This window comes from Pedobacter sp. WC2423 (assembly GCF_040822065.1).
In the GTDB taxonomy this organism is placed as follows: domain Bacteria; phylum Bacteroidota; class Bacteroidia; order Sphingobacteriales; family Sphingobacteriaceae; genus Pedobacter.
The window spans coordinates 4,035,724-4,093,394 of sequence record NZ_CP162005.1 but is presented as its reverse complement, the minus strand read 5'-3'; the positions used below and the strand labels follow the sequence as shown (position 1 = coordinate 4,093,394).

The 57,671-nt window shown below is 37.9% G+C and carries 54 protein-coding genes (2 of these 54 only partly in view); 20 read left to right on the top strand and 34 right to left on the bottom strand.

Translation table 11 applies throughout. The annotated features are described in order from the left end of the window. A protein-coding gene (gene htpG / locus AB3G38_RS17050) for a molecular chaperone HtpG (RefSeq protein WP_367865029.1) crosses the window boundary here: on the bottom strand, nt 1-736 show its 5' end (the start). It extends 1,154 nt beyond the left edge of the window; 736 of the gene's 1,890 nt are visible here — the first part of the coding sequence; the start codon lies at nt 734-736; its stop codon lies off the left edge, out of view. Nucleotides 737-865: 129 nt separating this feature from the next. Between htpG and AB3G38_RS17045 the strand changes: the two genes are divergently transcribed. The 4 genes from AB3G38_RS17045 (at nt 866) to def (ending at nt 4,999) form a co-directional block, all read left to right on the top strand. Continuing rightward, nucleotides 866-1,846 carry a DUF2157 domain-containing protein gene (locus tag AB3G38_RS17045; RefSeq protein ID WP_367865028.1) on the top strand — a complete coding sequence of 327 codons (981 nt, stop codon included), beginning with the start codon at nt 866-868 and terminating at the stop codon, nt 1,844-1,846. Next, nucleotides 1,843-3,033, top strand: coding sequence for a hypothetical protein (locus tag AB3G38_RS17040; RefSeq protein ID WP_367865027.1), 1,191 nt, complete (start codon nt 1,843-1,845; stop codon nt 3,031-3,033). Before AB3G38_RS17045 ends, AB3G38_RS17040 begins: the two co-directional genes overlap by 4 nt. A 50-nt stretch (nt 3,034-3,083) precedes the next feature. Next, nucleotides 3,084-4,313: a M16 family metallopeptidase gene (locus AB3G38_RS17035; protein WP_367865026.1), complete on the top strand. Its 1,230-nt coding sequence runs from the start codon at nt 3,084-3,086 to the stop codon at nt 4,311-4,313. A 122-nt stretch (nt 4,314-4,435) separates the two neighbouring features. Further along, nucleotides 4,436-4,999 carry a peptide deformylase gene (gene def / locus AB3G38_RS17030; protein WP_367865025.1) on the top strand — a complete coding sequence of 188 codons (564 nt, stop codon included), beginning with the start codon at nt 4,436-4,438 and terminating at the stop codon, nt 4,997-4,999. Here the strand turns inward: def and AB3G38_RS17025 are convergent. Genes AB3G38_RS17025 through AB3G38_RS17015 form a run of 3 tightly spaced genes read right to left on the bottom strand, consistent with a single transcriptional unit; the run spans nt 4,996 to nt 7,048 of the window. Beyond that, nucleotides 4,996-5,640, bottom strand: coding sequence for a hypothetical protein (locus AB3G38_RS17025; protein ID WP_367865024.1), 645 nt, complete (start codon nt 5,638-5,640; stop codon nt 4,996-4,998). The two genes, def and AB3G38_RS17025, sit on opposite strands and share 4 nt — an antisense overlap. A 53-nt stretch (nt 5,641-5,693) precedes the next feature. Next, complete coding sequence (locus AB3G38_RS17020; protein ID WP_183869288.1) at nt 5,694-5,939, bottom strand: NifU family protein; 246 nt, start codon at nt 5,937-5,939, stop codon at nt 5,694-5,696. Between the two features lie 32 nt (nt 5,940-5,971). After that, a complete protein-coding gene (locus AB3G38_RS17015) occupies nt 5,972-7,048 on the bottom strand; it encodes an Mrp/NBP35 family ATP-binding protein (RefSeq protein ID WP_367865023.1) in 1,077 nt (358 codons plus the stop codon). Nucleotides 7,049-7,166: 118 nt separating this feature from the next. Here AB3G38_RS17015 and AB3G38_RS17010 point away from each other — a divergent pair, with 118 nt between their 5' ends. The 3 genes from AB3G38_RS17010 to AB3G38_RS17000 all read left to right on the top strand — a co-directional run bounded on the left by AB3G38_RS17010 (nt 7,167) and on the right by AB3G38_RS17000 (nt 10,602). Then, entirely contained in the window at nt 7,167-9,314 is a 2,148-nt protein-coding gene (locus AB3G38_RS17010) for a transglycosylase domain-containing protein (protein WP_367865022.1), read from the top strand. 15 nt (nt 9,315-9,329) lie between these two features. Beyond that, nucleotides 9,330-9,875, top strand: a complete 546-nt coding sequence (gene hpt, locus AB3G38_RS17005) for a hypoxanthine phosphoribosyltransferase (protein WP_367865021.1) — start codon at nt 9,330-9,332, stop codon at nt 9,873-9,875. 67 nt (nt 9,876-9,942) lie between these two features. Continuing rightward, nucleotides 9,943-10,602, top strand: a complete 660-nt coding sequence (locus AB3G38_RS17000; protein WP_367865020.1) for a phosphatidylserine decarboxylase family protein — start codon at nt 9,943-9,945, stop codon at nt 10,600-10,602. Nucleotides 10,603-10,741: 139 nt separating this feature from the next. Here AB3G38_RS17000 and AB3G38_RS16995 read toward each other — a convergent pair whose 3' ends face one another. Continuing rightward, entirely contained in the window at nt 10,742-10,984 is a 243-nt protein-coding gene (locus AB3G38_RS16995) for a hypothetical protein (protein WP_367865019.1), read from the bottom strand. A 467-nt stretch (nt 10,985-11,451) separates the two neighbouring features. Here AB3G38_RS16995 and AB3G38_RS16990 point away from each other — a divergent pair, with 467 nt between their 5' ends. Continuing rightward, complete coding sequence (locus tag AB3G38_RS16990) at nt 11,452-11,580, top strand: hypothetical protein (protein ID WP_367865018.1); 129 nt, start codon at nt 11,452-11,454, stop codon at nt 11,578-11,580. 59 nt (nt 11,581-11,639) lie between these two features. Here AB3G38_RS16990 and rplS read toward each other — a convergent pair whose 3' ends face one another. The 9 genes from rplS to AB3G38_RS16945 form a co-directional block, all read right to left on the bottom strand. Further along, nucleotides 11,640-11,987: a 50S ribosomal protein L19 gene (rplS, locus tag AB3G38_RS16985; protein WP_041883657.1), complete on the bottom strand. Its 348-nt coding sequence runs from the start codon at nt 11,985-11,987 to the stop codon at nt 11,640-11,642. A gap of 165 nt (nt 11,988-12,152) precedes the next feature. Beyond that, the gene (locus AB3G38_RS16980; RefSeq protein WP_367865017.1) at nt 12,153-12,425 is read right to left on the bottom strand and encodes a hypothetical protein; all 273 of its coding nucleotides are present in this window, start codon (nt 12,423-12,425) and stop codon (nt 12,153-12,155) included. A 164-nt stretch (nt 12,426-12,589) separates the two neighbouring features. Next, nucleotides 12,590-13,267 (bottom strand): tRNA (guanosine(37)-N1)-methyltransferase TrmD, encoded by a 678-nt coding sequence (gene trmD, locus AB3G38_RS16975; protein WP_367865016.1) that lies wholly within the window; start codon nt 13,265-13,267, stop codon nt 12,590-12,592. Nucleotides 13,268-13,276: 9 nt separating this feature from the next. Continuing rightward, nucleotides 13,277-13,804 carry a ribosome maturation factor RimM gene (gene rimM / locus AB3G38_RS16970; protein ID WP_367865015.1) on the bottom strand — a complete coding sequence of 176 codons (528 nt, stop codon included), beginning with the start codon at nt 13,802-13,804 and terminating at the stop codon, nt 13,277-13,279. A gap of 91 nt (nt 13,805-13,895) precedes the next feature. Next, the gene (locus AB3G38_RS16965) at nt 13,896-14,459 is read right to left on the bottom strand and encodes a 30S ribosomal protein S16 (RefSeq protein WP_367865014.1); all 564 of its coding nucleotides are present in this window, start codon (nt 14,457-14,459) and stop codon (nt 13,896-13,898) included. Nucleotides 14,460-14,596: 137 nt separating this feature from the next. Next, nucleotides 14,597-15,580, bottom strand: a complete 984-nt coding sequence (gene pfkA, locus AB3G38_RS16960) for a 6-phosphofructokinase (RefSeq protein ID WP_367865013.1) — start codon at nt 15,578-15,580, stop codon at nt 14,597-14,599. Next, nucleotides 15,580-17,274 (bottom strand): protein-disulfide reductase DsbD family protein, encoded by a 1,695-nt coding sequence (locus AB3G38_RS16955; RefSeq protein WP_367865012.1) that lies wholly within the window; start codon nt 17,272-17,274, stop codon nt 15,580-15,582. The genes pfkA and AB3G38_RS16955 overlap by 1 nt, the downstream gene beginning before the upstream one ends. 188 nt (nt 17,275-17,462) lie before the next feature. Then, nucleotides 17,463-17,912 carry a protein-disulfide reductase DsbD domain-containing protein gene (locus AB3G38_RS16950; RefSeq protein ID WP_367865011.1) on the bottom strand — a complete coding sequence of 150 codons (450 nt, stop codon included), beginning with the start codon at nt 17,910-17,912 and terminating at the stop codon, nt 17,463-17,465. Nucleotides 17,913-17,951: 39 nt separating this feature from the next. Next, complete coding sequence (locus AB3G38_RS16945) at nt 17,952-18,638, bottom strand: biotin--[acetyl-CoA-carboxylase] ligase (RefSeq protein WP_367865010.1); 687 nt, start codon at nt 18,636-18,638, stop codon at nt 17,952-17,954. A gap of 134 nt (nt 18,639-18,772) precedes the next feature. Between AB3G38_RS16945 and rsfS the strand changes: the two genes are divergently transcribed. From rsfS to AB3G38_RS16925, 4 genes are all read left to right on the top strand, one after another. After that, nucleotides 18,773-19,147 (top strand): ribosome silencing factor, encoded by a 375-nt coding sequence (rsfS, locus tag AB3G38_RS16940; RefSeq protein WP_068404664.1) that lies wholly within the window; start codon nt 18,773-18,775, stop codon nt 19,145-19,147. A 35-nt stretch (nt 19,148-19,182) separates the two neighbouring features. After that, the gene (ftsH, locus tag AB3G38_RS16935; RefSeq protein ID WP_367865009.1) at nt 19,183-21,276 is read left to right on the top strand and encodes an ATP-dependent zinc metalloprotease FtsH; all 2,094 of its coding nucleotides are present in this window, start codon (nt 19,183-19,185) and stop codon (nt 21,274-21,276) included. A gap of 57 nt (nt 21,277-21,333) precedes the next feature. Next, a complete protein-coding gene (locus tag AB3G38_RS16930) occupies nt 21,334-21,978 on the top strand; it encodes a lactate utilization protein C (RefSeq protein ID WP_367865008.1) in 645 nt (214 codons plus the stop codon). 64 nt (nt 21,979-22,042) lie between these two features. Further along, a complete protein-coding gene (locus tag AB3G38_RS16925; RefSeq protein ID WP_367865007.1) occupies nt 22,043-23,125 on the top strand; it encodes a 3-oxoacyl-ACP synthase III family protein in 1,083 nt (360 codons plus the stop codon). Here the strand turns inward: AB3G38_RS16925 and AB3G38_RS16920 are convergent. The 5 genes from AB3G38_RS16920 to AB3G38_RS16900 form a co-directional block, all read right to left on the bottom strand. After that, nucleotides 23,122-24,627 (bottom strand): tol-pal system YbgF family protein, encoded by a 1,506-nt coding sequence (locus tag AB3G38_RS16920; protein ID WP_367865006.1) that lies wholly within the window; start codon nt 24,625-24,627, stop codon nt 23,122-23,124. The genes AB3G38_RS16925 and AB3G38_RS16920 overlap by 4 nt on opposite strands. A gap of 140 nt (nt 24,628-24,767) precedes the next feature. Next, nucleotides 24,768-25,511, bottom strand: coding sequence for a zinc ribbon domain-containing protein (locus AB3G38_RS16915; RefSeq protein WP_183869275.1), 744 nt, complete (start codon nt 25,509-25,511; stop codon nt 24,768-24,770). A gap of 541 nt (nt 25,512-26,052) precedes the next feature. Then, a complete protein-coding gene (locus AB3G38_RS16910) occupies nt 26,053-27,150 on the bottom strand; it encodes a Nif3-like dinuclear metal center hexameric protein (protein WP_367868773.1) in 1,098 nt (365 codons plus the stop codon). 27 nt (nt 27,151-27,177) lie between these two features. Beyond that, nucleotides 27,178-27,540, bottom strand: coding sequence for a TM2 domain-containing protein (locus tag AB3G38_RS16905; RefSeq protein ID WP_367865005.1), 363 nt, complete (start codon nt 27,538-27,540; stop codon nt 27,178-27,180). A 17-nt stretch (nt 27,541-27,557) separates the two neighbouring features. Continuing rightward, nucleotides 27,558-27,893: a DUF2752 domain-containing protein gene (locus AB3G38_RS16900; protein WP_367865004.1), complete on the bottom strand. Its 336-nt coding sequence runs from the start codon at nt 27,891-27,893 to the stop codon at nt 27,558-27,560. A gap of 51 nt (nt 27,894-27,944) precedes the next feature. On the opposite strand from AB3G38_RS16900, the gene mfd reads away from it, so the two are divergent. Beyond that, nucleotides 27,945-31,286, top strand: coding sequence for a transcription-repair coupling factor (gene mfd / locus AB3G38_RS16895; protein ID WP_367865003.1), 3,342 nt, complete (start codon nt 27,945-27,947; stop codon nt 31,284-31,286). Nucleotides 31,287-31,296: 10 nt separating this feature from the next. After that, a complete protein-coding gene (locus tag AB3G38_RS16890; protein WP_367865002.1) occupies nt 31,297-31,509 on the top strand; it encodes a DUF3820 family protein in 213 nt (70 codons plus the stop codon). 28 nt (nt 31,510-31,537) lie between these two features. On the opposite strand, the gene AB3G38_RS16885 is transcribed toward AB3G38_RS16890, so the two are convergent. From AB3G38_RS16885 to AB3G38_RS16870, 4 genes are read right to left on the bottom strand one after another with little or no spacing between them, the layout of a single operon-like run. Next, complete coding sequence (locus AB3G38_RS16885; protein ID WP_367865001.1) at nt 31,538-32,185, bottom strand: hypothetical protein; 648 nt, start codon at nt 32,183-32,185, stop codon at nt 31,538-31,540. 6 nt (nt 32,186-32,191) lie between these two features. After that, nucleotides 32,192-33,001 (bottom strand): phosphatidate cytidylyltransferase, encoded by an 810-nt coding sequence (locus AB3G38_RS16880; RefSeq protein ID WP_367865000.1) that lies wholly within the window; start codon nt 32,999-33,001, stop codon nt 32,192-32,194. After that, the gene (locus tag AB3G38_RS16875) at nt 32,998-33,207 is read right to left on the bottom strand and encodes a DUF2007 domain-containing protein (protein WP_068404701.1); all 210 of its coding nucleotides are present in this window, start codon (nt 33,205-33,207) and stop codon (nt 32,998-33,000) included. The genes AB3G38_RS16880 and AB3G38_RS16875 overlap by 4 nt, the downstream gene beginning before the upstream one ends. Continuing rightward, nucleotides 33,188-34,120: a lysostaphin resistance A-like protein gene (locus tag AB3G38_RS16870; protein ID WP_367864999.1), complete on the bottom strand. Its 933-nt coding sequence runs from the start codon at nt 34,118-34,120 to the stop codon at nt 33,188-33,190. The genes AB3G38_RS16875 and AB3G38_RS16870 overlap by 20 nt, the downstream gene beginning before the upstream one ends. A 53-nt stretch (nt 34,121-34,173) precedes the next feature. On the opposite strand from AB3G38_RS16870, the gene dusB reads away from it, so the two are divergent. Together dusB and apaG are read left to right on the top strand one after the other, a co-directional pair. After that, nucleotides 34,174-35,181, top strand: a complete 1,008-nt coding sequence (gene dusB, locus AB3G38_RS16865) for a tRNA dihydrouridine synthase DusB (protein ID WP_367864998.1) — start codon at nt 34,174-34,176, stop codon at nt 35,179-35,181. Nucleotides 35,182-35,225: 44 nt separating this feature from the next. Further along, nucleotides 35,226-35,612 (top strand): Co2+/Mg2+ efflux protein ApaG, encoded by a 387-nt coding sequence (gene apaG, locus AB3G38_RS16860; protein WP_068404707.1) that lies wholly within the window; start codon nt 35,226-35,228, stop codon nt 35,610-35,612. Here apaG and AB3G38_RS16855 read toward each other — a convergent pair. Continuing rightward, nucleotides 35,609-36,268 carry a zinc metallopeptidase gene (locus AB3G38_RS16855; RefSeq protein WP_367864997.1) on the bottom strand — a complete coding sequence of 220 codons (660 nt, stop codon included), beginning with the start codon at nt 36,266-36,268 and terminating at the stop codon, nt 35,609-35,611. The two genes, apaG and AB3G38_RS16855, sit on opposite strands and share 4 nt — an antisense overlap. A 345-nt stretch (nt 36,269-36,613) precedes the next feature. Here AB3G38_RS16855 and AB3G38_RS16850 point away from each other — a divergent pair, with 345 nt between their 5' ends. Next, nucleotides 36,614-37,942, top strand: coding sequence for a DNA recombination protein RmuC (locus tag AB3G38_RS16850; RefSeq protein ID WP_367864996.1), 1,329 nt, complete (start codon nt 36,614-36,616; stop codon nt 37,940-37,942). Here AB3G38_RS16850 and thiL read toward each other — a convergent pair. Continuing rightward, entirely contained in the window at nt 37,932-38,972 is a 1,041-nt protein-coding gene (gene thiL, locus AB3G38_RS16845; protein WP_367864995.1) for a thiamine-phosphate kinase, read from the bottom strand. The genes AB3G38_RS16850 and thiL overlap by 11 nt on opposite strands. Before the next feature lie 110 nt (nt 38,973-39,082). Then, on the bottom strand, nt 39,083-40,075 hold the full coding sequence (nadA, locus tag AB3G38_RS16840; RefSeq protein ID WP_367864994.1) for a quinolinate synthase NadA: 993 nt from the start codon (nt 40,073-40,075) through the stop codon (nt 39,083-39,085). A 398-nt stretch (nt 40,076-40,473) separates the two neighbouring features. Here nadA and nadB point away from each other — a divergent pair, with 398 nt between their 5' ends. Together nadB and AB3G38_RS16830 are read left to right on the top strand one after the other, a co-directional pair. Further along, nucleotides 40,474-42,060, top strand: coding sequence for an L-aspartate oxidase (gene nadB / locus AB3G38_RS16835; protein WP_367864993.1), 1,587 nt, complete (start codon nt 40,474-40,476; stop codon nt 42,058-42,060). Nucleotides 42,061-42,076: 16 nt separating this feature from the next. Then, nucleotides 42,077-42,586 (top strand): gamma carbonic anhydrase family protein, encoded by a 510-nt coding sequence (locus AB3G38_RS16830; RefSeq protein ID WP_367864992.1) that lies wholly within the window; start codon nt 42,077-42,079, stop codon nt 42,584-42,586. A 1-nt stretch (nt 42,587) separates the two neighbouring features. On the opposite strand, the gene AB3G38_RS16825 is transcribed toward AB3G38_RS16830, so the two are convergent. The 8 genes from AB3G38_RS16825 to AB3G38_RS16790 form a co-directional block, all read right to left on the bottom strand. Next, nucleotides 42,588-44,222 (bottom strand): Ig-like domain-containing protein, encoded by a 1,635-nt coding sequence (locus AB3G38_RS16825; protein WP_367864991.1) that lies wholly within the window; start codon nt 44,220-44,222, stop codon nt 42,588-42,590. Nucleotides 44,223-44,366: 144 nt separating this feature from the next. Beyond that, nucleotides 44,367-46,229, bottom strand: a complete 1,863-nt coding sequence (gene mnmG / locus AB3G38_RS16820; protein WP_367864990.1) for a tRNA uridine-5-carboxymethylaminomethyl(34) synthesis enzyme MnmG — start codon at nt 46,227-46,229, stop codon at nt 44,367-44,369. A 159-nt stretch (nt 46,230-46,388) separates the two neighbouring features. Further along, on the bottom strand, nt 46,389-48,263 hold the full coding sequence (locus AB3G38_RS16815) for an ABC-F family ATP-binding cassette domain-containing protein (protein WP_367864989.1): 1,875 nt from the start codon (nt 48,261-48,263) through the stop codon (nt 46,389-46,391). A 504-nt stretch (nt 48,264-48,767) separates the two neighbouring features. Next, nucleotides 48,768-49,220 (bottom strand): rRNA maturation RNase YbeY, encoded by a 453-nt coding sequence (gene ybeY / locus AB3G38_RS16810; protein ID WP_367864988.1) that lies wholly within the window; start codon nt 49,218-49,220, stop codon nt 48,768-48,770. A 10-nt stretch (nt 49,221-49,230) separates the two neighbouring features. Further along, nucleotides 49,231-52,545: a hypothetical protein gene (locus tag AB3G38_RS16805; protein WP_367864987.1), complete on the bottom strand. Its 3,315-nt coding sequence runs from the start codon at nt 52,543-52,545 to the stop codon at nt 49,231-49,233. 197 nt (nt 52,546-52,742) lie between these two features. Continuing rightward, nucleotides 52,743-52,934, bottom strand: coding sequence for a cold-shock protein (locus tag AB3G38_RS16800; RefSeq protein WP_037441187.1), 192 nt, complete (start codon nt 52,932-52,934; stop codon nt 52,743-52,745). Nucleotides 52,935-53,029: 95 nt separating this feature from the next. Continuing rightward, the gene (locus AB3G38_RS16795; RefSeq protein WP_367864986.1) at nt 53,030-53,971 is read right to left on the bottom strand and encodes a hypothetical protein; all 942 of its coding nucleotides are present in this window, start codon (nt 53,969-53,971) and stop codon (nt 53,030-53,032) included. 130 nt (nt 53,972-54,101) lie between these two features. Then, nucleotides 54,102-56,609, bottom strand: coding sequence for a zinc-dependent metalloprotease (locus tag AB3G38_RS16790; RefSeq protein ID WP_367864985.1), 2,508 nt, complete (start codon nt 56,607-56,609; stop codon nt 54,102-54,104). A 172-nt stretch (nt 56,610-56,781) separates the two neighbouring features. Between AB3G38_RS16790 and AB3G38_RS16785 the strand changes: the two genes are divergently transcribed. Continuing rightward, nucleotides 56,782-57,671 carry the 5' portion of a D-alanyl-D-alanine carboxypeptidase gene (locus tag AB3G38_RS16785; protein WP_367864984.1) on the top strand. 442 nt of this gene lie beyond the right edge of the window, so 890 of the gene's 1,332 nt are visible here — the first part of the coding sequence; it begins with the start codon at nt 56,782-56,784; the stop codon falls past the right edge of the window.

Here is a 57,671-nt window from a genome sequence, read left to right as displayed (position 1 = left end):
GTGCTTTAGTCCAGATCGGATCAGTGGTATTGATAATGTTATCAGTTTCAACACTTACTGTTTTAGGCTTCCCTTCTTCATCTTCACCGTCAGGAATCTCCTGAGTTTTTGTACCGAATTTAATTGGTACTGGTAAGAATTTACCATATTTATCTAAGATCTCTTCTAATTTATGCTGACTAAGGAATTCAGCAGATTCTTCATTGATATGAAGGATAATTTCTGTTCCGCGTGTAGTACGTGAACCTTCAGTAATTTCATAAGAGGTACTTCCGTCACAAACCCAGCGTGCTGGCTCTGCGCCTTCCTGATATGATAAAGTCTGGATTTCAACCAGATCAGATACCATAAATGCAGAGTAGAACCCTAACCCGAATTTACCAATAATCTCATTGGCATCTTTAGCGTCTTTAAATTTCTCTACAAATTCACTTGCACCTGAAAAAGCAACCTGGTTGATATATTTCTTAATCTCTTCAGCGGTCATTCCCAATCCATTATCACTGATTGTGATTGTCTTTTTTTCCACATCAAGCGCAACTTCTACTAAAGGATTGCCCAACTCACCGTTGTATTGTCCTAATGCAGCTAAACGTTTGATTTTTTGTACCGCATCAACCGCATTTGAAACCAGCTCACGCAGGAATATCTCATTGTCTGAGTACAGGAATTTCTTAATAATAGGAAAAATGTTTTCGGTATGTATGGAAATACTCCCTTTTTCTTCTATGCTCATATGTTAACTCATTTTTAAGTACATATCGTCTTTATCAAGGGATGTTCCAATTTCTATTTAGTTGTCAAATTGACAGTCTGATTTAATTTTCGTAAGCTTACTCTGAAAATTATAGCTTCAGCCAGACATATGAACATGGACCTCTATAAAAAACTACATACCGAAGGGCTCATCAGTGCGCAAACACTGGAAAAGGTGGTGGAAAAAGATAAAAACCCTTTATTCTCTTTACACTGGGAACTGAAAACTCTTTTATACCTGGGTGTCACACTTTTAAGTACAGGTCTGGGAATTCTGATCTATAAAAATATTGATACCATTGGTCATCAGTTCATCTTATTGTTTATAGCAGCGATCTGCATAGGCAGTTTCTTATACTGCATTAAAAACAGAAAACCTTTTAGCAGGGAAAAAGTCAAATCTTCCAGTTCCTTTTACGACTATATCTTATTATTGGGTTGTCTGAGCATGCTGAGCTTTCTTGGTTATCTTCAATTTCAATACCATGTTTTTGGTGATAATTATGGCCTTGCAACCTTTATTCCTATGCTCGTGCTGTTCTATGTAGCTTATGAATTTGACCATATCGGTGTGCTGAGTATGGGCATTACCAACCTGGCTATCTGGCTGGGCGCTGCTATTACACCATTTGCAATGCTTTCAAATGGGCTTTACAGCAGTAATCCTTTAATTATCCCTTATCTCTTTTTAGGACTGCTATTGTTAACTGCTGCTTATCTTTCTGAACAGTATAACTTCAAAAAACATTTTAAATTCACTTACCAGAATTTCGGAGTGAATATCTCTTTTATTGCACTTTTCACTGGTTATTTCAGTTTTTATGAGCATCCTTTAAGTTTTCTGTGGTTAATTACCGTATTTATACTGGCTTTCATCTTATACCGGGATGCCTTAAAAAATAAATCTTTCTATTTTTTGCTGCTGGTTATCTTATATGCTTATGTAGCAATTAGCACGCTTGTAGTCAGGGTGCTGTTCAATATAGATTCAGAAGCTGCTTTTGTGACAGTATTACTCTATTTTATCGGATCGGCGATCGGTTTAATCATGGCATTGATCCGGTTGAATAAAAAAATTAAAGAGATATGATCATCTACAATAAAACATGGCTGACCAACCTGAATATACAAGATCAGGTTAAACCCTATCTGGCTGCGGGTGACCTGACCAAAGAGGAATTTAAAAATATTGAAAAAGCTTATCCGGTTGGATTTTATTCTCCCAATATCTTTGTCAGAACAGGACTATTTCTGTTAACCTGTGTGATTGCTTTATTTGGAGGCTGTTTACTGACTTATATCTGCTGGGACCTGCTGGCAACTTCCCATAGTGGTGCATGGGTGCTTTTTTTAGGCCTGATCAGTTATATCACGCTTGAAGTAGTTGTGAAAAACAAACATCATTTCAGAGCTGGCACTGATGATGCTCTGATCTGGATTTCTGGCGGCCTGTTTTGTGTCGCCTTTACCTGGCTCACATTCACGATGGACTGGGATATTAATACCAGCATGAATACGGCAATCTCTATAACTGGTTTTACATTTTTCCTGAGCTTATTCCTGGCGTTAAGGTTTGCAGACAGTCTAATGGCCTTATTTTGCTTTTTAACGGTATTGGTACTGTCCGTACTGCTAGCGATTGCACACCTTTCTTTTGGTAAGGCTATACTTCCATTTTTAGTTATGCTGATTTCTGCGCTGGTTTATTATTTTTCCCGGGCTAAAAGCAATAGTCCAAAATTCATTGATTACCAGCATTGTCTCCGCTTTGTGCAAACAGGCAGCTTACTCACTTTATACCTGGCTGGCAATTATTATGTAGTTCAGGAAATGGGCAATGAACTCTATGGCTATACCACTCTCGGGCCATACAAAGTTCCTTATCCAGTCTTTTTCTGGCCATGGACTATTCTTGTCCCTTTTATCTATACCGGCCTGGGCCTTTATAAAAAAAATGTGATTCTACTGCGTACAGGACTGATTCTTATCGCTATAGCTGCAGTTACTTTTAAAAATTACTATCATGTACTGCCTATAGAGGGCACACTTGTTTTAATTGGGCTGGTTACCCTTGGAGGTTCTTATTGGGCAATCAGCTATCTTAAAACACCTAAAAAGGGGTTTACTTCCGAAGAGCTGATTGAAGACACGATCCCTGGCGGCGTTAATGTGGAGTCACTGATTATTTCAACCACCCACCTGGATGCGCCTTCGGGAACAGAGAGTCGTTTTGGTGGAGGAGATTTTGGCGGCGGCGGTTCTTCTTCAAATTTTTAAGAAAGAATATTACAATTGGTTAGCAATGTTCTTCTGTATCTTTGCATAGAATGGAATATAATGTACACACCCTGCCTAATGGCATTCGTCTTCTTCACGTGCCCTCTGCATCAGCAATCTCTCACGCTTGTATTATTATAAATAGCGGTTCACGTGATGAGACTGAAAGCCAGGCCGGACTTGCCCATTTTATTGAGCATTTAATTTTTAAACGCACAGAAAAAAGAAATACAAACCAGATCCTGAACAGGCTGGAAAGTGTTGGAGCAGATTTAAATGCCTATACGACCAAAGAATATACCTGTATCCATGCTTCTTTTTTACACCCTTACCTGGACAGAACGCTCGAACTTTTCAATGACATTGTATTCCACTCTACTTTTCCGGAAGAGGAAATGGAAAAGGAAAAAGGAGTGATCTTAGATGAGATCGCATCTTACCTTGATCAGCCTGAAGAAGCTATTTATGATGATTTTGAGGATATGGTATTTGCAGATCATTCCCTGGGCAGGAATATTCTGGGAACGACTGAAAGTGTAAATCAGCTTTCTCAACAGGATATTAAAGATTTTATAGCCGCTAATTACCATACAGATAAAATTGTCGTTGCTGTTCTGGGTAACTATTCTTTGCCTAAAGCCGTTAAAATATTCACGAAGTATTATGAGGAAATTCCTCAGAATCTACATCAGGACAATAGAAAAGCTCCTGCTAAATCACCAGTGATTACCCGCATAGATCAAAAACCGATTATGCAGGCACATACCATGATTGGCTCTACAGCTTATTCTTTACACCACCCTTTTAAAACTGGCCTGCTATTGTTGAATAACCTGCTATGTGGTACTGGAATGAGTTCTATCCTGAATTTACAGATCAGAGAAAAACATGGGATTGCTTACAGCATAGAATCGGGATACAGTCCTTTAAGCGATACGGGCATTTTTACCTTATATTTTGGCACCGATAAGGAAAAAGTAAACAGGGCACAATCGCTTATTTACAAAGAGTTTAAAAAGATCAGAGAAAATCCTTTAACAGAAGTACAGCTACAAAAAGCCAAGAATAAATTCATCGGACAAATTGCCCTTGGAGAAGAAAACAGAATAGGATTAATTGTTTCCATGGCAAAAAGTCTGATTGATTACAATAAAATAGATAGCCTGGAGACTGTTTTTCAAAAAATACAAGCCGTAAATACACAGGATATGGCACAGATTGCAGATGAAATCCTGGATGAAAAAAACCTCAGCGTCTTAACCTTTTACCCTTTAGCTTAAGAGCCAGTTTGAAACAGGCACTAATATTTGTACTTTTGTAATATACTTTGTTACTGCCAGTAAGCAGTGACAATATAAATACATATTGTGTGTATTTAAACAGGTCAAAAAAAATTAGATAGATGAAATTACCAATTATAGCTTATGGAGATCCGGTTTTAAGAAAAGTATGCGAAAGCATAGATGAAAACTATCCGGATTTACAAAAACTAATCAGTAATATGTTTGACACCATGTATGCAGCAAGTGGTGTTGGTTTGGCTGCGCCACAGATTGGTTTGCCAATCAGACTGTTCATTGTGGATACTGGTGAGGATGAAGACGGAAAGCAAGGGTTCAAAAGAGTATTTATCAATGCTGTGATTTTGGAAGAAACCGGTGAGCCATGGGCTTTTACCGAAGGATGCTTAAGTATCCCTGAAATCAGAGAAGATGTATTACGCAAGCCAAATATCAGAGTTCAGTATTATGATGAAAACTGGGAATTGCATGAAGAAGCTTTGTCTGGTATGCCTGCACGTGTGGTACAGCACGAATATGACCATATAGAAGGTAAATTGTTTACCGATACCTTAAGTCTGTTGCGTAAAACCATGCTGAAGTCTAAACTGGATTCAATTTCAAGAGGAGATATTCACGCAGATTACAGAATGAAATTTCCAAAACAGCGCAACAAGAAACGCTAGTTATTATTGTTTTGTCTGCTTTTATCCCCACTAAAAATCTGTTGCATGAGTTTGCCCCAGGCAAACGGATTTAATAACGGGTTAGATTGTACCAGATTTTTATTCAGTTCTCTTTCCTGATCTATACGGAAATTAGTTGAAGATATCTCTCCGGCATCCCTGGGGAGATATTGAATTTTCCCGTTAATGGAGCGTGAAGACATGTTCTTCCGCGCAATTTCCATATCATCATCAGCAACTTTCATCGCCAGAAAATCTTTCGTGAATTCTTCCACAGTAGCCCATGGATAAACACGTACTGCAGGAAGATAAACAATCTCTGATTTCATTTTCACCATTGCTGTATACTTTGAATCTTTAACATCCTGCGGAATAAGAACCACTTTGTCAGTGTATCCAATTGCATTATAAATCAAAGTATCTCCCGGATGGGCTACAAAAGAGAAATAGCCTTTATAATTGGCAGCATAACGCTGATCCTGGTTAGTTTTATTCGTTATAGTCACATAAGGGACAACAAAACTACTGTCCCTGTCTGTTATAATACCAGAAAATTGGATCAATTTCTTTCCTGAAGGCGTTTGTTGTGCAAACAGCCCCGCAGTAAAAAAAATCAAAACGACCGTAAAGATGTATTTCATCGTACAAAAATAACTGTAATTCTTACAGTGACTAGTTAAATTTTGTTAAATGGCTAAACTGATTCAGTCAGGTTAATAGCTTCAACCGCAGTAATTTGCGGTACCGCTTTCATAATAGCCTGCTCGATTCCTGCTTTCATGGTCATAAAACTCATTTTGCAAGATCCGCAGTTCCCCAGTAATTTCAATTTAACGACATTATCCGGCGTAATTTCTTCTATCGCAACATCACCACCATCAGCCTTAAGATAAGGACGGATAGTTTCTAATGCTTGTTCTACTTGTTCTTTTAAATCCATGATATATTTTAAAATATAAATTTACTAATTTTTTAGCAATCTGACCGCAAGGCATTATTAATTGCAATCTGTTGTGCAATCTTTCCTGCCATTTCTGAAAATGCAATTGAGGTCTGACTCTCTTTATCCATCGCAATAGGCGTACCACTATCTCCGCCTTCTGTAATGCCTTGAACAAGAGGTATTTCTCCTAAGAAAGGTACATCAAAAGAAGCTGCCAAAGCCTTTCCGCCGTCTTTCCCAAAAATATAATACTTGTTTTCAGGCAGTTCTGCCGGCGTAAAATAAGCCATATTCTCAATTACGCCTAATACCGGGATATTAATGCCTGGCATTCTGAACATCGCAAGCCCTTTTCTGGTGTCTGCTAAAGCTACTTGTTGCGGAGTTGTCACGATTACCGCACCTGCAATCGGGAAACTTTGGGTAATAGTAATATGAATATCCCCGGTTCCAGGAGGAAGATCCACAATCAGGTAATCCAGCTCTCCCCAATCCGCGTCATTGAACAATTGTTTGATTGCATTGGACGCCATTGGTCCACGCCATGGTACAGGCTGGTCAGGATCGGCAAAAAAGCCTAATGACAATAACTTGATACCATATTTTTCAATTGGCAAAATCAGCGTTTTTCCTTCTGCTGTTTCTCTTGCACTTGGCTTGGCACCCAAAAGACCAAACATTGTCGGCACCGAAGGACCATAAATATCCGCATCAATTAAACCAACTTTAGCTCCGTCTGCTGCCAGGGTAACAGCAAGGTTACTCGCTACAGTAGATTTTCCTACTCCACCTTTACCTGAAGAGACTAAAATGATATTTTTAATATCTTTCAGCTGGGTAGTATCATTTGGCCTGGTTACTCTTGAAGTAATTTTTATATTTATTTCTGCCTCTTTGTCCACAAAATGTCTGATAGCATTGAAGCAGGCATTTTTAAGCATATCCTTCATTGGACAGGCTGGAGTGGTCAGTTCTAAGGTGAAACTAATTTTTTTATCTTCGATGCTCAGCTCTTTAATCATGTTCAATGTAACCAGATCTTTTTTAAGATCAGGGTCTTCGACATTTCTTAAAGCAGCTAAAACTTGTTCGTTGCTAATATTCATTGCCCAAAATTAACAAAAGGACGTTACAATTAATTGATTTTAGGCTTTTTAAGTGTAATTTTAACACGAAATAAACATTTGCATTTAGCGTTAAGCAATTAAACATCTATTTTACAGCATGCGTCTTCCAAAAATAAACATCCCTAAAAAATACATCAAAGCAGGTGCATGGGTTCTAGGGGTATTTCTTGTATTAATTGCCATCCTTGGTTCTATTGCTTATAGCAAAAGAGAAGCTCTACTCAAAAAAATGATAGCTAAGGCTATCCTGAAGGCGGATACTGATTATGGATTAGCCATAAAAATTGAGAGTGCCGGCTTTAAAGGACTGAGCACTGTACACATGAAAAACATTTCTGTAGTTCCTAAAGACCGGGATACGCTATCTACAATTGCCGATCTTACTATTGGCGTCAAGTTATTACCCTTACTTTTCGGAGATGTTAAACTTGCTGAAGTTGGCTTAAATACGGGTAAAGTCAGCATCGTACTGAAAGATAGCCTGACTAACCTTGACTTTATTCTCAAAAGGAAAAAGAAAGATAAAAAAGATAATAAAGCAAAAATAGATCTGAGTGAAATTGCGCATGATATCCTCAACCAGGTACTGAATAAAATCCCGGATGACATGGAGATGAAGAACCTGGTATTTACATTGAATGATAATGATACCGCAAAATTAAATTTCCTGACTACAACAGCTACAATTGACGGGGGAGATTTGAAATCAACCATTCTGGTCAATAACGATCAGGCAACCTGGCACATTAATGGCAAACTGAAGCCGGGTAAAAAACAAATGGATGTGCTGTTCTTTGCGGATGGTAAAAAAGTTGAGTTGCCTTACCTGGAGAATAAACTGCATGCAAAACTGAGTTTCGATACGGTTAGAACCGAAATGAGAAGCGCTGAATACAGTGGTGATAATTTTAAGATCTCCGGCTCATGGTCAGTTAAAAATCTATTGATTAACCATACTAAGATCGCCTCTAATGATATTATAGTTAAGAACGCCAAGATTGATGCAAATATGTTAATCGGGCCAAATTTTGTGGCTTTGGACAGCACCTCGACTGTTTTCCTTAAAGATGCAGCAATCCATCCTTATTTGAAATATACGCTGTCGCCAAACAAAATTTATGAAGTGAAGCTTCATGCTGACGAACAGGATGCACAGGCAGTTTTAAATGCTTTTCCTGAAGGTTTATTCGAATCACTGGACGGATTACAGGTTAAAGGGAAGATTAAATATGATCTTAATTTTTACCTGGACAGCAGTACACCAGATAGCTTAAGGTTCAATTCTACACTGACACCCTATAATTTCAAAATTGTCAGGTGGGGTAAGCTAAATCTTCAAAAGATCAATGATACTTTTGTATATACCCCTTATGAGTATGGAAAACCGATGCGTGATATCACAATCGGACCTTCTAACCCTAATTACACCCCGCTTTCTGAAATCTCCAGTAATTTCAAAAATGCATTGCTGACTTCTGAAGACCCTTCATTCTATACACATAAAGGTTTCGTTGAAGAGTCTATCCGTAAATCTTTCGTGATTAATTTCAAAGAGAAGAAGTTTGTCAGAGGAGGAAGTACGATTTCAATGCAGCTGGTAAAAAATGTATTCTTAAGCAGGCAAAAAACGCTTGCACGTAAAGCGGAAGAAATCCTGATTGTCTGGTTGATCGAGAATAACCGCCTGGTTAGTAAGCAGAGAATGCTTGAGGTCTACTTCAATATCATTGAAATGGGTAAAAACATTTATGGAATAGGTGAAGCATCACGCCAGTATTTTGGAAAAAGCCCGTCACAATTGAGTATTGGCGAAGGTATATTCCTGGCTAATATTGTTCCGCGCCCTAAAATAGCGATGTTCAAGTTTCGGGGTGATGGCGGATTGAAAGACTATATGCTGCCTTATTTCAGGTATATGGGCAGGATTATGGCTAAACGTGGCTTAACACCCGCCGACACCAGTGGTTATGGTTTTTATAACGTAAGATTAAGAGAAGGTTTACGCCGTTATTTGCTGCCAGATTCGGCAAAAGTTGACACTGCTGCCTTTGATACAGATACTGATACGCCTGTTAAAATGCAGGATGAATCAAAAAACATTTTTGACAGGTTATTTGGCAGGTCTAAAAAAGAGAAGGATACTGCAAGCAAACAATTAACTGTACAGGATACCGTAAAAAAAACAAGAAAAGAACTGCGAAGGGAACGGCGGGAAAAACGACGTCTGGAAAAAGAAGCCAGTTAACTTCGCCTTAAAGAAATGATGAATACGATAGAAGTTGGAGACAGAAAGTTCGGGATATCGATCACGAACGAACGCATTATTGCGCGTACAAAAGAAATTGCAGCACAAATCAATGCTGAATATAAAGATAAGCGCCCCCTTTTTATCGGCGTATTAAATGGCAGCTTTTTATTTATGGCTGACTTGCTTAAGGAAACAGAAATTCCTTGTGAAGTCGCTTTTATGAAGGTTTCAAGCTATAAAGGCGGACTTACCAGCAGTGGAGAATTGAAAGAGATATTTGGATTACCGGATAATCTGGAGGGCCGCCACCTGGTTTTAGTAGAAGACATCGTGGATACAGGCCTGACCCTAAAATATATATTAGAAAAGGTTTATTTGCAGCAGCCTGCTTCAGTACGTGTTTGCAGCATGCTTTTCAAGCCAGAAGCCATACTATCACCAATTAAAGAACTTGAATATGTAGGCTTTGAAATCCCGAATGAATTTGTAGTAGGCTACGGCCTGGATTATGATGAACTGGGGCGGAATCTTAAACACATTTACCGTACAATTTCCTGATCGTGATTCTTTAGCTTGATTCCCATAAATTTTTCACAATTTTGCATCAAACATATTTTATATTTAAATGACAATACATAAAGAAGGTTATACAACCATCGCACTCTCTCTCCTTTTTATCTTCGTCCTTAATGCCATTATTGACTACAGATTTGCTGATGTCACCTGGTTAAGGTGGGCAGTGTATATTGCTTCATTCGCTTTATTTATTACTATTCTTCAGTTTTTCAGAAATCCATCCAGACCATTCGTGACTGGCGGAAACCTGATCATCTGTCCTGCTGACGGAAAAGTTGTCGTAATTGAAGAAACTCAGGAAAATGAATATTTCAAAGACAAAAGATTACAGGTTTCGATATTTATGTCTCCTGTAAACGTACATATCAACAGAAACCCAATTGCTGGAGTAGTTAAATTTTTCAAATATCACCCTGGAAAATATCTTGCCGCATGGAATCCGAAATCTTCTACCGAAAATGAGCGTACAACAGTTGTCGTAGAACACGCAAACGGAACACCGGTATTATTCAGACAAATTGCAGGAGCGCTTGCCAGAAGGATTGTATGGTACGTGAAAGAAGGTGATGTAGTGGAACAAAGTAAAGAATTTGGCTTCATTAAGTTCGGCTCCCGAGTAGATATATTTCTTCCTGTTGGGACAAAAGTTAACCTGGAACTGAACCAGGTGGTTAAAGGCGGTATTACTGTCCTTGGCGAACTCGTTTAGTCCCCGGGAACTAGAAAAACAAAGCGGGTCAATCCTTGTGATGTACAGTACATCACAAGGATTGACCCGCTTTGTTTTTATCCGGTATAGTTCAATTTATCCTTATTAAACACTCCTGATTACTTTGATAAGAGATCGGTCAACGCTTCAGTGGAATTTTTAGGGGGAGGAAAGATCCTGATTTTTCCAGGCTGGCTACTTTGAGGAAAGTGCTCTGATGCCTTTGGGTTTCCATTGTTTGTTTCCTTTTGCCCGGTACAGAACTTTTGAAACAACCAGTACTCCAAACTGCTGCTTTAAAAATGAAATCGTCAAGGATTTCCTTTGAAAATTTACCCGTTAAACTTCCCATAATAAATATCATTTCACCAATGTAAGCCATTAGCTTTAAAGATTATCCTGATGCGTAAAAAATGTCCGTAATTGTCCGCAGCTGTCTGCAATTGTCCGCTTTGTCCATGGGTTAGTCAAAGGGAAAATTATAATTTCATTAATCTTCAACTAGTTATGGTTGGGTTGTGCCTGAGTGATGGTCGGGATGACACCAGGTTGAGAACGGGCTGTAAGCATGTCGAGTCCATGTTGTTTCAACTAGTTGTTTTGACTTGGACTTGCCATGCTCTCACGTTACTTTAGCATTGCTCTTACCCTAACGAGTACTCAGGCAATACTCAGGCAGTACCCGGACGATATAGCTTTATGATTTAGCTATTTTGAATTTATTTACGAACAGCCCGGCCTTGTTTCCCCTGAGTAATTCCCAGGCAAATTGAAAGCTTTCAGCGCAACTTCCAGCGGCATAAGAGCATCCGTGACAGCAAATACTTTCTGTTTAGCGTGTCAAAATTTATGCTTAAAAAAGAGCCTGATCCAAAAGTTTATGACTTGATCCGCTTGTTTTTCCACCAGACATTGTATAGCGGGAGTAATAAAGGGTACCAGCCTGTAAAGGATGAGCAGAATGCTATACTGGGATAGGCACAAACAAAAAAACCTCCCCGAGAGAATCGGGAAGGCCTATATATTTTGTAGAGAAATTAAACTCTCTTAGACTTGATACGAGCTGCTTTACCAGTCAATTCACGAAGATAGAACAACTTAGCTCTACGCACCTTACCGTGACTGTTAACTTCAATTTTAGCGATGTTTGGCGAATTAATTGGGAAGATACGCTCTACTCCAACTCCATTAGACATTTTACGAACAGTAAACGTCTCATTAGCACCTACGCTGTTACGTTGTAAGACTACACCTTGGTAAATTTGAACACGTTCTTTATTACCTTCGCGAATTTTATAGTGAACACTCACTGTATCTCCTGATTTGAATGCAGGAAACTCGTTCTTTGCGATTACCTGCTCTTCAACAAATTTTACTAAATCCATGATTTTAAGCTATTAAGCCGACTTTTTGTTGTTTAAAATCGGACTGCAATATTATGAATTTTATTTAATAAAAAAAAGTGATTCTTATTTTTTTTCAACATTCTTTACGAAATCCACAATAATAATTCTTTTTTTTATTTCTCAACAGGTATTAAATTACCCTTATCATTGGCCTTTAAGCAATTGCACGAGGCTTTTTCCATTCATTTTTGTGTTTTCCAGTGCTCCGCTTTCTGCATCAAATAAAATTTCCATGAGTTTAACTTTTTCATAAGGGATGTCCTGGGCCTCGCCAATTTTTATCCTTCGGTAATTATGAAATGTGTTCATCGAAATATTCAACAATTTGGGAATCATTTTCATTGCAAACTTATATTCCTTAACAGTAAGCTTGTCTAAGAAATAATTGATCTTATACTTATCTATACTTTCACTCATTCTTATTGAATTTATTTACACGATTTATAAAGACCCGCCAACCAGGTCACGAATATTATTTCGTAAATATATAAATAATTTCATATGCAAATAAATAATAAGGTAAATAAATTATTTATTAAAGAATTAAAAGATTTTACAGAGAATAATTTTACAAAAAAGGACTAATCTTCAAGCAGATCGGGCCGACGCTTCAGCGTACGCGCCAGAGCCTGCTCATGCCTCCAGTTATTAATCTTTAACTCATGTCCGCTCAAAAGAATTTCAGGCACCTGGTGACCTTTATAATCCGCTGGACGGGTATATAACGGAGCATCAAGCAGTCCGCCCTGAAAACTATCGCTCAAAGCGGAGGTCTCATCATTCAATACACCAGGTATTAATCTGACAATAGCATCTACAAGAACTGCCGCAGGTAATTCTCCGCCAGATAAAACGTAATCACCAATAGAAACTTCACGTGTTACATAAATATCCCGGATCCGCTGGTCAATTCCCTTATAATGGCCACATAAAATGATTACATTTTCCATTCCTGATAATTCATTGGCCATAGACTGGTTCAACGTTACTCCGTCCGGCGTCATGAAAATAATCTCATCATATGTCCTTTGCTCTTTTAGCGCATCTATACAACGCGCAAAAGGCTCAATTGACATCACCATGCCACTGCCACCACCATACGGATAATCATCAACACTACGCTGTTTGTTTGTCGAGTAATCTCTCAGGCTGTGTACTACTATTTCAGCAATCCCTTTAGTTTGTGCACGCTGCAAAATAGAATGCGCGAAAGGGCTTTGCAGTAAGTCAGGTAAAACTGTTATGATATCAAAACGCATGGCATCAAATTAATTAGACAGGTAAATATCAAGCAGACCATCCGGAAGATCAACAAGTAATGTACTGGCATCTTCGTCAATCTCCACAATCATATCATCATTTAGCGGAAACATGATTTCCTTTTCCTGATAAGAAACCGTAGCTACGAACTGTTGAGGATATTCATTGACTTCAAGAATTTCTCCCAGCTCACCATGAGTTTCATCTGTAACCACAAACCCAACAAGATCAGTATAATGAAAATCATCATCATCCCTGTTAGGCATCTTGCTGATCGGCAGATAAACCTTTTTCTTTAACAGAGGCTGTGCTTTGTCTATATGATCAATATCATCCAGGTAGATATTTCCAGTGCTGTTAGGCTGCATTTTAAACGCCGAAACGAAAAAAGGAACCATCTTGCTATTCATCTCTGCAAATATAACGTCAAGCTCAAGCAGCCCCGGTTCATCATATTCAAAGTACAATTGAAGTTCTCCCTTTAATCCCTTTGTTTTAGTAAAATACCCTATATAAAATGCCTCTTCGTGCGTCATTAAAATCTAAATCAATTATTACGTTAAATAAAAATAGCGAAGAAAACCTTCAGATGAAGGATTCTTCGCTATAATTAAGAATTACAAATTACTATGCTTGTTCTTCTTTTGTTTCTTCTGTTGCAGGAGCTTCTTCAGCTGCTTCTTCAGTTACAGGAGTTTCCTCTGTTTCTTCAGCTGCAACTTCTTCTGCTACCGGTGCATTTTTCAATGCGATAGCAGCACCACGGTCTGCATTTTTCTTAGCTTCAGCAGCAAGAGCAGTTTTCTTAACTTCATCTTTAGATTTAGTCAGGCTGTCTTTTTTACCTTCGATTTTACTGTCTTTAGCTAAAAGCCACTCAGCAAATTTAGCTTCTGCTTGTTCTTCAGTTAAAGCGCCTTTTTTAACACCACCTTGTAAGTGTTTTTTGTACAAAATACCTTTGTGAGATAAAATAGTACGGCAAGTATCCGTAGGCTCAGCACCTTTGTTTACCCAGTCTAATGTTTTTTCGAAATTAATTTCAATAGTAGCAGGATTGGTGTTTGGGTTGTATGAACCTAAACGCTCAATAAATTTACCATCTCTCGGTGCGCGTGAATCCGCTACCACTACGTGGAAAAAAGGTTTGCTCTTTTTACCGAATCTTTGCAATCTGATTTTAGTTGCCATTTCTTTATAAGTTTATGTATTCAACATAGTTCCCGGAGCTGCATGCTAGCGGGGATGCAAAAGTAAGTAAAATACTAATGATAAGCAAGATGCCGCAAAATTAATATGTGCTGCCCGTGAACAGCACTTATTAATTTTTATAAAGAGAGAATCTCTACAAGCTTTAACCACACCGGACTTACCTCTTCCGCATCGATGTGCTTGATCGCATGATCAAAAGGAGTAAACAGGATTTCTTTATTGATCTGACCGACCATACCGCCCGATCTGCCTTCCAGCAAGCCCTCTACAGCTGCAACACCAAATCGGCTGGCCAGTACCCGGTCCATACAACTTGGCTTACCGCCACGTTGAATGTGCCCAAGAACAGAGACACGAATATCATAGTTAGGGAAGTTCTGTTTTAGCACTTCACCTACATTAAAAGCCCCGCCAACTTCATCGCCTTCTGCAACAATTATAATTTTAGAAGCTTTATCTTTCCTTCCGTATTCTAATCTTTTGATCAATCCTTCTACGCCCATATTGGCTTCAGGAATCATAATTGCTTCTGCGCCTACACCAATTCCACTTCTTAAAGCGATCAGTCCGGAATCCCTGCCCATGACTTCAACAATAAAAAGTCTGTCATGTGATTCTGCCGTATCCCTGATCTTATCAATAGCATTCACTACTGTATTAATTGCAGTATCATAACCAATTGTAAAATCTGTTCCTGCCAGATCATTGTCTATAGTGCCCGGCAAACCAATCACCGGAAAATCGAATTCACTGGTAAACAGGTTTGCTCCTGTAAAAGTACCATCGCCACCAATCACAACCATTGCATCAATATCGTGCAGTTTTAACTGGTCATAAGCTTTTTGTCTTCCTTCTTTAGTCCGGAAGTCATCACTCCGGGCTGTTTTAAGAATGGTACCGCCACGCTGTATAATATTCGCTACGGATTTCCGGTCCATGGGGATAAAATCTCCATTAATTAAGCCTTCATATCCTCTAAGTACTCCTGAAACATTTAAATCATAATATATCCCCGCTCTGACTACTGCCCTTATGGCAGCATTCATACCGGGTGCGTCTCCCCCTGATGTTAATACAGCTATGTTTTTAATTTTATTCATTATTTCTTGGATGCTTTAAATTTATCGAGTCCGCTTTGCAAATAAGCGGCATATTCTTTCGCGTCAAAAATTGCTCCCTGCGGGGCAACTAAAGGAACCAGGTCATGTCCGCCAAGGACATAAAAAGGCTGTGAATTAGAATTATAGGTTGTTGCCTGGAAATCACCGTTCCAACGCCCCAGATCATCTGTGGTAGTCCTTAAAATTTTAGAGTAATGTACTTTTTCCGGCGGCATTTTTACAGACCGCTCATCTACATATAATTGTATAAGAACATATTCATCTTTAATTAAATGACCCACCTGCGGATCTATCCATACTTTATCTTCCATTTTCCGGCAGTTTACACAAGCATGTCCCGTAAAATCTATGAGTACTGGCTTATTTACTTTTTTTGCATAGGCCAGGCCTTCATCCAGATCGAAGAATGCATTAAAACCATGCGGAGGATGTAATACATCATTATATTTAACTACCGCCGGAAAATCAGACGTTCCCTGCGAGCTTCCGCCATTATTTCCACCCAGAATAAAATCCTGTGTATTTAAAGGAGGTGCTATTCCACTTAAAATATTAACCGGTGCTCCCCAGAGACCAGGAACAAGGTACATCGCAAAAGAGAAAGAGAGGATAGCGAAAAACAATCTTGGAACAGAAACATAAGGGACATCACTGTCATGTGAAAACTTAATCTTTCCAAGAATATAAATACCCATCAGGAAGAAAATTACAATCCATAAAACCAGGAATATCTCTCTGTCAAACCACTCCCAGTGCCAAACCAGGTCTGCTGCAGACAAGAATTTTAAGGCCAGTGCAAGCTCAAGGAATCCAAGACAAACTTTTACACTGTTTAACCAGCCACCCGATTTAGGCATACTGCTTAAGAAACCAGGGAATATAGCTGATAAGGTAAAAGGTAGTGCCAGAGCCAATGCGAACCCAAACATTCCTATTGCAGGAGCAAGAATTTCACCCTTTGAACTCGCCTGTACTAACAATGTTCCAATAATAGGACCTGTGCAGGAGAATGAAACAAGCGCCAAAGAAGCCGCCATAAAAAATATTCCTCCTAAACCTTTAGTGTCATCCGCTTTCTGATCAATTTTATTCACAAAAGAACTTGGTAACGTAATTTCAAAAGCACCGAAAAACGAGATTGCAAAAACTATCAGCAGAATAAAGAAAGTAAAGTTAAACCATCCGCTGCTACTCAATTCATTTAATTTGGCGGAACCAAAAAGCAAGGTGATCAATAACCCGAAGGCCACATAAATGACAATAATAGAAAGGCCATAAATTACCGCCTGTCCAATTCCCTTTTTTCTGCTGCCGGCTTTTTTAGTAAAAAAACTAACTGTAAGCGGCACCATTGGGAAGATACAAGGCATTAAGAAGGCAATAAAACCGCCGATTAACCCTTGAATAAAGGTTTGCCACAATGTTTTCTCCTGTTCTGTTTGTTGTATTTTCTGCGCCGGTTTAACTATAGCAGCAGCTTTTACAGTGTCCTTTTTAACACTATCTTTAACGATAGCATTTGAAGCACTGTCTGCCGCAGATCCAATTTCGGTAAACTGGATATCATCGCTTACCACAGTAGAATCATGGCTTTGTATGAAAGCAAAACTCTGGCTGGAATGCATTAAAAGCATTGTAAGCACCAAGCCAAGCATTAAAATTAACTTTTTCATTCTCATGTTTTTTAACCTGATTGGGTATTACCCTTTTCTATAAGGCTGTGAAATTACTTATAATTTCTTGTTTAAAAAGTTTTGAATTACCGGATTGCCAATATTTTACTATACTTCGATATTCGGCAGAAAAAGACAAAAAAAAAGAGCGCCAGAATTTCTGGCGCTCTTTAATACTTATCGTAAATCTATTTGACCTGTACAGAAAACTTCACTTCATCAGGAGGAAGACATTTCGTAGCATCACATACCATAAATTCTATGGTACCAGTTACAACTGTTGCTGGTTTGTTTAATTTAATTTTTTGCTGAAATACAACCTGATTCTCAAAATAGCCAACATTCATATCAAAAACCTTCTCAAATTTAGAAAGGGCTTTAGGTTCTGCGGTAGTTCCCACTTTAGTAAAATCTTTTGACGGATTAAACTTAATCGTTGTTTTAACAGGACCTCCTGGCTTCACTGTTTGAGAATAGATGTGCCATCCATCCTGAATAGTTGCTTTAAGATAAACAATGGCTTCTGTTTTACTGATCTTTTTTTGTGCATAAGACCAGGTTACAGGATTCTCGATCTGAGCAGAAGCTCCAAGAACCGTAAAAAACAATAAGGCAAATACTAAGGTTATTCTTTTCATGTTTATAAATTATATTACTGTGAGTATGACTGATAATTTTTAGGATGGTTTAATAAACTCAATCTCTTTAAAGTTATACATCTTTAGTCCGTCAATGGTTTCTAAACTTAACATTCCATTTTCGCCTACATCTACAATTTTCCCTTCAATTATCTCGCCATTTTGTCTGTAATTGGCTTTTACGTTAAATTGATAAAGATAATTCAGGTATTCATTCCGCAGATTGCTGTAGTTCCCTGCTTTGAGTTTTAAATATCCAGCCTCTATATGACTGCAAATTTCTGCTAAAAGCGTTACTAAATCAACATGCCGGTGTAAAATTTGATAGATTGAACCCGCACGCTGCTGTAACTCTGTTTCAAAAACTTCCTGATTTACATTGATTCCGATTCCTACAATACAAGCCTTTATATGGCTTCCAGCTACGATATTCTCTACTAACATCCCGCCTATCTTTTGATGTCCAAAATAGATATCATTAGGCCATTTAACCGATAAACCTGTACCAATAATACTTTCCAGTGCTTTCTGAATTGCAATACTGATAGTCATATTCAAGTTAAATTGCTCCCTGAGCTGTATAAACGATGGTCGCAGAAGAATACTAAAAGTGAGGTTTTTACCTGGCTCAGCATGCCATTTACTCCCTACCTGGCCACGGCCTTCATATTGATTCTCTGCCATAATAACAGTTCCTTCGGGTAATGGCTCGGAATTTGACACCATCCTTTTCAAAAAATTATTGGTAGAATCAACCGCTAATAATTTGATAAGATTTTGACCAACAAATAGTGTTGAAAAAGTGTTATTTTGCAATAGTTGATTTTATAGTTGTTATTTATCAAAAATAAAACATTTTAATGGTAAAAAAGAAATTAGTAAACCTTTCTACCTACCTTTCAGAAATAGCCGTTCAAGGCATGCAGGAAAAAAAGGGCCACGATATAGTCCGTCTGGACTTAAGAGAATTAAATAGCTCTGTATCAGATTATTTTATAGTTTGCAACGCAGACTCGTCGACACAAGTGAAAGCTATCGCAGATAGTGTAGAAGACGAAATTTACAAAAACACAGAAGCCACACCGTGGAGAAAAGAAGGATTAGAAAACGCAGAATGGATAATCCTGGATTATTTTGATGTTGTTGTTCATATCTTCAAAACTGAAAAAAGAGATTTTTATGGGATCGAAGATTTATGGGGCGACGCACAAACAACTTCTTATCAAAGCGCATAACCAGTTACAACCTTATACATTTTTTTGAATCAACGATGAAAGAGAAAGAAAATACTAAGCCCAAATTAATTAAGAGAATACCGAACATTCCCAAAAAACCTCAAAAGGGTTCAAATTTCAATATATTCTGGGTTTATGCTGCTATCATTTTAGGCCTTGTCCTGGTTTCCGTTTTGTTTACCAATGATACCAATAAAACAATCACTTACAGGGAATTTGAAACGAACATGCTTGCTCCGGGAGATGTTCAGAAAATTATAGCTTACAAATATGAAGACCTGGTCAGGGCTGATGTATTTATTAAACCAGACCGTCTTAATCAGGAGAAGTATAAAAAATATCAGACTAAGAGCAATTTTGGTTCAACCGGAGGTCCTACAGTATCATTTACCGCAGGATCAATGGATGCACTGGATAAGCAATTGTCTGAGTCACAAAAAACTGTTCCGGTTGAAAGCCAGATTTTAGCAGAAAAAGAAACCAGACAAAGTACTTTCAATTCATGGTTTTTCACAGTAATTATTCCTGTGTTGTTATTTATTGGATTCTGGATCTTTATTATGCGTAAAATGGGTGGTGGCGCAGGCGGCGGCGGCGGACAGATTTTCAATATCGGAAAATCCAAAGCGACTCTATTTGATAAAGAAAGCCAGGTAAACGTAACATTTAATGATGTTGCAGGTCTGGAAGAAGCTAAACAAGAGGTTATGGAGATTGTAGATTTCCTTAAAAACCCTAAAAAATATACAAATCTGGGTGGTAAAATACCAAAAGGGGCGCTACTTGTAGGTTCTCCTGGTACTGGTAAAACTTTATTGGCGAAAGCTGTTGCTGGTGAAGCACAGGTTCCGTTCTTCTCACTTTCAGGTTCTGATTTCGTGGAAATGTTTGTTGGAGTAGGTGCATCACGTGTACGTGACTTGTTTAAACAAGCTAAAGATAAAGCTCCATGTATCATTTTTATTGATGAGGTTGACGCAATCGGGCGCGCCCGTGGTAAAAACAGCATGATGGGTGGTAATGATGAGCGTGAAAACACTTTGAACCAGTTACTGGTAGAAATGGATGGATTTGGTACAGATTCAGGAATTATTATTCTTGCTGCAACTAACCGTCCTGATGTATTAGACAGCGCTTTACTTCGTCCTGGAAGATTTGACAGACAAATTTCTATCGATAAACCAGATTTAGTAGGCAGAGAGCAAATCTTTAAAGTCCACTTAAAACCTATCAAAACTGATGTGGTTGTGGATGCTAAAAAACTTTCTGCACAAACTCCTGGTTTTGCAGGTGCTGAAATTGCAAACGTTTGTAATGAAGCAGCGCTGATTGCTGCTAGAAGAAATAAGGAATCTGTAGATATGCAGGATTTCCAGGATGCAATCGACCGTGTGATTGGCGGTTTAGAGAAGAAAAATAAAATCATCTCTCCCGAAGAGAAACGTATAGTTGCTTATCATGAGGCCGGACACGCTATTGCAGGTTGGTACCTTGAACATGCAGATCCATTGGTAAAAGTATCTATTGTACCGCGGGGTGTTGCTGCTTTAGGCTACGCACAATACCTGCCGAAAGAGCAGTTCCTTTACACTACAGAGCAGCTTACAGATGGTATGTGTATGACTATGGGTGGCCGTGTTGCTGAAGACCTTGTTTTTGGTAAAATATCTACAGGCGCACAGAATGACCTGGAACGAATTACAAAATTGTCTTATGCCATGGTAACTATTTATGGAATGAACAGTACGATCGGTAATGTTTCTTTCCATGATCCTCAAAATGAGTATAACTTCAATAAACCTTACTCAGAAAAAACTTCTGAATTAATTGATATTGAAGTACGTAAACTCATCAATGAGGTTTATGTCAGAACAATGCAGTTATTAATTGATAAAAGAGACGGCTTAGAGAAACTTGCAGAAAAACTATTGGAGAAAGAAATTCTTTTCCAGGCAGATCTGGAAGAAATCTTAGGCAAACGTCCTTTTGATAACCGTACTACTTATGATGAATTCGTGAATGGCACAGGTGATCAAAAACCTGCTGCTGAAGGCTTACTTCATGAAGGTGTAGGAGAAACAACAGATCCGTCTGCTCCTTTAGTATCGCCTTTAAATTCTGAATCTTAATAATTAACTTTATGGAGCTGTCATCAGCTATACTGATGACAGCAAATCCATTTTTTTATGCAAGAGAATATTTCCTCCAAGGAGTTAATGCTAAAAAAGATAAGGAAAGCTCTGCTTGAAAAAAGAGATAATCCTTATCCGAATTTAGAAGAAACCCCGCTTTACAAGCCCAACACAGAGATTCCGGAAATTTTATTTGCCGAGCAGTTAACCGCTGTATCCGGCAATTTTATTTATTGCCAGGACGGTGTTGAATTCATCGAAAACATTCTTGAGCTGGCTGAAAAGTTCAAATGGAGAAAAATATATTGCTGGGAAACCGAACTTCAGAAATTACTTTCCACTTATGAATTCCCTTTTTACAAGACTGACAAAGACTTTGAAATGGCCGAGGTGGGAATTACTATGTGCGAAGCTTTAATTGCCAGAAATGGCTCTATATTGCTGAGTAATCAAAATGAAGCAGGCAGAAGGCTAAGTATTTTTCCGCATCACCATATTGTCATTGCAAGAACAGGCCAGATGGTAATGGATCTTAAAGATGGATTTCAACTGATCAAAAATAAATACGGCTCACAGCTGCCATCCATGATCAGTACGGTCACCGGACCAAGCAGAACTGCCGATATTGAGAAAACACTTGTCCTTGGTGCCCATGGCCCTAAAGAATTATTTGTTTTTTTAATTGATGATTTCTCTTAAATTTTTGTTTTCAATAAATTAATCCTAGTTTTATACTAAATACTAAAACAGTATACGGTTCAGAATGGGTAATAAAAAGCATATATCTTCAGTAATTGCAGGCACAGGAAGTTACATTCCTGAGAAAATTGTTTCAGGAGATTCCTTCCTAAACTCTACTTTTTACGAAAACGGACTCATCATTGAGAAAGACAACGCAGATATTATCAGTAAATTCTCTGAAATTACCGAAATTATAGAGCGTCGTTATATCGATGATAATCTGCTCAACAGCAATATCGCTGCCATTGCCGCACAAAGGGCTCTGGATGATGCGAAAATCGATAAAGAAACCTTAGATCACATCATTGTATGTCATAATTTCGGAGATATTCATCATGGAAGTAACCGGATGGATATTCTGCCTTCTCTTGCAGCTAAAGTTAAGCAACAATTAGATATTGTGAATCCTGACTGTGTTTCTTATGATATTATATTTGGATGTCCGGGATGGGTACAAGGTACCATACAAGCCAATTACCTGATTCAAAGCGGAGACGCCAAACGTGTTCTGGTCATTGGTTCAGAAACACTTTCCAGAATCATTGACCCGCATGACCGTGATAGTATGATCTTTTCGGACGGGGCAGGAGCAGTAGTTTTTGAAGGGGTTGAAAATGAAGAGCCAATTGGTATTATTGCCCATAAAACACAAACATTCGCTGGTAACTTTGCTTCGCTTTTATACATGGCTAAAAGCTGTAATCCAGGCGCTACAGATGGCAATACTTACATGAAAATGAATGGACGCAAGCTCTATGAATTTGCGGTTGTAAACGTTCCTCATGTCGTAAAAATGGCTATTGATAAAGCAGGATTAACTATAGACGATATCAAAACCGTATTTATTCATCAGGCAAACGGCAAAATGGATAATGCGATTATGAAAAGATTATTCAAATTATACGATAAGGATGCTGTTCCCGAAAACCTGGTCCCGATGACAATTTCATGGCTGGGTAACAGCTCTGTTGCAACTATACCTACCTTACTGGATCTTGTGCTGAAGGAAAAAGTAGCAGGTTATAAAGTAAAAGCAGGTGAATATGCAGTATTTGCTTCTGTTGGTGCAGGAATGCATATTAATGCTTTTGTATACCGGTTTTAATTGCCAAGTTTCTTCAGGCCATCTTTGGCCTGAGTTTCAATACTATTCTCATATTCATGATTTTTCATATTGATTGCCTGGTTAAAGTAAGCTTTAGCCCTGGCATCATTTTTTTTCTTCCCATAGATTTTACCCATATTCAGAGCAGAAGTCGCCGCATAGTAATACTTTAAATTTTTCCCATAGGTTATAGCATTCTGATAAGCTTGTAAAGCACTGTCATCTTTATCCAGTGCATCATAAATTCTGCCCATGCGGTAATAAAACTCCACTTTATCTTTGATGTCTTTATAAGCTGAAGCATTCTCTCCAGCTAATATATCCAGTGCTTTTGCATAATATCCGCCATCAAATAATAATCTGGATTTTAATAACTTCTTATCGGGGGCAGGAGCACCAGCCTCATTCATCGCTTGCTTATCTTTTTCAGCGTAAGTATACCCTGTACTTTTTACTTTAGCTATATAGCCTTTATAAGCCCCTGTATCGCCATTTAATAAAGCCACCCATGACAAGTGAAGATTAGCGTCTTTAATGTAATTCACGCCTTTATTTAACTGCAAAAACCTTTTAAAATTAGTACTAGCAGAATAATCCAGTTTATTCAGTTTTGCGGTTCCCATTAAAAGTTCCAGATAAGGAAATGCCTGATAACCTTCACCAGCAGGCCGTTTCGCCAAAATAGCTATTGCTTCGTCATTATGGCCATTCCGGGCACAAACGTAAGCCTGCAAATAAGCCTTCAACAAGCTGCTGTCAGAAATTCTGGCCGTATACTTCATAGTTTTAGCATAGGCATCCGGAGAATGGATCACATCAGATAAAACATAAGAATAATAGAAGATTACTTCTTCGTAAAAGGGCTCAAACGCAGACCGGGGAAGATTTTGGGCAAGTTTATCCAGCATTAACAATCCCTTTTGTACATCACCTTTGACACCAAAAGTAGAAAGCATGTTCTTTAGCGTACCATCAGGAAGATTTCCCAAAAAGACATTGATCAAGCCCAGCCCTTTACCATTTAAATGAAATCCCGGAAATTTCTTACTATTATCCTGCAAAAGACTGTTTGCTTTTTTGATTTCTCTCGCAGCTGTAAAATACTCTCCATAACGGCTTCTTAATAAAGCCCATTGTAAATTGATCTCTGCCTGTGCATACAGATAATAAGGAGATTTATCATCGTCATCCTCAATCTGACTGAGCCTGCGTGATTTTTCATCTTTTAACCTGTCAAAATCTTGTTTACTTTCTACGGTAATCAGATAAAAATAATCTGCATAGTTCTCTAATAAAGGTACTATAGAATTTCCAGGATGCGCGGTTTTCTCAGCCGCAATCAGTTGCTTCGCTGCATTAATTTTAAGCTCAAATATCAATTGATAAGCTTTTAAACAGTTGGCATTAAAATCAAAATTAGCATGAACTGTACCAGGAAGGATTAAAAACAGGGGAAAGAGACAATATCTGAACAGGAGGATGAATTTCCTTTTGGCGGGCATAAATAAAATATTTCTATAGGGTGAATCCATAAAAACGGCAAGACAGCGCTATTATTTTAAATTTAGGAAAAACTGTATAAAAAAAACGGCCAGATTACAATCTGACCGTTTCGTTTATAGGATTAGCAATAATTACTTAATTACGCTGGTACATTTTCTAATGTTAAAGCCTCATCAACTAAAATCCTTCCGCAATGCTCACATACGATGATTTTTTTACGCTGACGAATATCTAACTGACGTTGAGGTGGGATTTGGTTGAAACATCCGGAACAAGAATCACGGTCGATAGTTACCACAGCAAGTCCATTGTTCGCGTTTCCTCTTAATCTTCTGTAAGCAATTAATAATCTTTCTTCAATTACAGACTCAGCTTTCTCCGCTTTTTTATTTAAAACCTGCTCGTCTTTTTCAGTTTCAGATGTAATCGTTTGTAATTCTCCTCTTTTGATTTCCAGGTCTTTCTTTCTTGACTCCTGATCAGCTAAAGCTTTCTCATAAACTTCAGTTTTAGAAGAGATATCAAATCCATATTCTCTGATTTTCTTTTCACAAACCTGAATTTCAAGAGATTGGATCTCTACTTCTTTTGTTAAAGCATCATACTCACGATTATTTTTTACCTCTTTTAACTGAGTATCATATTTTTTAATCAAAGCCTGAGATTCCTTGATCATATTTTTACGTGTTACAATAGCATCTTCGGTTTCATCCAATTCAGCTTTGAATTTTTGTATACGTGTATCCAATCCCGCTACTTCATCTTCTAAATCAGCCACTTCCATTGGCAATTCACCACGAATCTGACGTATTTTATCAATTTTTGTATGAAGGGTTTGTAATTCGTATAAAGCTTTCAGCTTTTGCTCTACAGTTTGTTCCATTAAATGAAATAATTTATGGGTATGGGTATAATTATATTTGACTAATTGTCAGTTCTTTAACTGTTTCTTAGCTCTTGCACAGACTCAAAACAAAATACAATTCCTCAAAATATAGGAATTAATTGTCATATAGTCTATTGCTAAAGCTTGCAAAGATAAGTATTATATTTTCTTTCAGCCATACAATTTACTATTAATCTGCTGATTGGCTTTTAATTAAATATTTTATCCCGCATACCCTCCTTATTTCAACTTTCCTTTTAAGTCTTCACCAGCCTTACTTCTTTGTTTACCACCTTGTTCCATCTCCACCAAATGGTAACTGAAAGAGAGTACTACAGCGCGGTTGTCGGGTCTGTTATGGCTATAAGCAGAGATATTACCATATTATAGCTGATTGCTTAATCTGTTTGCTCTGCAAAATATCATTGACCAGCAGTTGGAGTGTTGCGATCGTAGATTATGACGCGAAAGCAGAAGAAACCAAACCATAAAAAAACGTGGGTTAGTGTATGGCTAACCCACGTTTTAACTATTTTATTTAATAAAAGTAATTGATCGGATTGGTATCAACTTCCGTTAAACGAACCGCCAGTTCAGGAAATTTCCTTTGCAGGATATCTACTAGTAAATCAGAAGTGAACTGCTCACTTTCAAAATGTCCGATATCAGCAATAATCAGCTTTCCGTCCGCATCAAAAAACTCATGATACTTGAAATCTGCCGTAATAAAAGCATCGGCACCAGCTGCAAGCGCATTTCCCAGCAAAAAACTACCAGAACCGCCGCAAACAGCCACCTTTTTAATTTTCCGGCCCGTATCTTTCGTATGCCTGATCACGCTGACATTCATCCTCGATTTTACAAACCTCAGAAAATCTGCCATATCCATCTCTTCTTCCAACCAGCCGACCATTCCAGCTCCAACGGTATTTAATTTATTTTCAAGTGGATAGATATCATAGGCAACCTCTTCATAAGGATGATTTTCAAGCAATGCGAGCAATACTTTCCTTTCGTCCTGAATTAAAAATACAGTCTCAATTCTAACTTCAGGCTCCTGGTGCTGCACCCCTTGCTGACCAACAAAAGGCTGTGTACCAGCCGAAGCCTTAAACGTACCTACACCCACTGCATTAAAACTACATTCACTATAATTCGCAATATTTCCTGCTCCCGCAGCAAAAAGAGCCTCTCTTAACCTGGTCACCTGCGCCGTTGGGCAGAAAGTAACCAGCTTTTTCAGGATTCCGTTTTTAGGTGCAAGAATTTTCGGCTGTTTTAAGCCCAGACGTTTACAAATCACTCCATTCACTCCATTTTGTACACTATCAAGATTCGTATGGATCGCATATAAAGCAATGTTATGCTTAATCGCTTTAACAATAACGCGCTCTACATAGTTCTTGCCCGTAAACTTTTTCAATCCTTTGAAAACAATCGGATGATGCGTAATAATCAGATTACAGTTTCTGGCAATGGCCTCATCAACAATATCTTCAGTACAATCAAGCGCAACTAAAGCCCCTGTGATTTCCTGGTTCATATCTCCCGTCAGCAAGCCCGAATTATCATAATCTTCCTGATAATTTAACGGTGCATAAGCCTCCAGATGTTTAGTAATTACAGCTAATCTCATCATATGTAAAGATACTATAAGATTTAATTATTGGGTAATTGTACCCATTTTCGCCATTTGCAAACTTTCAAAAGCTACCTTTTGATTGTATTCAAAAGCCAGGTTTTTATAGTTAACCAGGTCGATAATTGTTCCGATCATACATAAGCCAAAAGTAAAGAAGTAAAGAATTCCCATCCCGATCTGGTTTACCAGAAACCTGGATAATCCAGGTACAAAAAAACCTAAAACACAATAAAGTACCATATCATCCGGATTTCGTCTTTTGCTATTGTAAATCATTAGAAATCCATTCAGCTGCTGCTCATTAAAACCCGCTGTCATAGACTGCAAGTAAGAAAACTCCTGAGGCGTGATGCCCGGAAGCATCATAAATGGTGAATTGTACATAATCTCTCTCCTTATATTTAATTTTTTCTATTCTTATTTTTTTTCCACTCGTACTGGCCAAGTGTGATAATTCTCAACCCGATAATGATTACCGCAGGTATCCCCAGCCAGTGCTGATGAAAACTCTCCTCCAGATGACCATGGAACAATTGCGTAACCGACCTGCCCAGTCCGCAGCCCGGACACCAGTCCATGCCCAGGTTTGCTAAAGGGCAAAAGGTAAAATGATGTTCCTGCCCATGGCTTTGCGGTTCTGCAATGGCCAGTAACGCTAAACCTGTCACCCAGAAAATCAATTCCAGTGGTAAGCAACCTAACCAGTTAAGCATCACGCTTTTGAATTTTAGAGTCATAAATGGCCGCATTGTTACATATTAGCAAATCATAAATATTATCTTTGTGAGGTGAACATCCGTGACCTGATCAATAGATATAAAACTGATGAGCGCATCGAAGCGCTTGCAAAGACCCTCAATTCGGGTAAAGGTAATAAACTTCAATTAAAAGGTTTAGTAGGCTCTGCCGATGCTACAGTTGCCGTTACCACCTACTTCCTGCTGCATAAGCCACAATTATTTATCCTTCCTGACAGAGAAGAAGCTGCTTATTTTATGGCAGATCTGGAAAGTATACTTGAAAAAGAAGTCTTAATTTTTCCATCTTCTTTCCGTAAAGCCTTCGACTTCACCCAGGTGGATACTGCTAATGTACTGGCAAGAGCAGAAGTGCTTAATGAGCTGAACCACAATTCTTCCTTTGGAAAAATCGTGGTTACTTATCCTGAAGCGCTTGCCGAAAAGGTAATCAACAGAGATGTTCTCGAAAAAAATACGCTTGAAATAAGTCTGGGTGTAAAACTGGGTATTGACTTTATCAACGAATTTCTTGTTGATTATGATTTTAACCGCACTGATTTCGTTTATGAACCCGGCCAGTTCTCTATCCGGGGTGGTATCGTTGATATTTTCTCCTTCTCTCATGATCTTCCTTACCGGATAGAATTTTTTGGGGATGAAGTAGAGAGCATACGTACATTCGAAATAGAAAGCCAGCTTTCCGTAGAAGATGTCAAGACCTTTACTATTATTCCTAACGTACAGTCCAAGTACCTTACAGAAAGCAATATTAACTTGCTGGATTATGTGGAGAAAGACACTCAACTCTGGTTTAAAGATGTAGAATTCACTTTGGACATCATTAAAACTGGTTATAAAAAGGCCGTAGAATTATGGAAAGCACTTCCTGCGAAAGAAAAACAGGAAAACCTGGACTGGATTGACCCGAAATTTGCTTTCTCTGACGAAAGAATGATTGGAGACATCCTGCATGATTTCCCGGTGATAGAATTTGGTAAGCAATTCTTTTATAAAACCGACCACGTTTTCCTGTTTGATACTAAGCCACAGCCATCTTTCAATAAAGATTTTAATCTGCTGATCCATAATTTAAAAGAAAACGAGAAAAACGGAATTCATAATTTTATTTCCAGCTCTTCCCCTAAACAAACCGAGAGGTTATATGCTATATTGGACGATATTGACAAAACCGCGAAGTTCGTTCCTGTTAATATTCAGTTAAGGGAAGGTTTTATTGATCCGCAACAATCCATAGCCTTTTACACCGATCACCAGATCTTTGACCGCTTCTATAAATATAAGTTAAAAAGAGGTTATCAGCGCAGCCAGGCCATTACCATGAAAGATCTGAGAGATCTGAAACCTGGCGATTTCGTTACCCATATAGACCATGGTATAGGTAAATATGCCGGTTTGGAAAAGGTAGAAGTCAATGGCAAAACGCAGGAAATGATCCGGTTGGTATACGCTGATAATGATTTGCTTTACGTGAATATCAACTCTTTAAACCGTATTGCAAAATACAGCGGAAAAGACGGTACACCACCAAAAATGAATAAACTGGGTACAGAAGCCTGGGATAAACTAAAAAAGACTACAAAAAAAAAAGTTAAAGACATTGCCCGGGACCTGATCAAGCTTTATGCCCTGAGAAAATCACAGGTAGGAACCGCGTTTGATCCTGACGGTTATCTGGAAACTGAACTGGAAGCTTCCTTCATTTATGAAGATACACCCGATCAGATGAAAGCCACCAATGATGTTAAAAAGGATATGGAAGCTCCGCATCCAATGGACAGGCTGGTTTGTGGTGACGTAGGTTTCGGAAAAACAGAAATAGCCATCAGAGCTGCATTTAAAGCCGTAGCAAATGGTAAGCAGGCTGCAGTGCTGGTTCCAACGACTATTCTTGCTTTACAGCATTTCAAAACATTTTCAGGAAGACTAAAAGAGTTTCCTTGTAAAGTAGATTATATTAACCGTTTCAAGACCAATAAACAGATCAAAGAAACACTGGCACAAGTAGAAGAAGGTAAAGTCGACATCATTATCGGAACACATCGTTTATTAAGTAAAGACGTGAAATTCAAATCACTCGGCATTATGATTATCGATGAAGAACAGAAATTTGGTGTTACTGCCAAAGAAAAACTCCGTGCACTGCGTGTCAACGTAGATACCCTTACACTTACTGCTACACCAATACCAAGAACCCTGCACTTTTCGCTGATGGGTGCAAGGGATCTGTCTATTATGAGTACCCCGCCACCAAACCGGCAGCCTGTGAATACTGAACTTCACGTATTCAATGATAAACTGATCCAGGAAGCAGTACAATTTGAACTGGATCGTGGAGGACAAGTATTTTTTATTCATAACCGGGTAAATGATCTGCCACAACTCGGCGGTCTGATACAAACACTCGTTCCAAAAGCCCGTATAGGTATTGCTCACGGACAATTAGACGGAGATGCACTGGAAGATGTCATGCTTGATTTCATTAATGGAGAAAAGGATGTGCTTGTTGCTACGACCATTATCGAAGCAGGACTGGATATTCCAAATGCGAATACCATCATTATTAACCATGCTCACATGTTTGGTTTGAGTGATCTGCACCAGATGCGTGGAAGGGTAGGAAGATCTAATAAAAAAGCCTTCTGTTATCTGTTAAGTCCACCTTTATCCACCCTTACCTCCGAAGCCAGGAAACGTTTAAGTGCCATTGAAGAATTTTCTGATCTGGGCAGCGGTTTCAATATTGCCATGCGTGACCTGGATATTCGCGGCAGTGGAAACCTCCTGGGTGCTGAACAAAGCGGGTTTATTGCCGAGATAGGCTTTGAAATGTACCACAAGATATTAGATGAAGCCATACAGGAACTTAAAGCTGATGAATTCAAAGAATTGTTCAAAGATGATAAAGAAAGGCCGTTTGTCACTTTTACACAAATCGATACGGATCTGGAATTATACATTCCGGATGATTACGTAACCAATATTACAGAGCGATACAACCTCTATACGGAACTATCCAAGCTGGATAACGAATTACAGCTGGCCGCCTTTGAAACGTCCTTAAAAGACCGCTTTGGTAGTGTTCCGAAGCCCGTAAAAACGATGTTGAATGTGCTGCGGTTACAATGGACAGCTAAAAAGCTTGGATTTGAAAAACTGAGCTTCAAGAAAGGAGTATTGAGAGGTTATTTTATTGCAGATAAACAATCTAATTTCTTTGACTCCCCAATGTTCCATAAAATATTAACCTTCGCACAGCAGCATCCCCGGATGTGTAACCTGAAAGAAGTTAAAAACACTTTAAGAATCGCTTTTGAAGATCTGAAAACGGTAGATGAAGCTATTCAAATGCTGCAAATGGTTGCAGAATAAATAAATCAGGATGAACCCACAACTATTAAACGATCTGGTTACTTTTAAGATGCCTTTTGGTAAATACAAAGACAAAATAATCTGCGACTTACCAGAATCTTACCTGATCTGGTTTAATAACCAGGGGCTTCCTCCGGGTAAACTTGGAGAACTGATCGGGACTATGTACGAAATCAGGTTAAACGGATTAGAATATCTGTTGAAACCGCTGAGAAAAAAATAATTTAAGCATAAGATACCGCTGGATGAACTTATCCGGCGGTTACTTCTTTGATAAAACGCAGGCGGCCTCCTTCCAGTTTGAAAGTCCACTGCTGCGCAGATTCCCCACAAACTTCTTCCTGGTCGGGATGTGCTTCCCTGTATTTAGGATCTGAATTTGTTCCATATTGCAGGCTTACGGTATCGCCGTCAATCTGGACTACATAAAAAGAATAACAGCCCTCATCTTCCACGTGCGATTCACTTTCCAGCTTGGGCTTTGCGCTCAGCTCAGCCACATCAACAGCTTTAAAAAGGTCATTGAAGCCTCCCATTTGAAAGTAATCGTAGATATCATTAAAATTTTTGATAAAAAGTTCCCTGCTGATTTTTCCACCATTCGCTTTTCTTACCTGGTCAAATTCCTCATTGACATCAAACATAGACATGGTACTGTCTGCCAGTGGAAAATCAAAATATTGTTCAATCTGATTGACATCTTTAGCCATGAAAGACTGTTGCATCTTTTTCAATTCAGCAATCATCAAAGCGCGTTTAGCGGCAGGAGAGTTATCATTTTGTTTCCGTAATCCTTTACCCTTTACCGCATCTGAACCATTTTTGCCTGATCCGGATTTCTGGTTACAGCCCGCAAAAACAACTAGCAACAGCAAAATAATATAAGCAGATTTTTTCATCAATAATTAGTTTAAAACAAGATATAAATACGCAAAAACTACAGGTGCAGCAATTAGTAACCCGTCAAATCTGTCCAGTAAACCACCATGTCCTGGTAAAAGTGTACCCGAGTCCTTAGCATTCAGACTTCTCTTCAGCATAGATTCTACCAGATCTCCAAGTGTACCAAAACTTACAATTAAAACAGCCATACCCGCCCAGACCAGAAATGGTATCTCTTTAAAAAATAAAGAAATCACGAAAGAAACTAATATACTGGTTAGCATACCACCAAAAAATCCTTCCCAGGTTTTTTTCGGAGAGTGGCGCTCAAACAATTTATGATTTCCCAATTTTCTTCCAAATAAGTAAGCACCAGTATCACTAGCCCATAACAAGAGTAAAAAAGCCAGTGGCAAATGATAATTGTGCGTTTTAAAATCCTGTATAAATGCTAAAGAATAGAAAAAACAAAAAGGAACTGTTACATAAACAAAGCCCACAAACGTATAGGCAATATTGCCAAATGGAATCTTATCCTTTTTATAAAGTTCACCCAGGAAAACTGCCGAAACCAGTGGAATCAGCAATAATAAATATTTTGTATCAAATTGATACAAATGATAACCAGCAGTAATTAAAAACATGAATGCACTTACCACCAAACCAATATTCCGATGCGGTCTGATTCCGGATGTTTTAATCAGTTTATAAAACTCTGCGAGAGAAAAAACACTTAAAAACAAGTAAAAGAAAGTAAAAGTCCAGGCGCCAAGAAAAATAGAGCCTAACATTACAATCGTAAAAAAGAAGGCCGTTATTGCTCTGGTTTTCATTCCGTTTCTGTCGATTTTATATAAGTATCCGCAGCATCAAAGTCCTTTTGATTCACTAATACTTCAATCACACCAAAAGTCTGGTATGAAGAATCTTTTTTATTCATAATTACCGCAGCAATATCATTTTCTATTAATCCTTGTTTGATAATCTCTGCTGTCACAGGATTTTCTGTGGTATAAACCTTAACCCAATTGTTTTCCATTGCCTGATGTGGTTTTGTTTTTTAAATACTTAAATAAAAATATGCTCAAAATTAAGCTAATAACATATGCATACCATGGAAAATTTGAAGAATTATCTGCCTCAGTTAAAGGAATATTATGTTTTTGCAAATACCAGGCTACACTAACCGCATAAGCATTGTTTAAAAAGTGCGCCAGCATCGCATACCATAAACTACCCGTCCACCAATAAATGTAACCAAATGCTGCTCCTAAAAATAACCTTGGGAAAAATCCAAAAAACTGAAGATGTATAGCACTAAAAATAAATGCAGAAATCCATATGGCTACATGCGGATTCTTGAACATTTTAGTAAATGACCGTTGAATACCTCCTCTGAACATGAGTTCTTCCCCTATAGCCGGCAGCAATGCAATCACCAGAATATTGATCAGATAATCAGAAATATTCTTTGTGTTTAATAATAAAATTGTCATTTTCATGGCTTCATCCTCTTTACTCCGCATCCAGTTTTCAACTGGTTTTAGAAATTCAGGAAGTACCATTTTTTGATTAACCAGCCCAATCCATTCCATTAAAGGCATCGAACAAAGCATAATTAAAACGACTAAAAAAAGAAGAGAAGCGGTTGGTTTTTTAAAACTGTAAAAACTACTGATTTTAATTTTTTCCGTCCAGGCAAGCATTAAAGGTGGCAAAATGAACATACAACCCGTTGTTAACACCTGTGAAATTTTAAGAACAGCAATAGAACTGGCATCTCCGCTCATTAAAACAGCAGCATTACTTAAACCGTCAGTTCCGTAAATACCCACTACTACAGCTAAACTCAGTACAGAGCCCACAACCAAACCTAATATCGTATAACACAGAATCATAAGTAGCTGTATATAAGCATCCTTTTCTTCTACCTCTTTGTAAATGAAATTCATTATTGGGAATAGTTTGTACCTTTGTCTTTTAATTTTGGATTGAAGATAGAAAAATGTCTGTAAAGATAGGAAATATTGACTTGGGAGAGTTCCCATTATTGCTGGCACCAATGGAAGATGTAAGCGATCCGCCTTTCCGTTTTGTATGTAAACAAAGCGGTGTGGATATGATGTACACAGAATTCATTTCTTCTGAAGGGCTGATACGTGATGCAGCTAAAAGCAGGCAGAAACTTGATATTTTTGAGTATGAAAGACCCATTGGTATTCAGATTTTCGGAAGTGAAATATCGACCATGCACGAAGCAACTGAAATTGCTACCCTGGCCAAACCAGACCTGATTGATATCAACTATGGCTGTCCTGTGAAGCAGGTGGCCTGTAAAGGTGCAGGATCTGCGCTTTTACAGGATATAGATAAGATGGTGAAAATGACTGAAGCCGTAGTCAAAGCCACTCATTTACCTGTTACCGTTAAAACCCGCTTAGGTTGGGATGATAACACTAAAAACGTAGATGAAGTAGCCGAAAGATTGCAGGATATCGGTATTCAGGCACTGACTATTCACGGAAGAACAAGATCGCAAATGTATAAAGGCGAAGCTGACTGGCGGATGATCAGGGATATTAAAAGAAATCCAAGGATCAAGATTCCGGTTTTCGGTAACGGAGACGTTGATAGTCCTCAGAAAGCATTAGATTGGCGCAGAGAATTTGAAGTAGACGGAATCATGATTGGGAGAGCTGCAATTGGTTACCCATGGATTTTCAGAGAAATTGCACATTTCTTCAAAACCGGGGAAAAACTCGCCGGCCCTACTGTTGCAGAAAGAGTTTCAGTTTGCAGGACCCATTTAGATAAATCTATTGCCTGGAAAGGTCCAAAAGTAGGTATTTTTGAAATGAGACGTCATTATGCTAATTATTTCAAGGGTTTACCTGACTTTAAGAACTATAGAATGTTATTGGTCAAAGAAGACAATATTGAAATAATTCATGCTATTTTAGACGAAGTGGCAGATAAATATCATCACCTGCTCCTGGAAGGAGAAATGGCTTGATTTTTGAAAAACACTTCATAAATAAGATTAGAATTTAGATTACAATGGTCACAGCGATTACACAAGGCGTTAAGATTTCGGTAGATACGGTGTATCAGGAAGAATATTCCAACCCTGAGAAAGAACATTTTATGTTTGCTTACCAGATTTCTGTAGAAAATCTGTCAGATTATTCAATACAATTAATGCGCCGTCAATGGTTCATCTTTGATTCCAATGGTACACAAAGAGAAGTAGAGGGAGAAGGTGTTGTTGGAATTCAGCCGGTAATAGAACCAGGAGAGAGCTATTCTTACGTTTCCGGATGTAATTTAACAACAGATATGGGATCAATGTCAGGAAATTACCTGATGCACCGTACCGCAGATGAAAGTGACTTTACAGTTGATATTCCTGAATTTCAATTGATTGTACCTTACCGTTTGAATTAATTTTTATTTCTTCCAAATAACATCGAAGCATAGTACAATAGATTGGATAAAGCACCAAGGGCAGCTACCACGTAGGTCATTGCTGCCCACCATAAAGCATCTTTAGCCTGCGCATTTTCCTCGTAACTATGCATAACTACCTGATTGTTTTTAAGCCATATTAAAGCTCTTTTACTCGCATCAAATTCAACAGGCAGGGTGATAAAGCTAAATATAGTAATCAGTACCAAACCTGCTACACCCATTCCAAGTACAAAAGGATTACCTGTAAAACCAATCAGCAAAATACCTATAATAAGCACCCATTGTAAAAGATTAGAAGATATACTGACCACAGGGACCATGTTTGTTCTGAATTGAAGCCAATAATAGGATTTAGCATGCTGAACCGCATGTCCGCATTCATGAGCAGCTACAGCTGCGGCCGCAACACTTCTGCCATAATAAACATCTGTACTTAAATTAACTGTCTTATCTGCCGGATTATAATGATCTGTTAACTGACCGTCTGCATTCATCACCCGCACATCATATATACCATTGTCATGCAGCATTTTTTCTGCAATCTCATGTCCTGAAAATCCAGAATTCAACTGCATTTCCGCATATCTGCCAAATTTATGTCTGAACTTCCATTGCACAAAAATGCTGAGCATCAACATCGGAATTATAAAAAACAAATAGGTCGCCATCTCTTGATATCACATTTATTCAATGCTGTAAATCAAAAATTGTTCCCATAATCTTGAATTTCAACAATATTTCAATAAAACAGCCATTCTTTGATTAAAATGCCTTATCAGAATTAAAAAACACTCTTATTAATTAATTTATTACCTGTTCATTAATAAAATAACCTTTTCATTATTTAAAATGAATCAGTATATTCTTAATTAAATAACCCGATGTCTTCTAAAAACTTCATCATTAGCAGGCATATAAATACTAAAATAGTTGTTAAAATCGTTTATAATACAGATTTTTGATAAAAATATTAGCAAATGAATATCCTGATTATAGTATTACTGATCGTAGTCATCATCTTTCTTTTTTTCATTTTATTAAAAAAACCCGGTGCAGTTAATAATCAGACCGACCTGTTGTGTTTGAAAGAGGCAGAACATGAAAAGATTTTGAGCTATTACAAAGAAGAAAAACAACGCCTGGAAGACGAAATCATTGATTTGCGAACAGGTTTTATGGATGAAAGAAGCCGTGCCGTCAAAGCAGAAGAGATGCTTAAAGCACAAGTAGACAAGCAAACAGAACAGGAAAAATATATAGCAGGGATACAGCAAAAATTCAAAATGGAATTTGAGCATATCGCCAATCAGATACTCGAAGAAAAAACTTCCAAATTCACCGCGAACAATAAAGCCAATATGGATCTTATTTTAAGCCCGCTAAAGGAGAATATTAAAGCATTCGAGGAAAAGGTCGACCGGGTATACAAAGCGGAGTCAGACGAGCGCAATATACTCAAGGGCGTCATTTCACAATTGATGGATCAGAGCAAACAAATACAAGAGGATGCAAATAACCTGACCAAAGCATTGAAAGGCGATAACAAAAAGCAAGGTAACTGGGGAGAAGTGATCCTGGAACGTGTACTGGAACGTTCCGGACTCGTTAAAGATCAGGAATACCGGATACAATCGAGTTTTAATACCGCAACAGGCAACAGGGTTCAGCCCGATGTAATTATCGATCTGCCCGAAGATAAACACATCGTAGTCGACTCTAAAGTTTCACTGATTGCTTATGAAAAATACGTTACTGCCGAAACAGAAGAAGAAAGAGAAATATTTGTCAAGCAGCACTTACTTTCTTTGAAAAATCATATTCAGGATTTATCCGGAAAAAATTACCAGGCACTTTACCAGATCAACTCGCCTGATTTTGTGCTTCTTTTCATCCCCATAGAATCTTCATTTGGTATTGCAGTTCAAAAGGACGCAGAACTTTTTAATTATGCCTGGGAAAGAAAAGTAGTTATGGTGAGCCCTTCTACTTTACTCGCTACCCTGCGCACCATTTCAAGTATATGGAAACAAGAAAGACAAAATAGAAATGTGCTTGAAATAGCGCGTTTAAGTGGCAGCATGTATGATAAATTTGTTGGTTTTGTAACTGATATGGAAAGTATTGGAAGAAATATCAGACAAAGCCAGGATGCTTATGACAAAGCAATGGGTAAACTGTCAGCCGGAACAGGAAATCTGGCTAATACAGCCGATAAAATAAAAAAGCTGGGTGCAAAAACTACCAAACAAATTGATCGGAAATTTTTAGACCCAGCTTTAATAGAGGATGAAAATCCTATAATTTAAATGCGTTCCAGCCCTGTGCTTTCAATTCATGGACAACACTTGATTTAGAGATCATTTTACAGCCTGAAGCTTTATCCGTGATATGACCAATTACAGTAATATCCACATCATGCTTTAATTTTGTATAATCTTCTTGTTTGATCGTAAATAACAATTCATAATCTTCACCACCATTTAACGCACAAACAGTTGGATCAAGTCCAAGTTCTCTTGCAGTTTCATAAGTCATCGGATCAATTGGAAATTTATCTTCATACAAAGTACATCCCTTCTCAGATTGCTTGCAGATGTGCATAATATCAGAAGCCAGACCATCCGAAATATCGATCATTGCAGTTGGAACAATTTTCATCTGGGCCAGCAGATCCACGATATCTCTTCTTCCTTCAGGCTTCAATTGTCTTTCAATAATATAATCTTTTCCTTCCAGATCAGGTTGAATATTAGGGTTTTCCAGGAAAATCTGTTTTTCTCTTTCTAAAATCTGAAGGCCTACATAAGCACCACCCAAATCACCGGAAACACAAATTAAATCGCCATCAGCAGCACCATTTCTATAACAAATATCTGCTTTTGCAGCATAGCCGATACTCGTTACACTCAGTACTAACCCTTGTTTGCTGGAAGAAGTATCTCCACCAATTAAATCAATGTTGAACTTATTACAAGCCAGCTCTATTCCTTTGTAAATTTCTTCTACAGCTTCCAGTGGAAACTTGCTTGAAACTCCAATAGAAACAGTAATCTGGGTAGCCACTCCATTCATCGCATAGATATCACTTAAATTTACCTGAACAGCTTTATACCCCAGGTGCATCAAGGGTACGTAAGCCAGGTCGAAATGAATTCCTTCCAGCAATAAATCTGTAGAAATTAAGATTTCTTTATCGCCCGAATGTAATACCGCAGCATCATCACCAATCCCTTTGACACTACTTTCATGTCTAATTTTAAAATTATTTGTCAGGTGTTCAATCAAGCCAAATTCACCTAATTCACCTAATTCTGTACGTTCTTTATTCTCAAACATATTTTTTTTATAAATATTAACCGCTGGAATTTTCCATAGGTTTTTACCGCTGTTTTTAAAGCTTTTAAACTTATTAACAGTTGTTAGGAAAGTTAAAAAGTTAACAATTCCTATAAGCCAAGACTTGCTGATATTTCCAGCATTCTTTCAATTGGTTTTCTAGCCTCTCTGATAATATGCTCTGGCACAGTAACTTCTGGCGATCCGTTTTTTAAACACAGATACAATTTTTCCAAAGTATTTCTCTTCATATACGGGCAATCATTGCAAGCACAATTATTATTCGGCGGCGCCGGAATAAAAGTTTTTGCCGGATTTGCCTTTTCCATCTGGTGAATTATACCACTTTCTGTAGCTACAATAAATTCTTTTGCATCACTTTTGATGGAATAATTCAACAATCCTGTTGTAGATCCGATATAATCTGCCATCTGCAATACAGCTTCCTCACATTCCGGATGCGCAATAAATTTTGCATTCGGATGGCGCTCTTTTAACTTGGTTATTTTCTCTCTCGAAAATATTTCATGAACCATACAGGCACCATTCCACAAAACCAGATCCCTGCCAGTTTTTTTCGCCACCCAGGCACCCAGATTTTTATCCGGACCAAAAATAATCTTCTGCTCTTTTGGCAGACTTTCTACAATTTGAACCGCATTGGTTGAGGTACAGACGATATCACTCATCGCTTTTAGCTCTGCCGTACAATTCACGTAGGTAATGACCAGGTGATCCGGGTATTTCTCTTTAAACTTTTTAAACAAATGTGGCGGACAACTATCTGCTAATGAGCAACCTGCCTTTAAATCTGGTAATAAAACCTTTTTTTCCGGAGAGAGAATTTTTGCCGTTTCTGCCATAAAATGCACTCCTGCAAAAACAATCACATCTGCCTCAGTTCTGGCCGCTTCCTGAGAAAGTCCTAAACTGTCCCCAATATAGTCAGCAACATCCTGTATATCAGGTTCTTGGTAATAATGTGCCAGGATTATCGCATTTTTCTCTTTTTTTAATTTTTCAATTTCCGCAAAAAGATCAAGTGTTGGGTCGATACTTTCTTCTACAAATCCTCTTCTGTTCAATTCTTCTAAGGTATCCATTTTCAACGTTTCAATAATTAATAATTATTTAATATAAATAGATTTCTATTGTTTATTAGTGTGTTAGTAATGTTTGTAACTCTCCTGTTTTTATTCGTTTTTATAACTTGTTCTATACTTATCAACAAATAAATCACTTTTTTTTTCAAAAAATACGCTGATTAACAATTAGATATTTTTAAGATTAAAAACTTATCCATACTCAGATGTTTATTAGTTAGTTGGTAGTAAAAAGTTAATAACTCATGCAAAGTTGCTGAAAAATAACTTAAAATATTGTGTCTAATTCTCATTTTACCTTAGCTTTAAACATTCTTAAATAGTTACTCTATTTATTTAGACAAGTAATCAACATATTTCTAACGTTGTTAACAATAAGGCGGATTTAGCACAATTCAATGAAGAATACAGACTTTTTAGTAATAGGATCGGGGATTGCGGGCTTGAGCTTCGCTTTAAAGGCCGCTAAGCATGGTAAAGTTTTAATTATTACAAAATCAAACGAGGATGAATCCAATACAAAATATGCCCAGGGTGGTGTAGCTGTAGTTGTGGATAAAGATGATTCTTTTGAAAAGCATATTCACGACACTTTAATTGCTGGTGATGGACTTTGCGATCCGGCAATTGTGGAAATCGTGGTGAAAGAAGGTCCTCAGCGTATCCAGGAGATCATAGATTACGGAATTAAATTTGACAAGGACCCGGCAGGCGTCTATGATCTTGCGAAGGAGGGAGGACACTCAGAGCACCGTGTTTTACACTATAAAGATGTTACAGGGTACGAAATTGAGAGTGTTTTATTGCAGCAAATTCATGAGAATCCGAACATAGAGATATTAACACATTACTTCTGTCTGGAGTTAATTACCCAGCATCACCTCGGATTGTTTGTTGACAAGAGTACTAAAGTTATTAACTGTTTTGGTGTATATGCCTTTAATACAGAGCTTAACGATGTGGAAAAGATACTAGCAAAGGTAACTGTGCTGGCTTCGGGCGGCGCCGGACATGTGTATTCCAGCACCACAAATCCAGTAATTGCAACTGGTGATGGGATGGCAATGGTTTACCGTGCAAAGGGAAAATTGAGGAATATGGAGTTCATTCAGTTTCACCCTACCGCTTTATATAACCCTGGAGAGTATCCTTCCTTCTTAATATCGGAAGCTGTAAGGGGCTTTGGAGGCGTTTTGAGGCGTAAGAATGGTGATGAATTTATGTACGAATATGATGAAAGAGGCTCATTGGCGCCGCGTGATATTGTGGCCAGAGCAATAGATTCTGAGATGAAAAAATCGGGTGAAGATTTCGTTTATCTGGATATCAGGCATCGTTCAAAGACTGACATTCTGACACACTTTCCTAATATTTATGCGAAGTGTTTATCTATAGGTATAGACATGACTAAAGATTTAATTCCCGTTACTCCAGCTGCACATTATATGTGTGGTGGAATTTTGGTGGATGAATTTGGAAGATCTTCTATTCATAATTTATATGCTTGCGGAGAATGTTCTTCCACTGGATTACATGGAGCAAACCGTTTAGCTTCAAATTCTTTACTGGAAGCCCCTGTTTTTGCGCACCGGATTTATCTGGATGCTGTAGAAAAATTTAAGGATAATGTTATTCCTGAAAATATACCAGAGTGGAATGATCATGGAGTAGTTCAGTCTGATGAAGATATTCTGGTTACGCATAATCTGCGCGAAACTCAAAAACTCATGAGTGATTATGTGGGAATCGTCCGTTCAGATTTTAGATTGGACAGAGCGATGCGGCGTTTATTTTTACTGCATGAAGAAACTGAAGAATTTTACAAAGCCAATAAAGTTTCTGTGAAATTATGTGAATTAAGAAACGTCATACAAGTTGCTTTCACTGTTATAAAATCTGCGATGGCGAGAAAAGAGAGCAGAGGATTACATTACACCACTGATTATCCTGGTCATGCTGAAGAATTAATTGATACTATTTTTTAATATATATATATAGAATATGCCCGTTATTTTACCGGTTTTAGATAAACACCCTAAATGGGGAAATCATTGTTTTATTGCACCAAATGCAACTATAGTAGGGGATGTGACTATGGGAAATAATTGTTCCGTATGGTTTAATGCAGTAATCAGAGGAGATGTAAATACAATTACAATCGGAAATGACAGTAACATTCAGGATGGGGCGGTGATTCATGCTACGTATCTTAAGGCGGCTACTACCATTGGTAACAGAGTGTCAGTAGGGCATAATGCGATTGTACATGGCTGTATTCTTAAAGACCATGTACTGGTTGGTATGGGGGCTATTGTTATGGACAATGCAGTTGTGGAAGAATATTGTATTATTGGTGCCGGATCAGTTGTGTTGGAAAATACCATCTGTGAAACTGGTTTTCTCTATGCAGGAACACCTGCTAAAAAAATAAAGCCCATTACTGAAGAGCAACGGGCTTTGTTAAATAAGTTACCAGATAACTATATTATGTATTCGGACTGGTTCAGATAAGCTATTTTTCCTTAGGTAAGGTAATCGTCTCATTTCTATCCCAGTTGGCCCTTATAGAGAGCTCTTTAGGCTCGTTATATATAGTTTCAGGCTGTAAACCCAGCTTTACATTACCAGTGTCCCAGACGCCGTTTTTATTGGTATCGTAAATGATTCTGATAAAGTATTTTCCAGCTCTGTAATTTGCAAATTTTACGGTGGTGTCTCTGGATACCACCAAACTATTCACTAATGCTTTTGCTTCATTGGTAATTTCCAGCAAGAACTGTTTGTTAGGTTCGGGAACAATTATTTTCACCTGTAAAGTTCCATAATCATCCTTTTTGGCGAGTTGAAATTTCTTTAAAAACTCTTTGCTTTTAGTGGCAAAAAGACCCGTAAAAGCACCATCACCAAACTTGATTTCATAAATATTATTGGGTTGCCAGGGATACATAATGTGATATGCGAGGAAGTTTGCACTATCCTTTACAACTGTGAAATTTGTCTTTACTACAGAATCTTCCATTAAGGTGATCTTTGATGGATCTACGGCTTCAACCGGTATTCCAAAAGTCAGAGTAAATGGTTTATTCGGGTTGATTAAGTTGGTTTCAATATTGTCTGTTGCGACAACGTTTCTTTTATAAGTATCTTTTTTACCTCTGTTAAAAGTAACCGTTTGCAATAATTTTCCTTCATTAGTAACACTTACTTTCGTAGAATCAAAGCTTAAATCAGCTAGCCAAACCTTTACAGAATCCCCATTTTTGTTGAATTTAACCAATTTAGTAGCATCCAGATTTTTAGGTTCTGTAACTACAATTTCTGGTTTTTTGAGTTTCTGATTGAAGTTCATTGAAATACTTCCGTCTGCATTAAGCCTTCTGTCATTGATTCTAAAAAGTGTGGCATCTTCTTTAAACACCATCATATTTACATTTTGAGTATCTTTTTTCAGCACCAGAGGCTCTTTAACAAAACCAATTTCATCAGAACTTTGCTGATAAATCTTATCACTGCTTTGTTCTTTAAGTGCATAGACTTTGTAAGTATCTGCTCTTAAATTATTGATTTTGTAATTTCCGCTGCTGTCTGTTAAAGTATAGATAGAAGCTTTCCTTTTTCCAAAGATACTGTCCCTGGATAGAGGGAGTACAAAAGCAACACCCTCGATCAATGGTTTGCCTGTTTGTGATTCTTTAATATTTCCAGAAATACTTAAAGAGTCCAGTGAAGCACCAGTTGAAAAAACATAAGTCAGATTTTTAGTTACATTTCCTTCATTCACGTCGCCAACTGCCTTACCAAAATTAAGTGTATAGGTTGTGTTCTTTTCCAGAGAATCTGTAAAAGAAATTTCCAGTGACTTATCCTTAATCTTTAAAGTGGGCATGACTTCTACATCCGGAGAAATGGAGAACTGCTTGTACTGATCAGTCAATTTGAAATACTCATCAAACTGGATAACGATTTTCCTGGCCTTAAAATTTCTGGTTAAATTTTTCGGGGTCATAGCAAGCACTTTTGGCGGAGTTTTATCTTTTGGGCCTCCCTGAGGACCCGGTCCAATGCTCGCGCAACCATAAATCAGGGATATTCCTGAAAATGTATAAAATAAACTCCTTGCAATCCTTAATAAGCTGTTTTTGGCCATTTATGTGCGATGTAATAGAATCTTTAATCTTTTTAATAACTATGATATAAAAAGTCTGAAAGCTTCTTATATCGCTTTAAAATAAGCTGCTCTCAGACTGTATTATTTTTATATATAATGTATTGATTATCAATACATTATATATTATTTGCTAATATGCACCATCAAAACTGAAATGTCTGAAGGAGAAACTCCCGAAATTCTGGATGCTTGTCCTAAAGTACGTGGTTTTATCTTCAATAATTTCTCTCTTGCCTCTTTTGACAGCGATCCTAAAGAAGAATAATCAAAATCAGGGTTGATATCTTTGTCTTCCATCTTTTGCATTTTGTTGACGATCTCCTGTTCTTTGAGAAAATAGCTTTCATACTTTACTTTGATCTCAGCTTGTTCAATAGTTTCCTGATCGAAAGGAGCAAGATATTCATCCAGACTTTTACTTACTTTTCTAAGGTCATTAATTCCAACCTGAGGTCTGCCCAGTACACTTACAATTTTAACATTTTGTGCTAAAGGTGTCGAACCTAAAGTTTCCAGCATATCGTTAGCTTCAGTCATTTCTATTCCTTGCTTGCGTGTAAAGGCAACGATATTATCTGAGTTTGAAATTTTCTGGTGAACAATCGCTAAACGTTCGTCACTGATTAATCCTAAAGCATGGCCAATAGGGGAGAGCCTGATATCTGCGTTGTCCTGACGCAGCAATAATCTATGCTCAGCTCTGGAGGTAAACATACGGTAAGGTTCTTCAGTTCCTTTAGTTACCAGGTCGTCAATTAATACACCAATATAAGATTCTGAACGCTTCATAATCAATGGAGCTTTCTCATTTATTTTCAGGTGTGCATTAATCCCGGCAATGAAACCCTGACTTGCAGCTTCTTCATATCCGGTAGTTCCATTAATTTGTCCGGCGAAATACAGATTCTCAATTAACTTCGTTTCTAAGGTTAATGACAACTGGGTAGGTGGGAAGTAATCGTATTCAATCGCATAACCTGGTCTGAACATTTTTGCATTTTCAAATCCTGGAATTTGAATTAAAGCTCTGTACTGAACATCTTCCGGCAACGATGTAGAAAAGCCATTCACATAAATTTCACAGGTATTCCATCCTTCGGGTTCTACAAAAATCTGATGTCTGTCTCTTTCTGCAAATCTGTTTATTTTATCTTCAATAGATGGACAGTATCTTGGACCAAGCCCTTTGATTCTACCAGTAAACATGGGTGATTTCTCAAAACCTTCTTTTAAAGTTTCGTGCACATTACTATTGGTATAAGTGATCCAGCAACATCTTTTTTCTGTTGGTCTTTCTACATGAGTATAAGAGAATCTTCCTGGGTTTTCGTCGCCCCATTGTTCTTCCATTAACGAATAATTCAGTGATCTTCCATCCACGCGTGGGGGAGTACCAGTCTTCATTCTTCCAGCTTCGAATCCAATAGAAGTCAACTGTTCTGTAATTCCTGTAGCTGCTTTTTCACCAGTACGGCCACCACCAAATTTCTTCTCTCCAATGTGAATTAATCCATTCAGAAAAGTACCATTGGTCAGTACCACGCTTTTGGCTTTGATCTCTACACCAATGGAAGTTTTAACTCCTGTTACTTTATTGTTTTCAATGATCAGACTACTCACCATGTCCTGCCAGAAATCTACATTTGGGGTACGCTCTAAGGCAAGTCTCCATTCTTCGGCAAATCGTTTTCTGTCGTTCTGTGCACGAGGGCTCCACATCGCAGGGCCCTTGGATAAATTGAGCATTCTAAATTGTAAAGTGGTCTTATCACTGATAATTCCCGAGTAACCACCCATGGCGTCAATCTCTCTTACAATTTGTCCTTTTGCCACACCGCCCATAGCAGGGTTGCAGCTCATTTGCGCAATTGTCTCCATATTCATGGTGACTAATAAAACGGAAGATCCCATGTTTGCTGCTGCCGCTGCTGCTTCACAACCTGCGTGTCCGGCACCCACAACAATCACATCATATTCTTTAAACATCTTATTTGTATTTATGTTTCACGTGAAACAAGGACTTTAATTTCTTGTTCTGGCGCCTGGCGTTTCACGTGGAACGTTAATTCTCGTATTGGCTTAACGGGGGCTTGTTTAGCCTTCTTAATGCTTTAAAAGCCTTATAATAAGCTATTATTCCTTCAATTAAGTCGTTTTGTTTGTCTTTTCTGATAACTCTACCCAACGTTCCATGGTCTGTTCCAAAGTAGTATTAAGCTTTTCAATAGCTTTTGTTACTTCTTGTATTTCCATATAGTTAGTACTATCAATAGAAAGCAGGGAATTAGTTAGTTTATCAATTTCAGTTTCAATCTCAGCTATTTTAGCTTCTGAATCATCCAGCTCTTTCTGCTCTTTATAGGTTAATTTATTGGCAGGTATAGCAGTAGTTTTCTGTTCGGTTTTATTCGGTTTTGTTTCTGTTTTTTCTTTAGGTGTATCCAGGCTAATTCTATATTCAGAATAATTACCATTGTAGATACTAACAATACCTTCACCTTCCATAATGAATAATTGCTCACTCATTTTGTCTAATAGATACCTGTCGTGAGAAACAAGAATCAATACGCCCGGGAAATTTTCCAGGAACTCTTCTAATACATTTAGCGTATCAATATCTAAATCATTGGTCGGCTCATCCAGGATCAGGAAGTTTGGATTTTGCATTAAAACCTTCATCAGGTGTAAACGCTTTTTCTCCCCACCGCTCAACTTTTCTACCATTCCATGTTGCTTCTTGGGAGGGAAGAGGAATAGTGTTAATAATTGGGAAGCGGATATCATTGAACCATCAGCCATCTTGATATATTCAGCATCAGATTTTACAATATCTATAACTCTTTCTTTTTCATTAAAGGCTAAACCACCTTGTTTATAATAGCCGTAAACTGTAGTTTCTCCAGTGCTCACCTTACCTTTTTCCGGAATTTGAAACCCTGTAATAATATTTAACAATGTAGATTTTCCAGTCCCATTTTTTCCGGCTAAACCAATACGATCTGCACGTTTAAATGTATAACTGAAATCATTGATTATTTTTTTCTCATCAAAAGACTGACCAATATGGTCCAATTCCAGAATTTTATTTCCCTGACGGGACATCTTCATGCTTAAGGTTACACTTCCTGTATCAGAACGTTGTTTGGTTTTACTTTCCAAATCATAAAAAGCATCTATTCTGGATTGAGATTTAGTTGTTCTTGCCGCAGGCATTCTGCGCATCCATTCCAATTCTTTCTTCAGGAGATTCTTGTTCTTTTGGAAAGTACTCTCATCAGAAGCTTCGCGTTCAGATTTTTTCTCCAGAAAATAAGCATAGTTTCCATTGTAATTATAAATCTTACCTCTATCCAGTTCTACAATCGTATTACATACATTATCCAGAAAATACCTGTCGTGTGTTACTAGTAATATTGTTTTATTTCCTGAAGTCAGTAACTTTTCTAACCATTCAATAGTATCGATGTCCAGGTGGTTTGTAGGCTCATCCAATACATAAATCTCAGGATCTTCAATTAAAAGCTTGGCTAAAGCCAGACGCTTTTTCTGACCACCAGATAAAGTTGAGATTTTTTGTTGCAGATGATTAATTCCCATACGGCTTAAAATCGTTTTGATTTCATGCTCATATTCCCAGGCATTGTGTTCACTTAATTCTTCGTATAAACGGTTAAGTTTTTTCTCATCAGGATTTGGATCTTCAATCAGTTCTTCATATTCCTTGATTAACTGTTGCTGCTTATTGTCTGTAGAAAAAATAAAATCACTGATAGAATATCCATCAGGGAAGGAGGGTTCCTGATCAAGGAAGCCAATCTTAACGAATTTATTTTTTACTATTTTCCCTTCCAGCGGAGTAAACCGCTCGGCCAATAATTTTAATAGGGTGCTTTTACCAGCTCCGTTGATTCCAACCAACGCGACGCGCTGACCAGTCTGGATGCCTAAGGTTAAATTTTTGAATAACCATTCATCATTATAGGCATGGCCTAAATTTTCTGCTGCAATTAATGTGCTCAAAGTATATTTTTAACGAATTATCAGATAAGAAATTATCCGCAAAAGTAAGCAATATTTGTGGGTATAATATTCATGTGTTTAAACATCTAAATATTATATTACAATTCAGTAACCTGCGGATTTATAAGTATATATATAAAAAGAGCCGTGGCGACAATTTGACAAATCAGAATAATAAAATTATTGATTAAAGGAACTGGCCGGTAAACTTAAAAAGAATGAATAGCTTTTATTCATCAGAGCGTCCGGGCAGGTAATTATGAGGTCAAAAATCAAACATTTGCCAAAACAATATAAATTGAATGGCTGCCTTCTTTAACATGCTGTTTTTAGTACTTTATAGTCGGTTTAAAGAAGTTATTGTTGTTTTGAACAGATGAGTCTAAGAAATTTTAAAACCAGCTTATAGCGCTTTAAATAAGGCTGATGTTTTATGTATAAAAATAAAAGTATAAATGGTTGATTTACAGTGATTAAATATTTTATTGTTAAGTATAATCAGAATTATATAGTTGTTTTAGTTAATGCAGCATTCAATAAAGCCAGGTATTGATCTTCTTTCTGCGTCATCAGGGTTTTGGCTGCTTTACCTTTATCCTTATAGCCTAACAAGTGTAAAGTACCATGGATAATTACTCTGCACAATTCCTGCAAAACTATACTCTTAAATTCTTTCGCATTTTCCTGGATACGTTCTATGCTGATAAAAATATCACCCTGAATCATTTCAGGAGTCTCTGAATTATCAAAAGTAATTACGTCGGTATAAGTATCATGATTTAAATATTGCTGGTTTATAGCCAGCAGATATTCGTCAGAGCAGAGAATAAACGTTAACTCCTCCAGTTTAAAACCTTCTGCAATGATGGTCTCCTTGATCCAGTTTCTGATTACTGTTTTATTTTTAAGGGTGTACTTAACGTCTTCTAAAAAAAAATGTACTGCTGGTTTGCTCATGACTCACTATTTACGGCTGCAAATTTAGCAATTTAAAATAGTCTGCTATTTTATTTTTGTAGTAGTAATTCAGCGAAGGTGGTAATTTCTGTAACAACTCCTGTTCAGCAGCTTGTTTCTTTTTGAATTGTTCCAGCAATTTAGGATAGGATGGAGGAAAGTCCTTGCCGGTTTTGCTTTCTCTTTTCTCGTCTTCACTTTGTTCTCTGCTGGCTTTTTCGGCATCCAGTAATTTGGTCAGCACACCCTGCTGACGTTTAATCGTTGCATCTTCCAGCCTTTTATTGATCAGGTCTGATTCTGTAGTCTTCATCTCTTTGATCACCTGGTTTAAATTGCCCAAACCACCACTTCCATCTTTATTTTGTTCGGTATTGAGTTTTTGTAAAGCTTCGCGGATCATCTGCTGCTGCTGTGCCATTTTTGCAAAACTTTCACTCATTTCCCCTTTGGGTACGCTTCCTTGTTTACCTTCTTTTTGAAGCTTTTGCCTGGCCTGCTCCATATTCTTATTCAGCTGCTGCTGCATTTGCTGAAGCTGCTGCATGGATTGTTTTCCTTTCCCTTTTCCACCAGATTTAGAATTGCGCTTGTTCTTTTCCAATTGTTCCAGTGCCTCATTCAGCATTAAAGCCAGGTTATTAATCGAAGTCATCGTATACTGCTGATTTTTAACAGCTTCATAAGTTCTGCGTTCTGCCAGGTTCTCCAGGCTTTTGTCCAGGTTAAAATTAATCTGCTGCATTTCTTCACCTACAGCACTCTGGATTTGAGGGATTCTTTTGCTTAACGCAGCTAAACTATCTGAAATCGTTTTTAAATTATCTTTTATTCCGCGCTGTAGTTGCACATTGCCAACATAAGCAGGATCATTGAACGCCATTTTCTTTAAACTGAGCATCACTTTTTCCTGGTCAAAAGAAGTTTTTAGCAAATGCTGAAGTAATAACCTTAATTCCTCTACCTGTAAATTATTTTCCGCTTCAGTTGCAGACTGCTGTTCTTCTTTAAGCTGATCAGCCATTTCCTGTAATTGATCACCCGCTTTTTGCTGCTGTTCTGAAGCCTGCTGTCTTTGATTTTTCGATAATTTTTCCAGGCTTTGTTGTTGTTGCTGCTGAATTTGCTGTGCTGTTTTTTCCTGTGGCTGAAAAGGATTAGGTCTTTCTAAAGCCTGGTTTTTAGCATCCAGTTCTTTCATCTCTTTTTTCAGGTCATTAAATTCCTTTTGTTGCTGTTGCTGCTTCTTTTGCAGTTCATCCAATGAATTTTTCTGGTCTTTAGTAGCTTTGCTCAATTCTTTTTGTGTCCTGGCAAGGCTGGCTAAACGGTCAATCTTATTTTGCAGGTTTTGCTCAAATTCCAATTGCTTATACAATTCCAGGATCCGGTCAAGCTCATTCTTTAAAGATTTATTATCCATGGTCATTTTTCCTAATTCCTGTTGCGTCTGATCTTTATTATTCTGATTAACCAGGTTTTGCAGTTTTTCCAGTAGTTCTTTGGTTTTAGGATCAAGAACGTTGTTAAACAAATCATCTATTTTTTTCTGCTTTTCTGCCAATTCTTTCTTCAAATTGTCGTTTTCTGTAGATTTAAACGTGTTTTTCTGTTTAGCTTCCTGAATTTCCTTTACAACAGCTTCTAACTTCTTCTGCTTTTCCAGCAGCTGTCCAATATCTTTTTTATCCTCAAAAGTGAGTTCTTTTTTGTCCAGTAAAGTTTCTCCCAGTTTTTTGCTTTCTTTCTCTACCTGACCAGCGAGTTTAATTGCCGACTCCATTTTCTGTTTCAACTGGCTGCTTTCGGCGTTTGTCTGTTTTTCCAGCTGACTGGCAGTAGGCTGCTCATAAGTTCTGATCGCAGTGCGGCTTTTTTTAGGCCCATTCACTGCATCATTATCCGCTACCTCCAGATAGTATTCCAGTACCTGGCCAGGCTTAATTTCTATGTTTTTGAGATTCCAGAAATAGAAGAAAGAACTCTCCAGTTGATTTACTTTTACCGGAATACCTGCTTGTACCGTTTTTTTCGCAATACCATTTTCTTTAAGCGTATAAACAAATTTTAAAGCGCTGAAACCATGATCATCATGAATATTTCCTGTAAAATACAAAGCTTTGCGGCTCATGGAATCTGCAGTTTCCTTGACTTCTATAGCAGGAGGAAGATCTGCAATCACCTCAATTTTATGGCTGATCGAATCCTGGTGTACAGAGAATTCATTTTTAGGGACCACCCTGTAGTCCTGGCTTTTTTTGAGTACAGCTTTAAACTGTGCTGAATTATTAATCACAGGGAGTTCCTGAAGCTGATTACCTAATGCAAATAACAATTGTTGTGTATGCTCAGTGGAGACGACCCAGGTAACAGCAGTACCTTCCGGTATGGTTAAATCTCCTGCATTGGAAATCGTTTCCTTCTTTTTCTTCAAATAAGAAGGATAACTCAGCCGGGCTTCCATCGTTAAAACAGCTGCTCTGGGTTTGACAGTCAGGGTATAGATCCTGGAATCAAAACCGCCTGCACTAAAGCGGATTTGCTGGGTCTGTTGCAAGTTCTTTAAAGTGTACTGAAAACTACTATTTGTTTTTTTCTCCAGCTTAAATGTATTAAGGCCCTCTTTTAAATAGACCTCCTGCGGGAGCTGGTCTCCTTCGATTTTAAGATTTAGCTGAAAATCATCTCCCTGGGTTACCACCAGGCTCTTATGAAGCAAAACAAACTCAAAAGGAGCTACTGGTAAAATCTCCTGATCATACTTGATGAAACTGTTTGTGCCTTCTTTTAAAATAGCCGGAGCAGCGATTCCGATGGCTATAATAAGAGCTAGTGGAACAACGAAATACTTAATTAATTTTTTATTGTTCCCAAGGTCAATCGCTTTGCTGAATGGTATGGGTGTTAATTCACTGATCTTCTGCTCTATTCCTGCTAAAATTAATTGATTATGTTCAGGTGATAAATCTGCCAGCGCTTTAAGCTGTAAAGTATTCAGCAATTTATCACGTACAGGCTCAAAATGATTTCCTATAAGTTTGGCCGACTCTTCTAAACTAATGCTCTTACTCAGCCTGAAATAAGCCATTGCAGGTTTAATAATGCCAGCAGTAATAGCAACCAGTAAGATCAGCAAAAAAGAAAAAAAGAGGACGGTTTTAACTATTGGCGCAGGATGCAGATAATACACCAGCACAAACAAGAAGAGGTAAAGAGCAAATAAAAGGGCAAGCGTATAAATAAGGCCATGAAGCAATTTATTAAGATAAAACTGCTGCCTGAATTCATTGATCTTTGAAATTAAAAGGCTGTAATTGCTATCCATTTCTTGTATAAAAGCCCGTTTAAGTCATTTCTGAATTTAAAGATAGAAAAGCCTTGTACAGAGAACGAATGTAATTGTTGTTTTTTATTCAAAAGGACAGGAAATTGTCTTTTTTATTTGTAATAGATTTTAAAAGGCATAAAAAAAGCTTCCCGATATCTCATCAGGAAGCTTGTACGAATTATGGTTATAATAATCTAGATTACTTTAACATTGATCGCATTCAAACCTTTTTTACCGCTTTCAACATCGTATTCTACTTTGTCGTTTTCACGGATTTCATCGATAAGGCCTGTTGAATGTACAAAAATTTCGCTATCGCCATTCGCTGGTACGATAAATCCAAAACCTTTAGTTACATTGAAAAATTTTACTGTTCCTTCTTGCATTGTATTATGTATTAATAATTAAGTCTGCAATGTAGTAATTATTTTTTTATAATCTGCAAATGCTTCATTTTTTGATAAATATAATTTTTGACGATTTATTTTGAAGGTTTTCTCCCGACTACATCTACTGTAATTTCGCTCGTATGAGGCACGCCAAGAGTGCTCCCGGGTTTAATTATTAGTAAATTTTGCAAATAAACGCTGATAATTCCTTCCAGAACTTTTTTTCTCGTTTCCCTGAATTCCGGAAGGTTAGTGAAAAAATAACTTAATCTCATTTTTCCTTTTTCATCTACCAGGACATTAAATTCATAAGCGAATTCTTTATAAGCATCGGGAATAACCAGTTTATATTGCGGATAGAGGTAATCGTAGGCCTCTGTTCTGCCATTCAATTTATCGACGCTGCTTAAACGCTCTACAGTAATGCGGTTATCGCGCGCACGCAAAGAAACCACTTGACGGCCCGCAAATACACTGTCCCTTTGATCGGGATATTGAGTTGCTTTAGCTACCATTTCTGCAATAAAAAGGGTATCCGCTTTACTTGGCCGCTGCAACTTTTCAGCAGTAGTCTTTAATTTATTTTTGATATAGTCGTCAGCATAAAAAGTCATGTTTACATCCGAACGGATATCATCTGCTATCTCTTTTTTATTCACCTGAAGCCGTTGAAAAACGAGGCTGTCTTTGCTGATCAGCTTAAACCTGAACCATTCTTTCGCAAAATTAAAGACATCAGCATGGTCATGGTGCAAATGAAAGGGTTGCATGATTTTCTGGACAGGATCATAAGCCAGCACTGTATCGGCAGATTTAAATTGAATAATCCAGCTTGGTTCCTGCTGAAAACCAGTGGTATCGAAAGATAATCCATTGCTGAAACGACGTTTTACTTCCGTATACCTGATTCCTTTGACCGGAGTGACCTCTAACTTTACATGTTCTGGTAATTTTTCTTTCTTCGCTTTCGTATTGCACGCAGTCAATAACAAGCTGAAACTTATAAAAATAGACAGGGAGGTGATTGCTCTCATATAACAGACAACGCTTTTTTCATGCAAATATATCAGGCTTTCTTTGCTAATCATAACAAGAATTCATAAAAGAAAAGCCCTTAAGCTTTAAAAACAGAGCTTAAGGGCTGATTAAAGGGAATAGATCCGATTATTTTTTAGGAAAAAGAATGTCATTGATCCTGATTACCAGATCATCATAATGTGCTTTTGTTAAGCTGTCACCAGCTAAAGCTCTTGCTTTAGTGAGCGTTAACAGTGATTTCAATTCAGCTCTTGCCAATGGTCTTATATCCGACAAAGAAACATTAATAGGGGTAAAGCCATAATTAGCAAGTCCTTCGGAGTTTGCTCCTGGTGGAACATCCATTTCTTTGGTCATCAATTGTGTTAACGTCTCTACATAAGAACGTTGTAAATTACGTTTAAAAGCATCTGGTCTGCTGGCAGAGAATACGCTTGTTTTCAGGTCGGTAAACAGTTCAGGAAGCGTATAGGCATTTGCTGTACCATTTTTAGCCTCATTGTCCAGTAAGCGTGCAATACGGGAAGGAGCCAGTAACTGACCTAGTGTACTGGTTTGCACTGCTTTTATTTTATTCAATATTTGTCCGTTATCGAATTTATTCAGCTGCTCATTATTAATCAGCCATACCGGAGTATTAAACAACTGTGTATTGAAAAATGTGATTGCTTCTTTTTGTTTAACTTTAGGCAAATAAGAATAAACAGTTCCTTTCTGATCAGTCGTTTTAAAGTTCTCACTCATGCCGCCAACATTTGCTCTTACATGGCCCATATATCTGCTGTACTGCGTAATAACTTCATTGTAGAGCTCTTTAAGGTCACTGAAATCCTCTCCTTTCTGGTAAGTCCATATTTCTATATTCGGAAGGATACGCTTTAAATTAGCAATACCATAAGTGCTGGCTTTCATTGCATTGTCGCCTAAATCCTCACTTTGTAAGCGCGGATCAAGGCTTGTGCCCTGACGGCCATAATAATACAATGGATTTCCTGATTTAGCGATCGTCCATACATCCAGTTTTGCTCTTTCCTGTTTAGCGGTTAAGTTACCAGGAAACCAAGTATAGCCCCATTTAATAGACCATTTATCATATTCACCTATTTCAGGATGTAACTTCGTTACCCCATCACCAGGTTGTGCGATATAATTGAAACGCGCATAATCCATAATAGACGGTGCTGTTCCATGGGTATTGGTAAAGGTTTTCGAACGAAGAGAATCTACCGGATAAGCATAACTTGAACCAAAATTATGAGGCAGGCCAAGCGTATGTCCAATTTCGTGTGAAGAAACAAAACGGATCAGTTCACCCATTTGTTTGTCATCAAATTTGGCTTTTCTTGCTGCCGGATTAATGGCAGCGGTTTGCACAAAATACCAGTTTCTTAATAAATTCATGACATTATGGTACCACCCAATATGTGTTTCCAGAATTTGTCCGGTACGTGGATCAGAAACATGAGGGCCATAAGCATTCGCGATATTTGAAGCAAAATAACGTACAACAGAGTATCTGGAATCCTCTACACTGAAATCAGGATCCTGTGCAGGAGTAGGGGCTTCCTTTCCGATAATTGCATTTTTAAATCCTGCTTCCTGAAAGGCGGCCTGCCAGTCATTAATCCCCTGAATTAAATAAGGGACCCATTTTTTTGGAGTGGCCGGATCAATATAAATTACAATTGGTTTAACAGGCTCTACCAGTTCGCCGCGCATATAAGCCGCAGTATCTTTAGGAACGAGGTTCCATCGGTGGATATAGGCCGTGCGTTCAGCTTTTTGGGCATCTGTTCCGTAATCTGTTTGGGATTGGCCGAAATAACCTACTCTTGGATCTGTTAATCTCGCTTTAACTGGTGTTTTTGGTAAAAGGAGCATCGAAGTATTGAATTCAAAAGTTACCGCACCAATACTATTGTCGATTGGTGATTCTGCCGATCTGTAAGTTTTGCTGGTCACTACTTCTATATTTATCGGGAAAGTTTTGATCGTGTCTATATAAGAACGTCCGGCATCTAAAGCACTTGCTTTATAGGCTTTCCTTAAGGCATCAGTAGCGCCGATAGCCACGACATCACCATTGTAAAAATCAGTGACATCAATCACAACGCCTGTGGTGTCCTTATTGTAAGCTTTAATCTCAAAACTGGCAAGAATTGTAGACAGGTTTGAATTTTTAACAGATTGATACATATCTGAAGTGCTGTCGGCTCTTACAGAATAACTGGGTACACGGATAAAAACCTGTTTTCCGCGGCGTTCCCATTGCCAAACCTGGTCATTTAATTCTTCTCCTCCATATTGCTGGTTACCAACAGATACACCGGATGGCACTTTATTTAAACGGGTAACGACAAGCATTTCACGGTTTAGCAAAGTGTCAGGGATTTCGAAATACCACTTATCGTCTACTTTATAAGTTTTGAATAATCCATTTTTAGTTCTTGCTTTTGCAGTAATCACTTCGGAAAATGGCTTCAGCCCTTCTTTTTTGGGAGCTGGAATAGTGGGAGCGGGCGCCGCAGTAGTGGCTGTCTTTTTAGATTTTTTCTGTGCGGAAGCAGTTTCGCTGCATACCGTACCTAAAAAACATATACCGGCAATAACCAGTAATTTAGTTTTTGAATTCATTGTTAGTCAAAAAAATTGGGGTTTGGGTTGAAGCCGTAAAAATATCTATTGTCAGCTTAAAATAATGCAACGTAATTGCAACGTTACAAAATATGCCGCAGTTTAAATCAAAGGACGGCTGTATTTTCGGAAAAAGCAATATATTCGACCTATATCAATGGTAAAGCGTGTAATGGAATTAAAAAAAGTATACCGTATTCAGTGGTTTTTTATACCGGCATTGTTGATTCTGCTGATGCTTGAAAGCTGCTCCGTGCAGCATCGGTTAGCTAAAAATGTTTCTCATTTTTTAAGGAATTCACCTGTTCTCCATTCGCATCTTGTCGGATTTGCCCTTTCGGAATTAGATCAGCAGGGAATGATTTATGCGCAAAATGCGGACAAATATTTCATTCCAGCTTCTAATACCAAGTTATATACTTTTTACGCAGGACTGAAACTGATACCTGATTCCATTCCGTCCATACGGTACATAGAGCGCGGAGATTCTCTTATCTTCTGGGGTACAGGAGATCCTTCCTTTTTGAAGCGCGGAATGCGGGAGGAAAAAACCTTTAAATTTTTAAGCACCAGTAAAAGGCAATTGTTTTTTGCACCAGGCAGGTATACAGGTTATGCTTATGGACAAGGCTGGGCATGGGACGATTACAACGATGATACCCAGGCAGAAATAACAGAACTGCCTATGATGGATAACCTGGTCAGGTTCAAAAATGAAAAGGGAAGATTCACAGTTAATCCACAGCATTTTAGCGATTGTCTGTTGAAAGATACTTTAAATCATCAAAAGGAATTCAGGGTAGTCAGAGTGTTAGAAAAGAACGAATTTAAATATCCTCCGGGGGTTATTCCTGCTGATTTTATACAGTTGGTTCCTTATCAAACTAGTACTTTAAATACGTTGAACCTATTGAGAGATACCTTAAGACGTGATGTACAGCTTATTCAGCTGGAGATGCCGGCTACTGCAAAAACAATTTATAACAGCAGGTCTGAAGACCTTTTCCGGGAGATGCTTTTGCCAAGTGATAATTTTATTGCTGAGCAGCTGCTGTTGGTTTA

Coding starts and splice junctions, on each gene's coding strand:
- AB3G38_RS17045 (WP_367865028.1), top strand. CDS start 866: ATGAACATGGACCTCTATAAAAAACTACATACCGAAGGGCTCATCAGT.
- AB3G38_RS17040 (WP_367865027.1), top strand. CDS start 1,843: ATGATCATCTACAATAAAACATGGCTGACCAACCTGAATATACAAGAT.
- AB3G38_RS17035 (WP_367865026.1), top strand. CDS start 3,084: ATGGAATATAATGTACACACCCTGCCTAATGGCATTCGTCTTCTTCAC.
- def (WP_367865025.1), top strand. CDS start 4,436: ATGAAATTACCAATTATAGCTTATGGAGATCCGGTTTTAAGAAAAGTA.
- AB3G38_RS17025 (WP_367865024.1), bottom strand. CDS start 5,640: ATGAAATACATCTTTACGGTCGTTTTGATTTTTTTTACTGCGGGGCTG.
- AB3G38_RS17020 (WP_183869288.1), bottom strand. CDS start 5,939: ATGGATTTAAAAGAACAAGTAGAACAAGCATTAGAAACTATCCGTCCT.
- AB3G38_RS17015 (WP_367865023.1), bottom strand. CDS start 7,048: ATGAATATTAGCAACGAACAAGTTTTAGCTGCTTTAAGAAATGTCGAA.
- AB3G38_RS17010 (WP_367865022.1), top strand. CDS start 7,167: ATGCGTCTTCCAAAAATAAACATCCCTAAAAAATACATCAAAGCAGGT.
- hpt (WP_367865021.1), top strand. CDS start 9,330: ATGATGAATACGATAGAAGTTGGAGACAGAAAGTTCGGGATATCGATC.
- AB3G38_RS17000 (WP_367865020.1), top strand. CDS start 9,943: ATGACAATACATAAAGAAGGTTATACAACCATCGCACTCTCTCTCCTT.
- AB3G38_RS16995 (WP_367865019.1), bottom strand. CDS start 10,984: ATGGCTTACATTGGTGAAATGATATTTATTATGGGAAGTTTAACGGGT.
- AB3G38_RS16990 (WP_367865018.1), top strand. CDS start 11,452: ATGCTTAAAAAAGAGCCTGATCCAAAAGTTTATGACTTGATCCGCTTG.
- rplS (WP_041883657.1), bottom strand. CDS start 11,987: ATGGATTTAGTAAAATTTGTTGAAGAGCAGGTAATCGCAAAGAACGAG.
- AB3G38_RS16980 (WP_367865017.1), bottom strand. CDS start 12,425: ATGAGTGAAAGTATAGATAAGTATAAGATCAATTATTTCTTAGACAAG.
- trmD (WP_367865016.1), bottom strand. CDS start 13,267: ATGCGTTTTGATATCATAACAGTTTTACCTGACTTACTGCAAAGCCCT.
- rimM (WP_367865015.1), bottom strand. CDS start 13,804: ATGACGCACGAAGAGGCATTTTATATAGGGTATTTTACTAAAACAAAG.
- AB3G38_RS16965 (WP_367865014.1), bottom strand. CDS start 14,459: ATGGCAACTAAAATCAGATTGCAAAGATTCGGTAAAAAGAGCAAACCT.
- pfkA (WP_367865013.1), bottom strand. CDS start 15,580: ATGAATAAAATTAAAAACATAGCTGTATTAACATCAGGGGGAGACGCA.
- AB3G38_RS16955 (WP_367865012.1), bottom strand. CDS start 17,274: ATGAAAAAGTTAATTTTAATGCTTGGCTTGGTGCTTACAATGCTTTTA.
- AB3G38_RS16950 (WP_367865011.1), bottom strand. CDS start 17,912: ATGAAAAGAATAACCTTAGTATTTGCCTTATTGTTTTTTACGGTTCTT.
- AB3G38_RS16945 (WP_367865010.1), bottom strand. CDS start 18,638: ATGGTGTCAAATTCCGAGCCATTACCCGAAGGAACTGTTATTATGGCA.
- rsfS (WP_068404664.1), top strand. CDS start 18,773: ATGGTAAAAAAGAAATTAGTAAACCTTTCTACCTACCTTTCAGAAATA.
- ftsH (WP_367865009.1), top strand. CDS start 19,183: ATGAAAGAGAAAGAAAATACTAAGCCCAAATTAATTAAGAGAATACCG.
- AB3G38_RS16930 (WP_367865008.1), top strand. CDS start 21,334: ATGCAAGAGAATATTTCCTCCAAGGAGTTAATGCTAAAAAAGATAAGG.
- AB3G38_RS16925 (WP_367865007.1), top strand. CDS start 22,043: ATGGGTAATAAAAAGCATATATCTTCAGTAATTGCAGGCACAGGAAGT.
- AB3G38_RS16920 (WP_367865006.1), bottom strand. CDS start 24,627: ATGCCCGCCAAAAGGAAATTCATCCTCCTGTTCAGATATTGTCTCTTT.
- AB3G38_RS16915 (WP_183869275.1), bottom strand. CDS start 25,511: ATGGAACAAACTGTAGAGCAAAAGCTGAAAGCTTTATACGAATTACAA.
- AB3G38_RS16910 (WP_367868773.1), bottom strand. CDS start 27,150: ATGAGATTAGCTGTAATTACTAAACATCTGGAGGCTTATGCACCGTTA.
- AB3G38_RS16905 (WP_367865005.1), bottom strand. CDS start 27,540: ATGTACAATTCACCATTTATGATGCTTCCGGGCATCACGCCTCAGGAG.
- AB3G38_RS16900 (WP_367865004.1), bottom strand. CDS start 27,893: ATGACTCTAAAATTCAAAAGCGTGATGCTTAACTGGTTAGGTTGCTTA.
- AB3G38_RS16890 (WP_367865002.1), top strand. CDS start 31,297: ATGAACCCACAACTATTAAACGATCTGGTTACTTTTAAGATGCCTTTT.
- AB3G38_RS16885 (WP_367865001.1), bottom strand. CDS start 32,185: ATGAAAAAATCTGCTTATATTATTTTGCTGTTGCTAGTTGTTTTTGCG.
- AB3G38_RS16880 (WP_367865000.1), bottom strand. CDS start 33,001: ATGAAAACCAGAGCAATAACGGCCTTCTTTTTTACGATTGTAATGTTA.
- AB3G38_RS16875 (WP_068404701.1), bottom strand. CDS start 33,207: ATGGAAAACAATTGGGTTAAGGTTTATACCACAGAAAATCCTGTGACA.
- AB3G38_RS16870 (WP_367864999.1), bottom strand. CDS start 34,120: ATGAATTTCATTTACAAAGAGGTAGAAGAAAAGGATGCTTATATACAG.
- dusB (WP_367864998.1), top strand. CDS start 34,174: ATGTCTGTAAAGATAGGAAATATTGACTTGGGAGAGTTCCCATTATTG.
- apaG (WP_068404707.1), top strand. CDS start 35,226: ATGGTCACAGCGATTACACAAGGCGTTAAGATTTCGGTAGATACGGTG.
- AB3G38_RS16855 (WP_367864997.1), bottom strand. CDS start 36,268: ATGCTCAGCATTTTTGTGCAATGGAAGTTCAGACATAAATTTGGCAGA.
- AB3G38_RS16850 (WP_367864996.1), top strand. CDS start 36,614: ATGAATATCCTGATTATAGTATTACTGATCGTAGTCATCATCTTTCTT.
- thiL (WP_367864995.1), bottom strand. CDS start 38,972: ATGTTTGAGAATAAAGAACGTACAGAATTAGGTGAATTAGGTGAATTT.
- nadA (WP_367864994.1), bottom strand. CDS start 40,075: ATGGATACCTTAGAAGAATTGAACAGAAGAGGATTTGTAGAAGAAAGT.
- nadB (WP_367864993.1), top strand. CDS start 40,474: ATGAAGAATACAGACTTTTTAGTAATAGGATCGGGGATTGCGGGCTTG.
- AB3G38_RS16830 (WP_367864992.1), top strand. CDS start 42,077: ATGCCCGTTATTTTACCGGTTTTAGATAAACACCCTAAATGGGGAAAT.
- AB3G38_RS16825 (WP_367864991.1), bottom strand. CDS start 44,222: ATGGCCAAAAACAGCTTATTAAGGATTGCAAGGAGTTTATTTTATACA.
- mnmG (WP_367864990.1), bottom strand. CDS start 46,229: ATGTTTAAAGAATATGATGTGATTGTTGTGGGTGCCGGACACGCAGGT.
- ybeY (WP_367864988.1), bottom strand. CDS start 49,220: ATGAGCAAACCAGCAGTACATTTTTTTTTAGAAGACGTTAAGTACACC.
- AB3G38_RS16805 (WP_367864987.1), bottom strand. CDS start 52,545: ATGGATAGCAATTACAGCCTTTTAATTTCAAAGATCAATGAATTCAGG.
- AB3G38_RS16800 (WP_037441187.1), bottom strand. CDS start 52,934: ATGCAAGAAGGAACAGTAAAATTTTTCAATGTAACTAAAGGTTTTGGA.
- AB3G38_RS16795 (WP_367864986.1), bottom strand. CDS start 53,971: ATGAGAGCAATCACCTCCCTGTCTATTTTTATAAGTTTCAGCTTGTTA.
- AB3G38_RS16790 (WP_367864985.1), bottom strand. CDS start 56,609: ATGAATTCAAAAACTAAATTACTGGTTATTGCCGGTATATGTTTTTTA.